This window comes from Streptomyces sp. NRRL F-5135 (assembly GCF_000719775.1).
Lineage (GTDB): Bacteria > Actinomycetota > Actinomycetes > Streptomycetales > Streptomycetaceae > Streptomyces > Streptomyces hebeiensis.
In genome coordinates this window covers 1-57,671 of the sequence record NZ_JOHR01000011.1, presented here as the reverse complement: position 1 = coordinate 57,671, position 57,671 = coordinate 1, and the positions used below count along the sequence as shown (strand labels likewise).

The following is a 57,671-nucleotide window of genomic DNA, read 5'->3' as shown; positions in this document are numbered from 1 at the left end:
GCGAGCATGACCTTCGAACCGCCGGCCGCCTGGAACTGCTCCACGTAGCTGTCCATCCGGCCGGCCGTCGTCGGGCCGAACGACCCCGAGGCGTAACCCTCCGGCGTCTTGGCCGGGCCCGCGTAGTAGACCGGGTGGTCCTTCAGGTACTGCGGCATGCCCTCGCCCGCGTCGAGCCGTTCCTTGATCTTGGCGTGGGCGATGTCGCGGGCGACGACCAGCGGGCCGGTGAGCGAGAGCCGCGTCTTCACGGGGTACTTCGTCAGCTCGGCGAGGACCTCGTCCATCGGGCGGTTCAGGTCGACCCGTACGACGTCCCCGCTCTCGTCCAGGTGCTCGTCCGTGGTGTCCGGGAGGAACCGCGCCGGGTCCTTCTCCAACTGCTCCAGGAAGACGCCCTCGGCGGTGATCTTCGCGACGGCCTGGCGGTCCGCCGAGCAGGACACGGCGATCGCGACGGGCAGCGACGCGCCGTGCCGCGGCAGGCGCACCACCCGCACGTCGTGGCAGAAGTACTTGCCGCCGAACTGGGCGCCGATGCCGATCTTCTGCGTCAGCTCGAAGACCTGCTCCTCCAGCTCCTTGTCCCGGAAGCCGTGCCCGGTGGGCGAGCCCTCGGTGGGCAGTTCGTCCAGGTAGTGCGCCGAGGCGTACTTGGCGGTCTTGAGCGCGAATTCCGCGGACGTGCCGCCCACGACGATCGCCAGGTGGTACGGGGGGCATGCCGCCGTACCCAGCGAACGGATCTTCTCCTCCAGGAACTTCATCATGGAGGTCTCGTTGAGGACCGCCTTGGTCTCCTGGTAGAGGAACGACTTGTTGGCGGAACCGCCGCCCTTCGCCATGAAGAGGAACTTGTAGGCGCCGCCGTCGGTCGCGTACAGCTCGATCTGCGCGGGCAGGTTCGAGCCGGTGTTCTTCTCCTCCCACATGGTGAGCGGAGCCATTTGCGAATAGCGCAGGTTCAGCTTCGTGTACGCGTCGTAGATGCCGTGCGACAAGGCCTCCTCGTCGCTCCCCCCGGTCAGCACGTTCTGCCCGCGCTTGCCCATGACGATCGCCGTGCCGGTGTCCTGACACATGGGCAGCACGCCGGCCGCTGCGATGTTCGCGTTCTTCAGGAGGTCGAGCGCCACGAACTTGTCATTCGAGGACGCCTCCGGGTCGTCCACGATCCGCCGGAGCTGCGCGAGGTGGGCGGGGCGGAGGTAGTGCGAGATGTCGTGCATGGCCTCGGCGGCGAGCGTCCTGAGCGCCTCCGGCTCGACCTTGAGGAAGGTACGCCCGTCGGCCTCGAAGGTCGAGACGCCTTCGGCGGTCACCAGCCGGTAGGGCGTGGTGTCCTCTCCCAGCGGAAGCAGGTCGGAGTACGCAAACTCTGGCATGTCGGCCATTCCTCACTCGACGGACGTGGCGCGGCCCGCTTCGGCGGCGCCTGTCCAGCGTAGGACGCGGTACCGACAGCGCTGCTGTGAGGTAAGGCTCAGTTCGGGGATCGGGGATCGGGGGGTGGGGGCCGAGAGTCGGGGGGCCGGGGGCTGGATTCGACTCCGGGTGTCCGGCCGCGCGGCTTGGTTCCGCCGTCCGGCGCGCCGTACGGCACCCTGCCCCTAGTCGCGATCTATCGCGTTTCGCTACCCTGTGGCCGTGGACCTCGAAAAGCAGCCTCAGAAGCCGGACGCGCCGGTGCGGCCCGCCGCCGACCCGGCGCCGCCTCCCGCCGCCATCAGGGCCTCCGACGCGGACCGGGACCGGGTCGCGGACATCCTCCGGGAAGCCCTGGCGGAGGGCCGGCTGGACGCCGAGGAGCATGCCGAGCGGATCGACTCGGTCTACCGGGCGAAGACCGTCGGTGAACTGGAGCCCCTGGTGCGGGACTTGCCCGCCGTCGGCGCCGACGGCCGCGCCGCCGCCGGACCCTCGGCTGCGGTGTCGTACGGCTACGGCCCCGAGGAGTCCGGTGCTCCCGCCGAGAACCTGGTGGCGGTCTTCAGCAGCACGACCCGCAGGGGCCGCTGGCGCGTGGGCCGCAAGACGCAGGCGTTCTCGCTCTTCGGCAATGTCGAGATCGACCTGACCGAGGCGCTCTTCAGCCAGCGGACGACGGTGATCAACGCGACGTCCATTTTCGGCAATGTCGAGGTCTACGTGCCCGAGAACATCTCCCTGCGCGGCAGCGGTACGGGCATCTTCGGGAATTTCGAGGTCGTCACGCTGGAGAGTTCGGAGCCCGACGCGCCGGTCGTCGTCGTGAACGGCTTTTCCGTGTTCGGCAATGTCGAGGCCAAGCCCAAGCGCGGCAAACTGATCACCGACCTGCGCCGTCACCTCCGCAAGCACTTCGGCTACTGAGCTCGCCTGCCCGCCCGCGCCGGCATGAGGTGGCCTCTCGCTTCGTCCCGAGGTGGCTGGGATCGCGTCCGAAGGGTGCGGCGTTTTCCGGCCAAAAACGTCCGGCGGGCTCATGTTGTCCGGAATTCCGCACGGTATTCCGAACTCCGAACTGGGTAGCACTCAGTGCATAGGAGTGCGTACAGCGGGTAGGGAAGGCTGCATCGTCTCTCGCTCGCGAAGCCGTCGTCAGGAGTAGACCGTGCTGCAACTGCCGCATCAGCCCTTGCAGGTCGCCGCCGTCCCGCCACAGCGGAGTCCCACTCGGGAGGATCAGGCCGGCCCCTGGCATTCGGAGGCGGTGTGCCGCCGGGACGAAGCCGGACTGTTCTTCGCCCCGTCCAAGGAGCCGACGGCCGCCAGACTGGCGCGGGAGGAGGCCGCGAAGCGGGTCTGCGCCCGCTGTCCGGTCATGGTCGACTGCCGGGAACACGCGCTGCTCCAGCCCGAGCCGTACGGGGTGTGGGGCGGACTCACGGCCGCCGAGCGCAGAGTGGTGCTGGCCCGGCGGAGGCGGCGAGAACTGGAGCTGAGGAAGACGGCGGCGTCGGCGGGCGGCAGGGTCGCCGCGGCCGGCTGACCCCCTTTTCAAGCACAGCCTCCCTTTCGACAGCGGCGCGCCCCTTCGGCTCACTCGTCGGCGGACGTGTCTGGCCGGAACGTCACGGGCGCCCCCGGCACCACCCACCGGGCACCACCCACCGGGCACCACCCACCGGGCACCACCCACCGGGCACCACCCACCGGGCACCACCCACCGGGCACCACCCACCGGGCCCCGCCGCCCGGCGGGCACCGGCACCACACCGCCCGGGCCCACTCACCCGGTCCCGCCGCCCGGCGGGAACCGCGCGCGGAGCGTCACTTCGCGCGGTCGAAGTCGATCGTGCTGTAGGCCCGCAGCTTCGAGAGCCGGTGCGTCGAGTCGATCTGCCGGATCGTGCCCGACTTGGAGCGCATCACCAGGGACTGGGTGGTCGCCGTCTCCGAGCGGTAGCGGACCCCGCGCAGCAGCTCGCCGTCCGTGATGCCGGTGGCGACGAAGAACACGTTGTCGCCGCTGACCAGGTCGTCGGTGGACAGAACGCGGTCCAGATCGTGCCCCGCGTCGATCGCCCGCTGCCGTTCCGCGTCGTCCTTGGGCCAGAGCTTGCCCTGGATCACGCCGCCGAGGCACTTTATGGCGCACGCCGAGATGATGCCCTCCGGCGTGCCGCCGATGCCCATCAGCAGATCCACGCCGGTGCCCTCACGCGCGGCCATGATCGAACCGGCCACGTCGCCGTCGGAGATGAACTTGATCCGGGCGCCGGTCTCCCGGATCTCCTTGACCAGGCCCTCGTGCCGGGGCCGGTCGAGGACGACGACCGTGACGTCGTCCGGGGCGGATCTCTTGGCCTTGGCGACCCGGCGGATGTTCACCGACACGGGCGCGTTGATGTCGACGTAGTCGGCGGCCTCGGGCCCGGTGACCAGCTTGTCCATGTAGAAGACCGCGGACGGGTCGAACATCGCGCCCCGGTCGGCGGCGGCCAGGACGGCGATCGCGTTCGGCATGCCCTTCGCGTTCAGGGTCGTGCCGTCGATGGGGTCCACGGCGATGTCGACCTCGGCGCCGGTGCCGTCGCCGATGTGCTCACCGTTGAACAGCATCGGCGCCTCGTCCTTCTCGCCCTCGCCGATGACGACCACGCCGTTCATCGAGACGGTGGAGACGAGGGTGCGCATGGCGTTCACCGCGGCGCCGTCCGCGCCGATCTTGTCGCCGCGCCCGACCCACCGGCCGGCTGCCATGGCCGCCGCCTCCGTGACCCGGACGAGTTCCAGGGCGAGGTTGCGGTCGGGTGCCTCGGGAGACACCTCGAGCGGGGGAGGCAGATGATGCTCGGTCATCGGAACGCACCTTTCTGTACGGCGACGGCCGGATAAGAGGGTGATATGACTCTATCCGTACATCGACAAGTTGAGCAGTGGGGCCCACGGATGAGCGCCGGACCGTGATGCGACCATGGTGGGGTGGCAGGTATGCGAGGCAAGCAGACAGTTCGGGACATGATCCTGTCGATGGCGGTCATCGGAGCGGTCGTCGCGGTCATCTATGTGTTCATTCCGCACGACGACGAAGCGGCTCCGGTCCAGCCGGTCGACTACCGCGTCGAGCTGCTGACCGCCCGGCGCGCCGCGCCGTACCCGGTGCTGGCCCCGGCGGGCCTGCCGGAGGGCTGGAAGGCCACGTCGGTCTCGTACAAGACCGAGAGCGACGACGCCTGGCACCTCGGCTACCTCGACCCGGACGGCGAGTACGTCGCCGTCGAGCAGTCCACGGCGCCCCCGCGGAAGTACGTGCCGGAAGTCAGCCAGAAGGCCGCGGACTCGGGCCGGACGCAGCAGGTGGCGGGCGAGGAGTGGGGGCGCTGGGAGGGGCCCAAGTACGACGCCCTGGTCCGTACGGAGGACGGCGCGACCACGGTCGTGACCGGTACCGCGTCCTTCGAGCGGCTGGGTGAGATGGCGGCGGCGCTCGAGGCCGGGAAGGACGCCGCGCCGGCCCAGGAGCCGCAGGAGTCCCGGAAGCCGCAGGGTGACGCCTGACAGTCCTGATGAGGGGGCTGGGGCCGCTGAGGCCGGGCCACGTACGACGACGAGGCCGCCCGTCCGTGGAAGGACGGGCGGCCTCGCCGCGTCGTACCGGCCCCGCCCGTGTGTACGGGCAGGCCGCCGCGGACGGGTGTCAGACGGTGGTGACGACGTCCTCGTAGGCGAGTCGCGGGGAGCGCGGGAACCAGGCGTTCTCGCCGGGCCTGCCGATGTTGACGATCATCAGCGGGGTGTGGTCGTCGTCCAGGAACTCCTTCTGGACTCCGGCGGGGTCGAAGCCGGTCATGGGCCCGGCGGCCAGGCCCGCCGCACGCACGCCGACGATGAAGTAGCCGGCCTGGAGCGCGGCGTTCAGCGCGGCGGCGCCCTCGCGCACCGGGCGCTCGGTGAAGAAGTCCTTGGCCTGCGGGTAGTGCGGGAAGAGCCGCGGCAGCTCCTCGTGGAACTCGTTGTCCGCCGCCAGGATCGCGACGAGCGGGGCGGTGGCCGTCTTGGGCCGGTTGCCCTCGGACATCAGCGGTACGAGGCGCTCGCGAGCCTCGGCGGAACGGACGAGGACGACCCGCAGGGGCGACTGGTTGAAGGCGGTGGGGCCGTACTTGACCAGGTCGTAGACGGCCCGGATCTGCTCCTCGGTCACCGGCTCGGCGGAGAAGGTGTTGGCGGTCCGGGCCTCCCGGAAGAGGAGGTCCTGGGCGGCGGGGTCGAGGGCGAGGGACATCGGTGCACCTTCCGGAACGTGCGGGATCGCGTGATCGTGGGATCAAGAATTCGGCTTCACCGTACATATTGTTGGGTGAAGCTTCAACTAAATCCGGACCTGGGTGTTCCGATTCACAGGCGCGTGGAGCCGTCTCCTGCCCTCTCGCGGGCCCGCGGGGTTCGGCCGGCCCGTACCGCTGACGCGCGCCGGGCCCGTCCTCCCGTCGAGGCGGAACCCGGGACCTGGTGACGCGACGGGGCAAACGTTGCCGGGAGGGGCACTACGCGCCGGGCTCGCCCGTCCCCCTGTCGGCGGCCCGGGAATCCGCCTCCGCTTCCTCGGCCTCGTGGGCCAGCGACGCGTCCAGCCTCGCCCGGGCCCCCTCCAGCCAGCGGCGGCACACCTTCGCCAGCTCCTCGCCGCGCTCCCACAGCGCCAGCGAGTCCTCGAGCGACGTGCCGCCGGCCTCCAGCCGGCGGACGACCTCGATCAGCTCGTCCCGCGCCTGCTCGTAGCCGAGCGTCGTCCCGCCCACCGCCTCGCCGGCCGCTTCTCCGCTCGTCCCCCGGCCCGCTTCTCCGCTGGTCTTTCCGGTCGTCACTTCGTCCGTCCTGGCCATGTGTCCACCCTAGGTACGCGCCGCACGGCGGGGCGCGGTCCGACAACGACAATTCCATGGGCCGGGGCGCGGCGGCGCGCCCGGGCTCGGCACCCGCCGCGCTCGCCGCGGGGGTCCCACCGGCTCACTCCGACACCCGCACCGAGAACTCGCCCTCGGCCACCCGGGCGCGCAGCTCCTCGGCCGCGGTGACCTCCCGCGGGGACCGTACGACCGTCCCGTCCGGCCGCTGCAGCACGGCGTACCCCCGCTCCAGCGTGGCGGCGGGCGACAGCGCGACCACGCGCGCCAGCGTGTGCGACAGCTCCGAGTCCGCGCGGTCCAGCAGATGGCGCAGCACCCGGCGGCCGCGGTCGGTCAGCGCGTCCACCTCGGCCCGGCGCTCCTCGACCATCCGGTGCGGTCGCTCCAGCGCGGGCCGGGCGAGCGTGTGCGCGAGGCCGCGCTCCTCGCGGTCGAGCAGCCCCCGGACACAGCGGAGCGCACGCTCCCGCAGCGCCTGTACGCGCTGCAGCTCCTCGCCGACGTCCGGCACGGTCTTCTTCGCCGCGTCGGTGGGCGTCGAGGCGCGGACGTCCGCGACGAGGTCGAGCAGCGGTGAGTCCGGCTCATGGCCGATGGCCGAGACGACGGGCGTGCGACAGGCGGCCACCGCCCGGACGAGCTGCTCGTCGGAGAACGGCAGCAGGTCCTCCACGCTGCCGCCGCCGCGCGCCACGATGATCACGTCGACCTCGGGGAGGGCGTCCAGCTCCTTCACCGCCTGGACCACCTGGGCGACCGCGTTGACCCCCTGCACGGCGGTGTTGCGCACCTCGAAGCGCACGGCGGGCCAGCGCCGCCGCGCGTTCTCCAGCACGTCGCGCTCGGCCGCGGACGCGCGGCCGCAGACCAGACCGATCAGCTGCGGCAGGAAGGGCAGGGGCTTCTTGCGGTCCCGGGCGAAGAGCCCCTCCGCGCCCAGGGACTTCTTCAGGCGCTCCAGCCGGACCAGCAGCTCACCGATCCCGACCGGCCGTATGTCCGTGGCCCGCAGCGACAGCTGCCCGCGCGGCGCGTACCACTCCGGCTTGGCCAGCACCACGACCCGCGCGCCCTCGGAGACGACATCGGCGATCGCGTCGAAGACCTGCCGGAAGCAGGTCACGCTCACGGAGATGTCGTGCGACGGGTCCCGCAGCGTCAGGAAGACGACGCCGGCGCCGGGCCGGCGCGAGAGCTGCGTGATCTGCCCCTCGACCCAGACGGCCCCGAGCCGGTCGATCCACCCGCCGATGAGCCGGGACACCTCGCCGACGGGCAGCGGAGCTTCCGCGGTTGTGTGGAGAGCCATACCGAGGAGCGTATAGGCCGGGTACGACACCGCCCCGCGCCCGGCGGATCGGCGCCGGTCCCCGTGCCCGGCGGCACGGCGCCCGGCCCGCGCCGAGCGGCACGGCGCCCGGGTGCCGTCCTCCCGCCCGGGCGGGGCAGGCACCGTCAGTGCTCGCCCTCGTCCTTCCCGGATGCCGGAGGCCGTGGGGCGGCACCGCCCCGGCGCCGTTGCGCCAGCACCACGACGACCCCCAGCACCAGCCACGCCGCTCCCACCAGCTGCGCCGTCCTCGCCGCCGCCGCGATGACGGCGATCAGGATCGCCGCGCCGATCACCGGCAGCACCACCTGCGCGACCGGGCGCGGGGAACCGGCCGCCCGGCGTACCGCGAACCAGCCCACCACCGACGCGTGCAGCAGGACGAAGGCCGTCAGAGCGCCGATGTTCACGACGGAGACCAGCTCGTCCAGGCCGTCCGGGCGGCGCGCCGCCCAGACCGCCGCGACCAGCGTCACCACCGCCGCCAGCAGCAGCGCCACCCGCGGTACGCCCGAGTCCGTGCGGGCGAGCGCGCGCGGCAGGCGGCGTTCGCGGGCCATCGCGAAGAGCAGCCGCCCCGCCGCCGCCTGCCCCGCCAGCGCCGCGAACGCCGCGCCGATCGCCTTGCTCACCGCCACCAGATCGTGCAGCCAGCCGCCGACCGACCGGTCCACCGCGTCGTAGAACGCCGACCCCTGCTTCGCGGGGTCGGCCGCGAGCTGCGCGGACGTCACCGGTTCCAGCAGCGCCACCAGGTAGGTCTGTACGACGAACAGCACGCCCGCGAGCGCCAGACACGCCAGCAGGGCCCGCGCAACCTGCCGTGACCCGCCCGCCCCTTCGTCCGCCCGCCCCTTCGCCGCCGCCGTGCCCTGTGTCGCTGTCGTCCCCTTCCCCGTTGCCTTCCCTTCCTTTTCCGCCCCCTCCCTCGTCCCTTTCACTTCCTCCGCGAACGAGGCGATCGCGTCGAACCCCAGATACGACAGCACCGCCACCGACACCGCGCCGAGCACCGCCGTCACCGAGAAGACCGTGTCCCCGGTGAACGGCGTCGCCCAGCCGCGCTCGGCACCGTTCCGTACGAGCACGACGAGCGCCGAGACGACGAACACCAGCAGCACCGCGATCTCCATCGCCAGCACCGCGAATCCGACCCGCGCCGCCGCCCGCACCCCCCACAGGTTGAGAGCCGTGGTGACGACGACGGCCAGCGCCGTCCACACCCACCGGTCGACGGACGGCACGAGTGCCTCCATGGCGATCCCGGCGAACAGGTAGGCCACGGCGGGGATCAGCAGATAGTCGAGCATCGCCATCCACCCGGCGATGAATCCGGGCCCTTCGCCGAGCCCCTTGCGCGCGTACGCGAACACGGAGCCGGCCTGCGGGGCGACCCGCACCATCTGGGCGTAGCTGAACGCCGTGAACGACATGGCGACCGTCGCCACCACGTAGACGAGCGCGACGGAACCGTGCGAGCGGGCGTCGAGCGTGCCGTACACGCCCACGGGCGCCATGGGGGCGATGAAGAGCAGCCCGTAGACGACGAGGTCCCGGAAGCCGAGCGTCCGCCGCAGCGTGCCGCCCCGTACGGCCCCCGCGCTCCTTCCGCTCCCGCCGTTTCCGCTCGCGCCCTTGCCGCTCGCGCTGTTGCTGCTCGCGCCGTTGGCGCTGCCGTTGCCGCCGCTGCCGTCGTCGATCCCGTCGCTCATCCCGGCCCTCCAGCCACTTCGTCCGCGCCGCCGGTCTCCGCGCACCGTCTCCCCGTCCGCCCAGTGTGCGACGGACGGCCGATCATCAGCCTTGCTCACACGGCCTTACGATGGGACGCATGACTGCTACGTCCCGCCCGTCGCCCGCCGCCACCCCCCGTGGAGACGCCGCGCGCCGCGCCGGCAAACGCGTCCTGCTCGCCGCTCCCCGTGGCTACTGCGCCGGGGTCGACCGCGCCGTGATCGCCGTGGAGAAAGCCCTGGAGCAGTACGGCTCCCCGGTCTACGTGCGCCACGAGATCGTCCACAACAAGTACGTCGTCAAGACCCTGGAGAAGAAGGGCGCGATCTTCGTCGACGAGACGGCGGAGGTCCCCGAGGGGTCGATCGTCATGTTCTCGGCGCACGGTGTCGCGCCGGTCGTCCACCAGGAGGCGGCCGAGCGCAAGCTCGCCACCATCGACGCGACCTGCCCCCTGGTGACGAAGGTCCACAAGGAAGCCGTCCGCTTCGCCAACGAGGACTACGACATCCTGCTCATCGGCCACGAGGGCCACGAGGAGGTCATCGGCACGTCGGGCGAGGCTCCGGACCACATCACGCTGGTCGACGGCCCGAAGGACGTGGCGAACGTCGAGGTGCGGGACGACTCGAAGGTCGTCTGGCTGTCCCAGACCACGCTGTCCGTGGACGAGACGATGGAGACGGTCGACGCGCTCAAGGAGCGCTTCCCGAAGCTGATCTCGCCGCCGAGCGACGACATCTGCTACGCCACGCAGAACCGTCAGATCGCGGTCAAGCAGATGGGCGCCGACGCGGACCTCGTGATCGTGGTCGGTTCCAAGAACTCCTCCAACTCCGTTCGGCTGGTCGAGGTCGCCCTCGGCGCCGGCGCGGGCGCCGCGCACCTGGTGGACGGCGCGGAGGAGATCGACGAGAGCTGGCTGGACGGGGTCTCGACGGTCGGCGTCACCTCGGGCGCGTCCGTTCCGGAGGTGCTGGTCGAAGGTGTGCTGGAGTGGCTCGCCCAGCGCGGTTTCGAGGATGTCGAGATCGTCAAGGCGGCCGAGGAGTCGATCACGTTCTCGCTGCCCAAGGAACTGCGGCGCGACCTGCGGGCGGAGGCCGCGGCGCTGGCCGAGAAGGCGTGACGAGCGGGCGCTGATCAGACGCTTCTGGGCCCGGCTGCCGGTGCGCGCGCCGATCATGGTCCGGGCGCCCCGCCGTGATCCGGGCGCCCCGCCGTGATCCGGGCGCCCCGCCGTGATCCGGGCGCCCCGTCATGGTCCGGGCGCCCCGTCATGGTCCGGGCGCCCCGCCATCGTCCGGACCCCGGCCGTCGCGCCCCGGGTGCCGCACATCGCTCCGGGCACCGGCCGTCGTCGGCCTCCGCCGCCTCCCGCGCTCGCGGGCCGAGCCCTCCCGGACGTCGCTGTCGGCGGCTGGCCGTAACGTGGCTTCCATGAACGTCTTCGGAGTGGACATCGGCGGCTCGGGCATCAAAGGCGCGCCCGTTGACCTGGACCGCGGCGACCTGGCCGAGCCGCGGCACAAAGTGCTCACCCCGCACCCGGCGACGCCCGACGGCGTCGCCGACGGCGTGGTGGAGGTGGTGCGGCACTTCGGCTGGGCGGGCCCGGTGGGCGTCACCTTCCCCGGGGTGGTCACCGGGTCCGTGATCCGTACGGCCGCCAATGTCGACAAGTCGTGGATCGACACGGACGCGGGCGAGCTGCTCGGCGACCGGCTGGGGCAGCGGGTCAGTGTCCTGAACGACGCGGACGCGGCAGGCGTCGCGGAGATGGCGTTCGGCGCGGGGCGGGGCCGCAAGGGTGTGGTCTTCCTGCTGACCTTCGGTACGGGCATCGGCAGTGCGCTCTTCATCGACGGCAAGCTCGTGCCCAACACGGAGCTGGGACATCTGGAGCTGCACGGCCACGAGGCGGAGAAGCACGCGTCGACCAAGGTCAAGGAGGACGAGGACCTCAGCTGGCACCACTGGGCGCACCGGGTCCAGAAGTATCTGGAGCACGTGGAGATGCTCTTCTCGCCTGAGCTGTTCATCATCGGTGGCGGAGTGAGCCGCAAGGCCGACAAGTTCCTGCCGCTGATCGAGGGCATCAGGGCCGAGATCGTCCCGGCGGAGCTGCAGAACAACGCGGGGATCGTGGGCGCGGCGATGGCGGCGTCCGAGAGCTGATCGTCACCCGCCGGGACGTGCCGCGCGCGCCCGAACGGTCGGGCACCCGGCACGTGTACGTGGAACGGGCGGCCCGGCAGGTCCGGGGAGGCCGGTCCGGGCGCGCGCGGTCGGCAGGCGCGGCAACGTGTGGCCGAGGCGTGCCCTGGCCCGGCCGGGGCGCGCGGCCGGACGTGTCAGCCGTGGCGGGAGGCCCGGAAGGCGGCGACAGCCGCCCTGGTGGCCGCGGCCTCCCGGGCTCGCTGGCGACGGCCCATGTCCTGGATCTTCCGTACGGTCGCGATCAGACCCGCGACGAGCGTGCCGCCGTACAGCCAGCCCGCGTGCACGGCCAGGGTGGTGACGAGCGCCATCGCGTGTCCGCCGAAGCCCCCCGCGCCCCCGGCGATCGGGAGCGCCCCGACCGCGAAGGCGATCGGCACGCTGATCGGGGCGGTCACGAGGTCGGCGGGGCGTACCCACAGCGCGGTCACGGCGCTGACCGGCAGGAACATCGCCCCGTACACCGCCTGGGCGCCGTCGAAGAGCAACTGGTCCGCGTAGGCGCAGAAGAGCATGGTGGCGGTGGCGAAGAGCCCGGCGCCGAGCCCGGTGAACCGGGGGTTGGGCAGGCCGCGCGGCCGCGTCGGCCCGGCAGCCCCCCGCCGCCGGGACACGGCGGCGGTCCGGGTGGGCCCGCCGGCCCGGGTGGATGCGCCGGTCCGGGAGCCACGGGCCCGGCCGCCGTCGGCGGACCCCTCCGACCACGCGGCCGGGCCGGGCCCGCCGGGTCCCGGCACGGCGCCTCCCGACCCGGCGCGGCCCGTGGTCACACGCCGCCCCGTCGTGGCACCGCCGGCCGGGGGACCTGACAGCAGGGGCCGTGCGGGCAGGGCGTTGTCCGGCAGGGAACCCCCCGCCGTCATGGCGCGCCGCTGCGCCGGGGCGCGCTGCGGGCGGGGGTGCCGCTGGGGCTGGTGGGTCCTGCGCTGCGCCATCGGTGCCGCTCCGTCCTGTGCTGCTCCACCGGACCAACGTAGGCGCCGGAGGGGGACGAATCAGGCATGGGACACGCCCTTGGAGCGACCTTGCCCCGGCGTTCGAGGCACGGAGACGCCCGGGCGGGCCCCGGACCGCTCGGGCGGGCCCGTACCGCCGTGCCGGAGTCCGGGCGCGGCGGGCAAGGCGGAGTCCGGCCCGGCGGCCGTACGCGGTGAGGCGCCGCGGCCGTACGCGATGAGGCGCCGCGGGGCGGGAGGCGCTGGGCGGCGCCGCGCGGCGAACCGGTCATCGGCCGCGGCGGGCCGCCCGTAAACTGGGGGATCGGGCCCGCCGGGGCCGCGCTCAGTACCCACTCCAGGAAGTCGCCAACGTGTCGCTCACGATCGGAATCGTCGGCCTGCCCAACGTCGGCAAGTCGACCCTGTTCAACGCCCTGACCAAGAACGACGTGCTGGCGGCCAACTACCCGTTCGCCACGATCGAGCCCAACGTGGGTGTGGTCGGCGTACCGGACCCCCGCCTGGACAAGCTCGCGGAGATCTTCAGCTCTCAGCGGGTCCTCCCGGCGACCGTCGACTTCGTCGACATCGCAGGCATCGTGCGCGGCGCCTCGGAGGGCGAGGGCCTGGGCAACAAGTTCCTGGCGAACATCCGTGAGTCGGACGCGATCTGCCAGGTCATCCGGGCCTTCCAGGACGAGAACGTCGTCCATGTCGACGGCAAGGTCTCGCCCAAGGACGACATCGAGACGATCAACACCGAGCTGATCCTCGCCGACCTCCAGACCATCGAGAAGGTGTTGCCGCGGCTCCAGAAGGAATCGCGGATCAAGAAGGACATCGCGTCGAAGGTGAAGGCGGTCGAGGAGGCCAAGGAGATCCTGGAGAGGGGGGACACCCTCTTCTCCGCGGGCATCGCCCAGGGCACGGAGAAGTCCGAGCCGCTGCACGACCTGCACCTGCTGACGACCAAGCCGTTCCTCTACGTCTTCAACGTGGACGAGGACGAGCTGACGGACGAGGCCTTCAAGGACCAGCAGCGCGCGCTGGTCGCCCCGGCCGAGGCCATCTTCCTCAACGCCAAGCTGGAGGCCGACCTGGCGGAGCTGGAGGCCGACGAGGCCCTGGAGCTCCTGCAGGCCATGGGACAGGAAGAACCCGGCCTCGCCACTCTCGCCCACGTGGGCTTCCGCACCCTCGGCCTGCAGACCTACCTGACGGCCGGCCCCAAGGAGTCCCGCGCCTGGACGATCAAGAAGGGCGCGACGGCCCCCGAGGCGGCAGGAGTGATCCACACCGACTTCCAGAAGGGCTTCATCAAGGCCGAGGTCATCTCCTTCGCCGACCTGGTCGAGACGGGCTCGGTGGCGGAGGCCCGCTCGGCGGGCAAGGCCCGTATGGAGGGGAAGGACTACGTGATGCAGGACGGGGATGTGGTGGAGTTCCGCTTCAACGTGTAGCGGCTGACGTATCACGTTGTAGATCTCGCAAACGTGCAGGTCAGATAGGGTCCGGCTCTTCGGGGTCGGACCCTTTGGTTTTCCCGTGCTGGGATTGTGCCGGGGCGCCTCCTGGGGCGAGGCGCTCAAACTTGAAGCTCAAACCTCCGGAAGGTGATCGATATCCGGCGCTGTACGCCTGCCTCTGATCTGTGTCCTCGGCACCCCCGCATCCTGATGTCATTCCTGTCTTGAAATTGATATCATTGCCGGGTTGTCGATCTGCGGAGGGATAACTGATGGCCAGGACTGTGATCGATCTGGACGACGAGATTGTCGAGCAGGCGATGAGGGTGTACGGCGTGAAGACCAAGGCCGCCGCAGTGCGCGCGGCCATGGAGGACGGTGTGAAGCTGCGGCTGCGCCGGGAACTGTTCGACGCTATTGACGAGGGAGAGTTCGAGGACGCGTTCGCGGAGATCCGGTCGCAGACCGGGCCGCGGAATTCGGACGGCTCGCTCAAGCGTGAAGGCGGGGCCTCGGCGGCGTGAAGGGGCGTTACCTCATCGACAAGTCCGCGCTGGCCCGTCGGGGCAAGCCGGAGGTGCGGGCGCGGCTGGACGTGCTGGACAGGGACGGACTCCTCGCGGTATGCGCCCCGACCGAGTACGAGGTTCTGTACTCGGCGCGCGGCAAGCCCGAGGCGCTGCGACTGCGCACCCTGCTCCGCGGTCTCGACTATCTTCCCTGCAACGACGAGGAGTTCGAGCGGGCGCTGGAGATCCAGAGCCTGGCCCTGAACGCCGGCTTTCACCGGGCACTGTCGCTGGCCGACGTCCTCATCGCGGCAACCGCCGAGCGGCACCGGGCCACTGTCCTGCACTACGACGGCGACTTCGACATGATCGCCTCGGTGAGCCGGCTGCGAGCCGAGTGGGTCGTGGAACCCGGCACCGCCGACTGAGCCAGGAACAGGCATGCTTCGGCTGAAATTCAGGCCAGAGCTTCGACCATCCGTACACCGGCGTCCCGCCTGGTGGGTAGCGTTCCCGGCGGCGGGTCTCCTCGTGCTTTGTCGCGAATCCGCTGGGACGCCGTCGTCATCGACGAGTCCCACAACCTGATCAACCCCGGCAGTCGGCGCCGCGCCTTCGCCGAGGCCCTCGTCCCGCGCACGGACGCCCTGCTCCTCGCCGGCGCGGCCCCGCACAACGGCGACAAGCGCTCCTTCGCCGACCTGATCTCGCTGCTCGACCCGGCCGCCATGGCCGGTGTTCCTCGTCCAGGGCATCCACTCCAACGCCCTCGGATGGCCGTGACCGGGCTCGGCGCCGACGGCACCGGGAGCGGCACCGGCACGCCCGAGGTGCGTCCCATGGCGGACGCGCTGCACGACGCGAAGGCCGGCCCGAGGCCCGCCCGCACCGGCGGCCCCGGCGACCCGGACCGGCTCCAGGCCCTCGTCCCGGCCGCCGTCGCCGCGGCCCGCGCCCACCTGGACGCCGGGCGGGCCGCGTGGAGGGAGGCGATCAGCGAACCCCTCGCCACCTACCGCGACCACGTCGCCCACCGCGACCACGTCGCCCAGTGGCGTACCGACTCCCTGCTGCCCGGCGTACCGAGGCGGCGAGACGGAGCGGCGCCGCCCGCACCTGGACACCCGGCTGCGCAACGAGACCCTGCACCAGAAGAAGGAGTGCCCCGAGCCTCCCCCGGGGGTTGCACCGCCCCCTTCTACAAGGCCGAACGAGAGAAGGAGATGCGTGACGCGCACGCGCACTTCTCCGTGCGGTTGAGGAAGGCGAACGACACCGCCCCGTGCCGGACGGATCCGGCACGGGCCGGGGCGTGAGGGTCAGTTCTGGGCGGCGTAGCTGACGAAGTCGTTCCACGCGGTGGGGGAGAGGGCGAGCTCGGGGCTCCGCAGGTCCTTGGAGTCCCGGACGTGGATCGCCTGTGTGCCCTGCGCCACCTCGACGCAGTCGTCTCCCTGCGAGCCGCTGTAACTGCTCTTGAACCAGGTCAGGTCGGACGTGGTCATAGCGCTCCTCGCAATCGCTTCAGCAGGCCCACGGAGTCCTCGGGGGGCAGGGCCTGCGAGCGCAGTTTCGCATACCGCTGCTGAAGCAGGCTGATCTCTTTCGGGCTGGAGATCAGCCGTAGGCCGGATCGTTTCTCGTCGTCGAGCACGGCGGGGCACGGTTCCGCTACGACGGCGGCAACTACCGGCTGACCACGTCAAGGCAGCCTTAACGGCGAGGGCCTGGCGTCTCTGCGAGTGCCCGCAGGTGCTGTCCGCCGGTGTGGACGTGCTGGAGCGTGGGTGTCCTGCCTCGACGTGGCCGAGCACGCCGGTGACCGGTGCGGTCTCCGCGCGAGATCTCGCCGGGGCCGGCCGACCATGATCTGCCGGGGCTCCTCCCGTACTGGGGACGGGCCGGTGACGGGGCCGGGACGCGTTTGTCCCGGCCCCGCCGATCCGGGCGCCACACCGGTGGTCGATCGGACACGTCCCCGTCGTCACAGCTTCGCCGCCGCCCGTTCGATCATGCGGGCCGACTCCTCCGGGTCCAGTGCCTGGGAGCGGACCATGCCGAAGCGCATCGCGATGTCGCTCACCTCCGCCCGTTCGGTGACCAGGGAGCCGCCGTCCCAGGACTCCACATAGGCCAGTTGCTCCCGTTCCACCGTCTCCACCAGCACCAGGGGGCCGTGCACGGCCGCTTGGCCCGACCGGATCAGGGGGAGGACCTGGATCTCCACATGGCGCAGGCGACCGCACTCCAGCAGCCGGCCGAGCTGTTCCCGCAGCGCGTCCCGGCCACCGATCGGGCGGTGCAGGACGCTCTCCTCGATGACGAAGACCAGCAGCGGCGGCGGGTTCCCGCGGGTCAGCAGCGCCTGCCTGGCCAGGCGGGCCGCGACGTGACGGTCCAGGTCCTCGCCGTCGAGCGGCGGGAGGCGCGAGGCCATCAGCCTGCGCGCGTAGGCCTCCGTCTGGAGCAGCGGCGGGACCATCATCGGATCGTACGAGTAGCGGGCCATCGCCGCCGCCTCGATCGCCGAGAAGCTGCGGAAGAACAGCGGACGCTGGGCCAGGCTCACCTGGTCCTGGAGCACCGCCAGCACCCCGCCCGCCTTCAGTAACGTCTCCGCCGTGTCCGTGAAGGCGGGCTTCGCCGGTCTGCGGCCCTCCTCGATCGAGGCGATCTGCCGGTACGAGCACCCCACGGCGTCCGCGAGGTCCTGCCGGCTCAGGCCGGCCCGTTCCCGGAGCAGTCCGACGAGTTTGCCGTACCCGATCCAGATGCCCGGACGGTCGGCGTCCCGGGCCCGCTGGGGCTTCTTCTGGCGGCTCGTTCCCATGTGCCGTGCACACCTCGATTCATTACGTACGTCCCTCCTGGTCAGCGTATGTACGAGGCGGGCCCGGCATCCGGCGAAGCCGGAAAGTCGCCCGCGCAACCGGAACTCCGCCGCACACGTCCCTCCTCGTATGGGCGACAGTGAATCGAGAGTGCGCACGGCGACGAGCGGCTGGAGCGGCGCGCTCGCCGTCGTGGGCGGCTTCCTGACCGGGTTCGCCGTATGGGGACTCGGCGCCGCGCCCGGCCTGCGCGGCACGTTCGAGAACGAGCGCGACCTCAGCCTGCTCTACGTCGATCTGCCGCTGACGCTGTTCGGCACGCCCGCGCTCGCGCTCGGCGCCTGGGCGCTCGTCGCCCGCACCCGGGCCGGCCGCGGACGCGAGGGGAGGGCCGCCCTCGCCGTCGTCGCCGCGCTCGCGCTCGCCGCGTGGGGCGGTACGGAGTGGCTTCAGCTGCGCACCGCGGCGTTCGTACGCACCGAGGCCTGGTGAGCCGGCGCACCGGGACCCGGTGAGCCGCCCGCGCCCGCCGCACTTCACCTCCCGCGAGCCGCCAGCCGCGAGCCGCGAGCCGCGAGTGCTACGACGTCCGCACCGTCAGCTCGCCGATCCCCGTACGCGTCCGCCCCGCCGGCGCGCGCACCCGCACCCGTACGTGCCGTACCGCCGCCCCCGCCCGCCACGGCTGCCAGCGCGCGCCGTCCCGCGACGTCTCGATCTCGTACGCGGCGGGCTTCGGCCCCGTCCAGCCGGGCGTGACCGACGCGACGGGCACCGTGCGTCCCAGGTCCACCGTGAGCGCGGCCGTCGCGTCCGCCGGGACCCACGCGGTGGCCGGGCTGCCGTCCACGGCGGCCGGCGCGTACCGGCCCGGCTGCTCCGAGGACGCCGTCGCCGCGCGGCACCGGGCCGCGTTGTCCGTCGGCGCCAGGTCCGGGCGGCGGGTGGGCAGCGTGAGCGTGGACTCCAGCAGCCGCTCGCCCGCCGGGGTGTGCACGGTGAACGGCTCGCCCGACCGCAGCCGGACCGTCGTCTCGCGCGCGCCGAGGGCGATGTCGTACACGCGCCCCTGCCAGCGCAGGCCGCGCACCGTGACCCCGGCCGCCAGCTGCGGCGGCAGCAGCGGGTCCAGCCGTACGCCGTCCTCCCGCGGCCGGAGCCCCGTCAGCCCGTGCGTGAACACCTGGAGGAAGCCGCCCTTCGCCGTCAGGAAGTCCTGCGCGGGCGAGCCGGAGAGCGGGTCGTCCGCGCCCGCCCGGTCGCCCTTCGCCTCCGAGAACAGCGCGAACGGCCCCCGGACGAACGGCTCGACCGCCCGGCGCAGATACGTGTACGTCGCACAGCCCGGCGCTCCGACGACCGCCGCGTCGATCGCGTGCACCGAGTCCGTCATCGCGGGCCCGTCCGGGTCGGTGCGCGCGGCGTAGTAGTCGAGTGTCGCGGCCGCCGCCCCGGCCGGCATCGGCCACTCGAGGGGGTACGTCAGCAGGACCGTGTCGGCCTGTTTGATGGCGGAGCCGGTGTAGCCGGCGTACTGGAGGTAGATCTTCCGCTCCGCGTCGTACGGGATCCGGATCCGGTCGGCGATCCGCGTCCACGATCCGGGGGCCGGCTCGCCGACGAGCGCGGCGGCCCTGGTCGCGGCCCGGAGCGCGGTGGCGGCGCCCGCGTTGGTGAAGACCGCGTCCGTGACGCCGTTGCTGTACTCGTCGGGGCCCGCCACCTCCCGCACCGAGTAGCCGCCGTCGGCGGTGGCGGTGACCCGCGACGCCCAGAACTCGGCGATCCCGCGCAGCAGCGGCCAGCCGCGCTCGCGCAGCCAGGCGCGGTCACCGGTCGCCAGGTAGAACTGCCAGGCGGCGAGGGCGACATCGCTCTGGAGGTGGTTCTGGGTGACGCAGTGCGGCGGGTACCAACTCTGGCACTCCGTCCAGACGTCCCCCGTGCCGCCGCTGGTCCAGGGGAAGAACAGGCCCTGGAAACGGAGCTTGTCGGCGTTGCGGGCCGCGGCGGGGCGGGTGCGGTGGCGGTACTCCACGACCGTGCGCGCCAGTTCGGGGTCGGTGGCCAGCAGGCCGGGGAACATCCAGGTGTCCGCGTCCCAGAAGACCAGGCCCGCGTAGTCGTCGCTGCTCAGGCCGGCCGGCGCGACGCTGTCCGCGGCGCCCTCCCGGACGGCCGTCAGCAGGCCGTAACGCGCGGCCCGCAGCCACAGTTGGAGCGCGGGGTCGCCGGGTACGTCGACGCCGGCCGCCCACAGCTTCGCCCAGGCGGCCGCGTTGGCGGCGTACAGCGCGTCCCAGCCCCGCCCGGCGGCCCGCCGCGCGGCGCCGAGCGCGGCCGGTCCCGGGGCGGTGGCCGTACGGGAGGTGTCGACGCCGACGTACTTGACGACGGTGTACGTGACGCCGGCCCGGAGCGTGACGGTGTGCGAACCGTCGGCCCGCGCCACGGAGGGGATCGTGCCCGGCGCCGGGGAGGAGTCCGTACGGCTCGGCTCCCCGGGCGCGTTCGTACGGGCGCCTCCGGACGGTCGCGGGAGCCGGAGGACGGAGGCGACGGCACCCGTCGTTCCCGTGCCGTGCGCGCGGAAGGACACGACGCGCGCGCCGGCGCTCCCGTCCGTGCCGGTACGGGTGAGCCGCCGTGCCCCGCGCCAGTCCGGGTCCGCGCCGATGACCGCCGTCCCGCTCCAGCGCGGGGTCAGGGTCAGCCGTACGGCCCCGACGTGCGGGTCGGAGCGGTCGGTGAGGACCTCGTACACCAGATCCGTGGCGCGGCCGTCGGCCGTGGTGCGGCGCAGCCGGGTGACGACCACCCCGCAGCGCAGCAGCAGACTCTGGCGGTAGGCGGAGATCCGGGCCCGCCCGCCGGGGGCCGAGGCGGACGTCCCGTCCCCGGCGCGCACGTCCAGTGTCGTCCACGTGGGCAGCGCGGCGAGCACCTGCCGGCCGGCGGTGGTGGCCGGTTCGTGGGCGTACAGACCGGTGACGAAGGAGCCGTCGTAGCGCGGGCCGTACAGCGGCCAGCCGGTCGGCGTGCCCTCCTCGGCGTATCCGGAGCCGGACGGCGGGATCCGCACGCCGAGGTAGCCGTTGCCGGTGTAGGCGTGGTGGCTGTCGGCCGGGTCGACGCGGACGGCGGCGGGGGACCAGCCGCGATCGGACTCCCGGCACCGGTCGGCGTCGCGGGCGGGGGAAGGGCGGACCGCCGGGGCGTGGTCGTCGTCGGCGTGCGAGAGGGGAGGGACGGTGAGGACCAGCGCGCCGGTGGCGAGCGTGGAGACGAGGAGCGGGGCGCGGAAACGGAGCAGGCGGGCGGGGGAAGGAGCGCGGCGGGTGCGGCGGGTACGCGGGAGACTCACGGGAGGACGGTACGAACTGCGGTACGGCCGGGGGCATGGGGCGCGCGTGGTGAACGGCTGATTCCCGTCGCCGGACCGGGGCCCGGCCGGGCCGGGCGTGTACGGCGCGGGCTCGGCGTGTACGGCGCGGCCCGGCGAGGCGGTCGTCGGCGCGGAGCGGCCCCGTCGGGCGCGCGATGGCGTCTGCACGCCGAGCACGAGCGCCTCGCGCGGGCCTCCGGAAGGGGGTCCTCCCTGCGTACACCCAACTCATTACTTCGGGTTAATCTTTGGCCCGTGCTTGCGGTCAACAACCCACGGTTGCCAATCTGTTGCTGTCTGTCAACCTGATGGGTGTCCTGAGGGGAGTGGCCCGTGGCCTTCGGTGAGCAGCCCGCCTATCTGCGCGTTGCGAGCGATCTGCGCGAGAAGATCGTCAACGGTGCGCTGCCGCCGCACACCCGACTGCCGTCGCAGGCGCGCATCCGCAAGGACTACGGAGTCTCCGACACGGTCGCGCTGGAGGCCCGCAAGGTGCTCATGGCCGAGGGGCTGGTCGAGGGGCGCTCCGGCTCGGGCACCTACGTACGGGAGCGGCCCGTTCCGCGCCGGATCGCGCGCTCCGGCTACCGGCCGCCGTCCGGTGCCAGCCCGTTCCGGCAGGAGCAGGCGGAGGCGGGCGCGCGCGGCACGTGGGAGTCCCGGAGCGAGCAGGGGGAGGCGCCCCCGGAGATCGCCGTCCGGCTCGGCATCGCGCCGGGGGACCGGGTGATGCGCACGCGGTACGTCTTCCGGGACGGCGGCGAGCCGATGATGCTCTCCACCTCCTGGGAGGCGCTCGCGCTCACGGGGCGCACGCCGGTGATGCTGCCCGAGGAGGGCCCCCTGGGCGGTTGCGGCGTGGTGGAGCGGATGGCGGCCATCGACATCGTCGTGGACAACGTGCTGGAGGAGGTCGGCGCGCGCCCGGGGCTGGCGGAGGAGCTCCTGGCGCTCGGCGGTGTCCCGGGGCATGTGGTGATGGTGCTGGAGCGGACGTATTACGCGTCGGGCCGGCCGGTGGAGACGGCGGACGTGGTCGTGCCGGCGGACCGGTACCGGATCGCGTATCACCTGTCGGTGAAATGAACGCCCGAGGGGACGGGCGACCGGGTCGTGGCGGGCCCGTGCGCCTCGCGTGGTACGGAGGGCTGCGTGGGGCGGGTCGGTTGATGCGTCCGCAGAGATTTCGCGGGGGGCACATGGCTTGAACTGGCTTCTGTAACACGAGTCAACGAAGGGGGCGCGCGGGGTCGCGGTTTTTGGGCGCATTGTTGGCCGGATGCGCACCTGTTTGTGCGTCTCGATAACCGCTGAGTGAAGGTCAGGCGTAGGCTCCGGCATATGCGCATTGCGGTTTCCTGGAGAAGCTCACTGAGACACGGTCCGGCCGTGGGAGACGCCCGATGAACGACACCGGAGCCGTGCTCCCCTGGCTGGTGATACGGCAGGACGCCAACGGCAACCGCTACCGCGTCGGTCAGTACGCCACCGAGGACGAGGCGCGGAAGATGGCGGACAGCCTGGACGGCCGCGCCGACGAGCGGCTGTACTGCGTGGAACGGGTCGGACAGGCCGCCGGTTAGGTGCCGCGTTACGCTCCCGCGTATGAGTGAGCGAGTCGTGGTGGCCGGTGCCGTCTGTGACCGTGGGCGGCTGCTGGCCGCTCGCCGCAGCGCGCCCGAGGAGCTGGCCGGCCGGTGGGAGCTGCCCGGCGGCAAGCTGGAGCCGGGAGAGGAGCCCGAGGACGCCCTGGTGCGCGAGCTCAGGGAAGAACTCGGCGTGGTGGCCCGGCCGGTGGAGCGGATCCCCGGTCGCTGGGCGCTCAAGCCCGGCTATGTGCTCGAGGTGTGGACCGTCCGGCTGCTCTCCGGCGATCCCTTGCCTCTGGAGGACCACGACGAACTGCGCTGGCTCGGTCCCGACGAGGCGTACACGGTGGACTGGCTCGACCAGGACCGCCCCGCCGTGGCCGAAGTGGTCCGCAGACTGCGCGCGGCCGCGCCGGCGAATCTCTGAGGCGCCCGATGGACCGCCCGGCCACGCGACGGACACCTGAGCCCCTGAGTCGCGTGAGCCGCTGAGCCGCGTGAGCTCCTGAGTCGCGTGAGCCCTTGAGCCGCGTGAACCCCTGGGCCGCGCCGACGAACTCCCGGGCCCGGGGCGACGCGCCCCTCGGCCGCACGGCCCGCCGCGACCGCCCGGCGGCCCCCGCCTCCGCGCGTCCCCGACGACCGTGCTTCCGGCATACTCCCCCGTACCCCCCTCCTATGCGCCCCTCGTCGCCCGTGCTCCATTGGTGCCACCGTGCGCCCGCCGTGGCGGTAGCCGCTTTGAATATCGGGTATGTGCCGATTAACCGCCCTATAAAGGATGCGGCCCCTTCCGTCGGTCTCGGGAAGTGATCGGCTTGATCGACACAGAGGGTGGCGCGAGCGCCGAGTGGACCTTCCCTGCGGTGCTCGACACGGCGCACGACGCCCGGCACGCCGTGCACGACGCGCTGGATGCCTGGGGCCTGCCCCCCGCGCTCCGCGAGATGGCGATCCTGCTGGTCAGTGAGTTGGTGACCAACTCCCTCCGGTACGCGACGGGCCCGATCGGGGTGCGGCTGGCGGTCCGCCCCGGCACCCCGGGCCCGTCCGCCGCCGGCCGCGCGGGCCCCGGGCCCGACGGCTCCGGACCCGATGGCTCCGCCCCGGCCGGAGCCGGCCGGGACGGCGGCGGCGCACCCGGTGGTTCACAGGGCGCACAGTGCGGGACAGGGAGCGCCGTCGAGGGGGAGGGCGCCGCTCTGCTGGTCGAAATCTCCGATGCGTTGCCCGATCCACCGGCCGCGCGGCGCGTGGGCCCCGATGATGAAGGGGGGCGCGGTCTTCAGCTCGTGGCGTGTTCGTCACGCCGATGGGGAACACGTCGGGGGAAGACGGGAAAGACTGTGTGGTTCGAGCTGCCGCTCCCTGGTTAGAAGTCTGAAGGGACAACGATCACGTCGACACGTCTCAAAAGGAGCGAGAGTGTGCTGTGATCGTGAACGCCGTGTCGACCGCAGCCGTAGTGCTGAATACTGCGGGTTAGGCCGGTCCGGTGCGTGAGCTGGAGGGGACGGTCGCGTGAGCGAGATATCTGGGACGGCGGGCGACGTCGTATGGCAGAGCAGTCCGCCTGGCTCGATCTATGACTACATAAGGGTCGCTTCTTTCTCGATCGACCCCGACGGGCTGGTCGATCAGTGGAGCGACCGGGCCGCCGAACTGTTCGGCATCGGCCCGCACGAGGTCAGGGGCAAGGACCCGGTCGAGGCGTTCATGCCCGCCGAGCTGTGGCCGCGTGGTCGCCGCAAGGTGAGGGAGATTCTCGACGGCAAGGAATGGACCGGTCTGGTCCCTTTCGCGACGGGCGGGGAGCACGGCGTCGCCGAGATCTACGTCATGCCGAGCGAGACGGCGGCGGGCGAACGCGGTGCCCTGTGTCTCGTCGTCGACGTACGCGCGCTGCGCGGGATCGAAACCGACCTGATGTCCGCTCAGGCGATTTTTGGCCAATCTCCTTTTGGATTTATGCTCTTCGGTACCGACTTCACTATGCAACGAGTGAACGAGCGGTTCGCGACCGTCTTCGGCGGATCCGTCGAGGACCACCGCGGCCGTACGGTCCACGACTACCTCTCCCGGCCCGAGGCCGACCGCATGGCCGACGCCCTCGCACAGGTGATGGAGAGCGGCAAGTCCGTCACCGACCTCCAGATCGTCGGTATCGCCCCCGGCGTCGGCGAGCGCCGGCACTGGTCCGTCAATCTCTACCGGGTGCACAGCGGATCCGGCCGCACCGTCGGGGTCGCCGTCGTCGGCACCGACGTCACCAACCGTCAGAACGCCGCCCGCGAGGCGGCCAGCGCCCGGCGCAATCTCGCGATCCTGAACGAGGCGAGCGCGCGGATCGGTAATTCGCTCGACCTGGAGACCACCTCCCGCGAACTGCTCTCGGTCGCCGTCCCCGGCTTCTGCGACCTCGCCTCGGTCGACCTCTACCAGTCCCTGATCACCGGCGAGGAGGCGCCGCCCGGGCGCTGGAGCTCGTCCCGCGCGGACTCCGGCGGCGGCAGCGCCCGGCTGCGCAGGGTCGCCTTCGCCAGCGCCGTCTCCGACGTACCGCTGTCCGGTTCGGCCGGGGGGTACGACGGCGGGTACGTGCCGCCGGTGCTCGGCGCGGTCCACCGCTTTCCCTTCAGCTCCCGAAGGGCGGACGCGCTGCGCACCGGCCGGGTGCAGACGGTCCCGGGCGAGCTGGGCAGCCCGGTCCAGTCCACGCTCGCGGTCCCGATGGTCGCGCACGACAAGGTGATCGGGCTCGTGCAGTTCTCCCGTACGAAGGGCAGCGAGCCGTTCGGGGAACGGGACCAGGCGCTCGCCGTGGAACTGGCCGCGCGGGCCGCCGTCTGCATCGACAACGCCCGCCTCTACCGCCGGGAGCACGAGCGCGCGCTGATCCTCCAGCGCAGCCTGCTGCCCCCGGGCGACCCGGAAGCCGCGGGACTCGACATCGCCTGCCGCTACCTGCCGGGCAACACGGCGACGGAAGTGGGCGGCGACTGGTTCGACGTCATCGAACTGCCCGGCCACCGCACGGCGCTGGTCGTCGGCGACGTGATGGGACGCGGACTGCGGGCGGCGGTGGCCATGGGCGAGCTGCGCACGGCCGTGCGGACGCTGGCGCTGCTCGACCTGGAGCCCGCCGAGGTGCTGTCCGCGCTGGACGAGATCGCCCGCGGCCTCGGCTCGCCGAGCGGCGCGCAGCACGCCTCACGGGTCGCGCACAAGTCCCGGGACGCGGACCTCGCCGAGGTCTACCTCGCGACGTGCGTCTACGCGGTGTACGACCCGGTCACCGGGCGCTGCACCTTCGCCAACGCCGGGCACCTGCCGCCCGTCCTGGTCGAACCGGACGAGGAGGCCCTGATGCTGGACGTACCGCCGGGCATGCCCCTGGGCGTGGGCGGGGAGCCGTTCGAGCAGGTGGAGGTCGATCTGGCGGAGGGCGCGTTGCTGGCCCTCTACACGGACGGGCTGGTCGAGTCCCGGGACCATCCGCTGGACGAGGGACTGAGCGGACTGCGGGGGGCGCTGACCCGGGCGGAGCGACCGCTGGAGGACGTCGCCGACCATGTCCTGAGCACCTTGGACACCCGCCACGGCGAGGACGACATCGCGCTGCTGATGGCCCGTATCCAGGGACTCCCGGCCGACTCGGTGGGCGACTGGCGGCTGCCGCGCGAGCCGCGCTCGGTGGGACGGGCGCGGGAGCTGGCCCGTACGCAGCTGGTCGCCTGGGATCTCGAACCCCTGGTGGACACCGTGGAGCTGCTGGTCAGCGAGCTGGTCACCAACGCGATGCGGTACGGCGAGGGCGAGATCAGGCTGCGGCTGCTGCTCGACCGCACGCTCGTGTGCGAGGTCTGGGACGCCGGGCTGGTGCAGCCCAGACGACGCCGGGCGCGGGACACGGACGAGGGGGGGCGGGGGCTGCAACTGGTGGGGCAGCTGAGCGCGGCCTGGGGCTCGCGCCGTACGCCGCGCGGCAAGACGGTCTGGTTCGAGCTGTCCCTGCCCGACGGGAAGCCGCTGCCGGAGCCCACGGTGGAGCAACTGCTCAGCATGTTCTGACGGTTCTGATCGTCCGGACCGCTCTTAGAGGTCGCGCGGCCCGGCCCGCGTGCGGCTCCGCGCGGTGGACGGCAGGGCCGGGGAGGGCTCAGCCCCGGTCCCGCCGCCCACCGCCCGGAGTCGTACGGGTCCGTGCCCGCCGTTTGCGCTTGCGGAAGGAGTACGTGGCGACCACGGCCACCACCACGACGACGGCCACGGGCAGCACCAGATTGCTCGCGGCACCGGCCTCGGGGGCGGTGTCGCCGGTCAGTGCGACGGCCAGGGCGCCGGGGGCGGATCCGGCGACCGGCCACCAGGCCAGGACCAGCACGGCCGGAGTCACCTCCAGGACCGGGCGCGGCCGGCCGGCTATGTGCGGCGGGGATCGGTGTGCGGGGAGCGTCACAGTCGGAGGCTAAGCCCGTATCCGTACGTCCGCGACCGGACGGGTGCGTACGGAGCGACGGCGGCGGGACAGCCGCGACCGTGCGGACGACGGCGCCCCGGGGCCGCTTGGCCGTGCCGGCCCGTCCGCCGTGGCCTACGGCGGACGGGCCGACGACGCCGGCGCGCGGCCCCGGGCAGCCGGACCGGGGGCGGGGCCGGTCCGGCCCCGCCCCCGGTACGGGCCGCGCCGGGAGCTACTCGCCGCGGCGCCGGATCTTGTTCCCCAGCCACACCAGCGGGTCGTACTTCCGGTCCGCCGCCCGCTCCTTGAGCGGGATCAGGGCGTTGTCCGTGATCCGGATCCCTTCGGGGCAGACCTCCGTACAGCACTTGGTGATGTTGCAGTACCCCAGGCCGTGCTCGTCCTGGGCCGTCCGCTTCCGGTCGAGCCCGGACCGCTCCGCCGCGTCCAGCGGATGCATGTCGAGCTCCGCCACCCGCATCAGGAAGCGCGGCCCGGCGAACGCCGTCTTGTTCTCCTCGTGGTCCCGGACCACATGACAGGTGTCCTGGCACAGGAAGCACTCGATGCACTTGCGGAATTCCTGCGACCGGTCCACATCGACCTGCCGCATCCGGTACTCCCCGGCGGCCACCCCGGGCGGCGGCACGAACGCCGGTACCTCCCGTGCCTTGGCGTAGTTGAACGACACGTCCGTCACCAGGTCCCGGATCACCGGGAACGCGCGCAGCGGAGTCACCGTGATCGTCTCCTCGCGCGAGAAGACCGACATCCGGGTCATGCACATCAGCCGCGGACGGCCGTTGATCTCCGCGCTGCACGAACCGCACTTGCCCGCCTTGCAGTTCCAGCGCACCGCCAGGTCCGCGGCCTGGGTGGACTGCAGGCGGTGGATGATGTCCAGGACGACCTCGCCCTCGTTCACCTCGACGGTGAAGTCCCTCAGCTCGCCGCCGTCCGCGTCGCCGCGCCACACCCTGAACCGTGCCTCGTAGGCGGTGGACCCACTCGCAGTCACTCGTGCAACTCCTCTTCGGCGAGGTACTTGACCAGCTCCTCCTTGTCGAACAGGGCGAGCAGGTCCGGGCGGATGGGCTCGGTGGTGTGCCGGGACAGCGCGATCACGCCGTCACCCGGACCGACCGGGTCCCCGGGGGCCTCTCCCGGTGACAGGGGCCGACCGGGGTCTTCCGGTCTCCCGGGCTCCTGGGACGCGGGCTCCACCAGGCGGCAGTGCAGGTTGATCCGGCGCCAGACGTGGTCCATGCCGGGCCGGTCCTCGCGGGTGTGGCCGCCCCTGCTCTCCGTACGTTCCAGGGCCGCCCGCGCCACGCACTCGCTGACCAGGAGCATGTTCCGCAGGTCGAGCGCGAGGTGCCAGCCGGGGTTGAACTGCCGGTGCCCCTCGACCACGACGCGTCCGGCCCGTGCCCGCAGCTCGGCCAGTTTCGCCAGTGCGTCCCGCATCTCGTCCTCGCGCCTGATGATGCCCACCAGGTCGTTCATCGTCCGCTGGAGTTCCTGGTGGAGCGTGTACGGGTTCTCCGCGGGCTCCGTGGCGCTGTCCGGGCCGTTCCCCGTACCGCCACCGAACGGGCGCAGTGCCTCGGCCGCCGCCGCGTCGATCAGCGCCTCGTCCGGGACCGGCCGGGCGTCGTCGAGCCCCATCGCGTACTCCGCCGCGTACAGCCCCGCCCGTCGGCCGAAGACCAGCAGGTCGGAGAGCGAGTTCCCGCCGAGCCGGTTGGAGCCGTGCATGCCGCCGGCGACCTCGCCCGCCGCGTACAGGCCGGTGACGCCCGGCGCGGCGGCGGTCTCCGAGTCGACCGCGACCCCGCCCATGACGTAGTGGCAGGTGGGCCCGACCTCCATGGCCTCCGCCGTGATGTCCACGTCCGCCAGCTCCTTGAACTGGTGGTACATCGACGGCAGCCGGCGCCGCACCACCTCCGCCGGCATCCGGGTCGACACATCGAGGAACACCCCGCCGTGCGGCGAGCCACGGCCCGCCTTCACCTCGGCGTTGATGGCACGGGCCACCTCGTCACGGGGCAGCAGCTCGGGCGGCCGCCGGTTGTTGTCCGGGTCCTCGTACCAGCGGTCGCCCTCGTCCTCGGACTCCGCGTACTTCTCCTTGAAGACGTCCGGGATGTAGTCGAACATGAACCGCTTGCCCTCGGAATTGCGCAGCACCCCGCCGTCCCCGCGCACCGACTCGGTGACGAGGATGCCCTTCACGGACGGCGGCCAGACCATGCCGGTCGGATGGAACTGCACGAACTCCATGTTCAGCAGGGGAGCGCCCGCGAGCAGCGCCAGCGCGTGCCCGTCGCCGGTGTACTCCCAGGAGTTGGACGTCACCTTGAAGGACTTGCCGATGCCACCGGTGGCGAGGACGACGGCCGGTGCCTCGAGCACGAAGAAGCGGCCCGACTCCCGCTCGTAGCAGAACGCGCCGGCCACCCTGCCGCCGCTCGCGGGGGCGCTGCCCGCCGGAGCGCCGGCGCCCCCCGTGTCTCCGGCGTCGTCCTGGAGGACGGCGTCTTTGAGGACGCGCGTCACCGTGCACTCCTGATAGATCTTCAGCCGCGCCTCGTAGTCGCCGTACCGGCGGAAGTCCTCCTGTTGCAGGGCGACGATCCGCTGCTGGAGGGTGCGGATCAGCTCCAGGCCCGTACGGTCGCCGACATGGGCGAGGCGGGGGTACTCGTGTCCGCCGAAGTTGCGCTGGGAGATCCTGCCGTCGGGCGTCCGGTCGAAGAGCGCGCCCCAGGTCTCCAGCTCCCAGACCCGGTCCGGTGCCTCCCGCGCGTGCAGCTCGGCCATCCGCCACTGGTTGAGGAACTTCCCGCCGCGCAGGGTGTCGCGGAAGTGCACCTGCCAGTTGTCGCCGGAGTTGACGTTGCCCATGGAGGCGGCGATGCCGCCCTCGGCCATCACCGTATGGGCCTTGCCGAAGAGGGACTTGCAGATCACGGCGGTACGGGCGCCGCGTTCCCGCGCCTCGACGGCGGCCCGGAGCCCCGCGCCGCCGGCGCCGACCACCACGACGTCCCACTGATGGCGTTCGAGTTGGGTCATGGGGGAAGGTTCTCCGTCTCTCGCCCTCTGTCGGACAGGTCGGGTCGGCTCAGGTCGGCTGGGGTCGGCTGGGGTCTGCCCGGGTCCGCTCGGGCCCGCACGGTCGGGTCGGGTCCGCACGGTCTGCCCGGGTCCGCCCGGGCGGGTCAGAACAGGCGCGGGTCGTCGAAGACTCCCGTGGCCAGCAGGTAGACGTACAGGTCGCACAGCGCCACGCTGACCAGCGACGCCCAGGCGAGCCGCATGTGGCGGTTGTTCAGCTTCCCCACCCAGCCCCAGAGCCGGTAGCGCACCGGGTGCTTGGAAAAGTGCCGCAGCCGGCCGCCGATGACATGCCGGCAGGAGTGGCAGGAGAGCGTGTACGCCCAGATCAGCGCGGCGTTCACCAGGAAGATCAGCGAGCCGAGGCCCATATGGCCCCAGGCGTACTCCGCGTCGCGGAAGGTGAGCACGGTGTCGTAGGTGAGGACGCCCGCGACCGGCACGGCGGCGTAGAAGAAGTACCGGTGGGCGTTCTGGAGGATCAGCGGGAAGCGGGTCTCGCCCGTGTAGCGCCGGTGCGGCTCGGCGACGGCGCAGGCGGGCGGGGAGGCCCAGAAGCCGCGGTAGTACGCCTTGCGGTAGTAGTAGCAGGTCAGCCGGAAGCCCAGCGGGAAGATCAGGATCAGCAGGGCGGGGGACAGGCCCCACCAGCTGCCGAACAGTTCCCAGTTGGGGCCGTGCCGCATCGGGACGCAGTTCTCCGCGAGGCAGGGCGAGTAGAACGGGGAGACGTACGGCGCCGCGTAGTAGTCGGCGTTCGCGAACGCCCGCCAGGTCGAGTACACGACGAAGGCGAGCAGCCCGGCGGCGGTCGCGGCGGGCGCCAGCCACCAGCGGTCCGTACGCAGGTGGCGGGGGGCGATGGCGGCGCGCGAGGCGCCGCGGACCCCGGCCCCGCCGTGCGCGCCCGGGGCGGACCGGGGTGTGGTGCTCACATCGGGAGGTTCCGTACCGGTGGCCAAGGGAGATCTCCAGGGGCTCCTAGGGGGGCGGAACGGCAGAACGGTGCGGGGGCCGCGTCGCGGGGGAGTGCGGGGCGGCGGTGGCTGTCGAGGGGACGCGGGCCCCGGCTACGGCGCGCGTCGGTCCCGCACGCCCAGACCCTCGTCGTCCGAGTCCGTCCACAGGGCGGTGTTGTACGGGGCGTCGGAGATGGTGACCAGATCGTCGGCGCGGCGGACGGGCTGGGGCCGGAACTCGTTCTCGTTCGCGCGGGCCAGGTTCCGCTCCAGCTGCGCGACCGTGCGGACCAGGTCGTCCAGGCAGCGCCTGACCGCCGTCAAATCATCTTGCAGAGACACGAGTTGCCCTCACTTCCACTGTTTGGGTGGCATGCGGGGAGCCGTCGGGCGGCAGCCTCGGACGGCACTCTGGTGCGTCTAGCGAGTGTTCCGCGTCACATTTCTTTTTTCAAGGCCGGGTTCACCCCCGGGGGTGGGTGAGGCGCGGCTCGGGAAACCCCCGGCCCGGCCGGGACGTATCGGGCGCCCCGGTCTCCGCCCCGCGCGGTTCCGCTCTCCGGGTGAGGTTGGGGGCCCTCTCGCCGTGTCGGCCGCGCCGGAGGTCGCCCGTTCCCCTTCAGTGGGTGGACATGTGTGTGTGATCATCTATAAATTCGACAAACAGGACGAAGAGGTACACGTCATGTCCCACGTCGGCGCCCCACGCGGGAGGACATGCTCCCGAACACTCCGCTCCGTCGCCCTCGTCACCACCGGTGTCCTCGCCCTTCCCGGGCTGTCCGCCTGCTCCTCGGACCAGGACGGCGGCGACGCCTCCGCCGCGCCGGACATCGCGCCCGCCGCGCGGGACGTGGTCTCCCAGGGCGGCACCCTGCGGTGGGCGGTCGACTCCGTGCCCGCCACCCTCAACGTCTTCCAGGCCGACGCGTCCAGTGCGACCAGCCGGATCGCCGGGGCGGTGCTGCCCTCCCTCTTCACCCTCGACAAGCGGGGCCGGCCGCAGCACAACAAGGACTATCTGGAGTCCGCCAAGGTGGTCGAGCGCGAACCCAAGCAGGTCGTGCTCTACAAGCTCAACCAACAGGCGGTCTGGAGCGACGGGCGGGAGATCGGCGCGGCGGACTTCGCGGCCCAGTGGCGGGCGCTGCGCGGCAAGGACTCCGCGTACTGGACGGCCCGTAACGCCGGTTACGAGCGGATCGAGAAGATCGAGCGCGGGGCGAGCAACCTGGAGGTCCGGGTCACCTACGCCAAGCCCTATGCCGACTGGAAATCCCTCTTCACCCCCCTGTATCCCAAGGACATCACCGGTAAGCCCAACTCGTTCAACGACAAGGCCAGGTCCGCGCTGAAGACGACGGCGGGGCCGTTCAAGGTCAAGTCGGTGGACCGCAAGGACAAGAAGGTCACGCTGGTCCGCAACCCCCGCTGGTGGGGCGACCCGGCCAAGCTGGACGCGATCGTGCTGAGCGCGGTGCCGAGGAACAAGCGCGCGTCCGCCCTCGCCGACGGCAAGATCGACCTGGCGGAGCTGGACACCAAGGGGGCGGAACGCGTCTCCTTGGCGCTCGCCGACACGGGAACCGAAGGCCAGGCGCTCAACCACGGCCCCGGCGCCGAGATCACTCCCGCCTCCGCGCTGCGTTCCTGGGCGCTGGCCCACGGGTCCGACGACGAGAAGGCCGAGGAGGCGCGGATCGCGCGGGAGCAGACGGCGGCGGCGATCAAGCGGTACGCGCGGGAGCAGAAGGCCCTGCGCCGCTACGAGCTGCGCAGGTCGCTGGAGCCCGCCTACACCCAGCTGGCCATGAACGGGGAGTCGGGGCCGCTGGCCGACGAGCGGGTACGGCGCGCCATCGCCCGCGCGATCGACCGCCAGGAGCTGGCCGACCTCGTCCTCAAGCCGCTCGGGCTGCCCGCGCGGCCGCTCGGCAGCCACCTGGCCCTGCTCGGGCAGGAGGCGTACGCGGACAGCAGTGACGCGCTCGGCGAGCAGGACACGAAGGAGGCGCTGGCCCTGCTGGCGGACGCCGGCTGGACGCCCGGCGGGGCGCTGAAGAAGGCCGGGGTCAAGGCCGGTTCCGAGGGCAAGAAGAAGAAGGCCGCCGACGCGGACAAGGAGGACGGCGGCGACGAGGGGAACGAGGACGGCGGCAACTCGGACGAGAAGCGGTCGGGGACCGAGGGGGCCGCCCCGGGCGAGCGGCAGGCGCGGCCCGGGCCGGTCGAGGAGCGGCCGTCCGAGCGGCGCGCGCCGGGGCGGGGCACGGCCGAGGAGGAGCGGGCCGGGGAAGGACGGCGGGAGAGGGCCGAGGCGGACGGCCGCGAGCAGGAGGCGCGGCGTCCGGCCGAGCGGGCCGACAAGGCGCAGGCGCGTCAGCAGCGCCCGGCGGAGCGCGAGCCGGAGCGCAAGCCCGGCACGGGGAAGAAGCCGGTGGAGCAGAGCGCCGCCGACGAGGCGGCCACCGACGAGGGCACGTACATCGTCGGCCAGGACGGCAAGCCCGGCGAGGCGCGCCGGGACGGCAAGCCCGGCGAGGAGCGCCAGGACGGCAGGCCGCCCGCCGTGGCGCACCAGGACGACAGGCCCGGCCGGGCCCTTCCGTACAGCCCGTTCGCCCCCGAGTTCTCCCCGGGCAGGGCGACCGACACCCACTTCCAGGAGGCCCCGCTCCAGGGCGGGTCCATGCTGCGCAGGGGCGCGTTCTTCGAGGACTCCGGCAGCCGGCAGCAGCCGGCGCGGGCGGCCCAGGAGCCGCAGGACAAGAAGCAGAGCGGCGTGACGGGCGCCTACGCGCCCCGGGGCACCGCCGCCCCCGCCCCGGTGGGCGGGCCGCTCGGGAAGAACGGCAAGCGCCTCACCCTCCGGTTCGTCCTGCCCAAGGGCGAGGGGTCGGAGTCCCTGCGCGCGGTCGGTGAGCGGATCGCGCGGATGCTCGACCGGATCGGGATCGGTACGGAGATCACCAAGGTCGACGACGCCTCGTACTTCAAGGACCACATCGCCTCGGGCGTCTACGACCTGGCCCTCTACTCCTGGCCCGCCACCGCCTACCCGGCGACCGACGGCCGGCCGATCTTCGCCAAGCCGGTGCCCGCGAGCGACGGTTCGCTGCTGGTGGAGCAGAACTACACGCGGGTCGGCACCAACCACATCGACCAGCTCTTCGACCAGGCGGTCGCCGAACTGGACGAGAAGGCGGCCCGAGATCTCGTACGGCGGGCGGACGCGCGGATCTGGGCGGCGGCCGGTTCCATCCCGCTCTACCAGCGCCCGGAGCTGGTGGCCGCCAAGCCGGGGCTGGTGAACGCGGGAGCCTTCGGCCTGTCCACCCCCCGCTACCAGGACATCGGCTTCCAGAAGGCCGGATCGGCCGGGCCGGACGGCAAGAAGAAGTAGCGAACACCCGCCGACGCGCAGGGGGCGGGCAGGCGAGGGACAGGAGAGGCAACGGAGAGAACAGGCGGAGAAAAAGCGGAGAAACCGATAATCGACTTGCCCGTCGGCCGTGCCGGCGGGCAAGCTCGTGCCCGTCCCCGACCCGGGCCGTTCCCTGCGGTTTCTCCTCCTCGTGGCGCCCCCCACGCGCCCCGCGCCCCCCGTCCCGCTCCACCCTCGCGCCCAGGCCCTCGATCGGGGCGGGAAGCCCCTCTCCGCCCGGCCCCGTACCATGGGACGAGCCGTGGCGTGTCCGCCCGGCGGGCGTACGAGGAACACCACGCGCCGCACCCACGATCGAGAGAAGCCCCAGCCAGCATGCCCACGCGCCACGACATCCGTAACGTCGCCATCGTCGCCCACGTCGACCATGGCAAGACCACTCTGGTCGACGCCATGCTGAAGCAGGCCGGGGCCTTCGCCGCGCACGCCGCCGAGCACCTCGACGAACGGATGATGGACTCGAACGACCTGGAGCGTGAGAAGGGCATCACGATCCTGGCGAAGAACACCGCCGTGAAGTACCACCCGAAGTCGGGTGGCGACCCCATCACCATCAACATCATCGACACCCCCGGCCACGCCGACTTCGGCGGCGAGGTCGAGCGCGGACTGTCCATGGTGGACGCGGTGGTCCTGCTGGTCGACGCCTCCGAGGGCCCGCTGCCGCAGACCCGCTTCGTGCTCCGCAAGGCGCTCGCGGCCAAGATGCCCGTCATCCTCTGCATCAACAAGACGGACCGGCCGGACTCCCGGATCGCCGAGGTCGTGGACGAGACGTACGACCTCTTCCTGGACCTGGACGCGACCGAGGAGCAGATCGAGTTCCCGATCGTCTACGCCTGCGCGCGGGACGGCGTGGCCTCGATGACCAAGCCGGAGGACGGCACGGTCCCCTCCGACAGCCAGAACCTGGAGCCGTTCTTCACCACGCTCCTGGAGCACGTGCCGGCGCCGGAGTACGACGAGTCCGCGCCGCTCCAGGCCCATGTCACCAACCTGGACGCCGACAACTTCCTCGGCCGTATCGCGCTCTGCCGGGTCGAGCAGGGCGAGCTGCGCAAGGGGCAGACCGTCACCTGGATCAAGCGTGACGGCTCGATGTCCAACGTCCGCATCACCGAGCTGCTGATGACCGAGGCGCTGACCCGCAAGCCGGCCGAGAAGGCGGGCCCCGGTGACATCTGCGCCATCGCCGGCATCCCGGACATCATGATCGGCGAGACGCTGGCCGACCCGGACAACCCGATCGCGCTGCCGCTGATCACGGTCGACGAGCCCGCGATCTCGATGACGATCGGCACGAACACCTCGCCGCTGGTCGGCAAGGGCGGCAAGGGCCACAAGGTCACCGCGCGCCAGGTCAAGGACCGCCTCGACCGCGAGCTGATCGGCAATGTCTCGCTGCGGGTGCTGGACACCGAGCGCCCCGACGCCTGGGAGGTGCAGGGCCGGGGCGAGCTGGCGCTGGCGATCCTGGTGGAGACCATGCGCCGGGAGGGCTTCGAGCTGACCGTCGGCAAGCCCGAGGTGGTCACCAAGCAGGTCGACGGCAAGACCTACGAGCCGATCGAGCGCATGACGATCGACTCGCCCGAGGAGCACCTGGGCGCCATCACCCAGCTGATGGCGGCGCGCAAGGGCCGTATGGAGACGATGACCAACCACGGCTCCGGCTGGATCCGCATGGAGTGGATCGTTCCGTCGCGCGGCCTGATCGGTTTCCGTACGGAGTTCCTGACCCAGACCCGCGGCACGGGCATCGCCCACTCGATCTTCGAGGGCCACGAGCCGTGGTTCGGCGAGCTGCGCACCCGTAACAACGGCTCGCTGGTCGCGGACCGCTCCGGTTCGGTGACCCCCTTCGCGATGATCAACCTCCAGGAGCGGGGCGTGATCTTCACGGAGCCCGGCACCGAGGTCTACGAGGGCATGATCATCGGTGAGAACTCGCGCTCCGACGACATGGACGTGAACATCACCAAGGAGAAGAAGCTCACCAACATGCGGGCGGCGTCGGCCGATTCGACCGAGAACGTGGTCCCGCCGCGGAAGCTGTCGCTGGAGCAGTCGCTGGAGTTCTGCCGCGACGACGAGTGCATCGAGGTGACCCCGGAGACGGTCCGTATCCGCAAGGTCGTCCTGGACCAGCGGGAGCGCGCCCGCGCCGCCTCCCGGGCCAAGCACGCCTGACCCGGCCGCCCGGGCCGAGGCGCCCGGGCCCGGAACCGCTCGGCGCGTGAGGCGCCCGGAACCGCTCGGCGCGTGAGGCGCCCGGTCACCCCTTGAGTTCACGGGGGTGGCCGGGCGCCTCACGTCTTTCGCCGGGGCGCGGAGCGACACATCGGCGCAGCAGAATTGGCGTTTTCACGTCAAGCGCGTTTTCACGAGTGACGTCCGATTATCGACCTGTGATCACCGGATGATGTGTTAACGGTCCGTTTCGCGGGTGTCTGCCTGGACTAACTTTGTCCGGATTTCGGGCGGACAGGGGGTGACGATGTTGTCAAAACGAGACCCTTTAAGTGTGGTTTACGGCCCGGCCGTACTTAATAGTTGGCCATTGAGCTCGGGTCAATGGGTCAGTGCGCTGTGGGGGTGCGTCGGCTCACGAGCACACTTCGGGGTCTTGGGAACACCGCACTGCGCAGAGTTGTCAGCGCGCGTAGACCGGGCCTCTCTGGCAGTGACAAGTGGACTCATGAGGAGGACCCCATGCGTGGTGCCGTCAGCACCGGCCGGGTCGGGCACACGGCCGTGGGCACGGTGGTGACCGCGGCAGTGATCAGCGCGGGGGAAGGACGATCGTGACCAGTCCCGTGCAGACCGAGGGCGACCGCACGTCCGCAGTTCCGGACGCGGCAGGCCCCAAGGACGGTTCCCAGGAGGCCAAGACGCCGGCCGGGCTCTCTCCCGGCCAGTTGATGTGGCGTCGCTTCCGGCGCGACAGGACCGGGGTCGTCTCCGCCTTCGTCGTCCTCTTCTTCTTCCTGGTCGCGCTCGCCGCACCGTTGATCAAGATGGTGTACGGCAAGGACCCGTACACCCTCTACGGCCAGGACAGCCTGGACCTGCTCGACGAGTTCAACATGCCGACCGGCACCTTCGGCGGGATGTCCCCGGACCACTGGTTCGGCATCGAACCCAACCTGGGCCGCGACGTGTTCATGCAGCTGGTCTACGGCATGCGCACCTCGATCTACACCGCCCTGGCGGCCACCGTCCTGATGGTCCTCGTCGGCGTGGTGATCGGACTCGTCGGCGGCTACTACGGCGGCAAGGTCGACTACTGGCTCGGCCGGCTGACGGACTTCCTGCTGGGCTTCCCCAGCCAGCTCTTCTTCATCGCCTCCATGCCGGTGGTCGTGGCCGCCTTCGTCCGCCCCGACGAGGAGACCCCCACCGCGCTGCGCGCGGCGGCGATCATCGTCGTGCTCTCCACGCTGGGCTGGATGGGGCTCTCCCGGCTGATCCGGGCCGCCACCCTCTCGCTGCGCGAGCGGGAGTTCGTGGAGGCCGCGAAGATCGCGGGGGCCTCGCCCTGGCGCATCATCCGCAAGGAGCTGCTGCCCAACCTGGTGACGCCGATCCTGGTGCAGGCCACGCTGCTGCTCCCGTCCACCATTCTCTCGGTGGCCTTCCTCTCCTTCGTCGGGGTCGGGTTCGTCGAGCCCACGCCCGACTGGGGCCGCATGTTCGCCACCGGCGCGAGCATCTACGAGCAGGACCCGGCCTACATGGTCTTCCCGGGTGTCGCCATGGTGATCTTCGTCGTGGCGTTCAACCTTCTCGGTGACTCGGTCCGAGACGCCTTCGACCCCAAGTCCGGACGCTGACGTCCAGCTGGGGGGGAGCGCTGCCCCCCGGGCGCCGGGACGTACGTACCGGACGCGCCAGGCAGCACAGTTGGATCACTACTGACAGATGGGGACCCTCATCATGAGCATCTTTGGCACGCGCAGGACACGTGCTGCCGTCATCGCCCTGGCGGCCGGGTCGCTGGTGCTGACCGCCTGCGGCGGGAGCAATGACAGCGGCTCCAAGGACAACAGCAAGACCCAGGAGGACGCCGCCAAGCAGTCGGCGGCCGTCACCTACGGCGACGCGAAGGCGTCCACCGGCCCGGCCGCCGAGGTCCCGGGCGCCAAGCCCGGCGGGACGATCTCCGTCCTCCAGGAGGACGACTTCTCCCACCTGGACCCGGGTCAGACGTACGTCAGCGACGGCAAGATCCTGGACCGGCTCATCCAGCGCGGCCTGACCCAGTACCAGGAGGACGACGAGGGCAAGCAGACCCTCGTCGGCGACCTGGCCACCGACTCCGGCAAGCAGACCGACGGCGGCAAGACCTGGACCTTCACCCTGAAGGACGGGCTGAAGGACCAGAACGGCTCCGCCATCACCTCCGCCGACATCCGGCACACCATCGAGCGGATGTACGCCCCGTTCATCACGGACGGCCCGACCTACATCCAGCAGTGGCTCTCGGGCTCCGGCACCACCTACCGCAAGGCGCTCCCGGACGGACCGTACAAGGGCAAGCACCTGCCCGACTCGGTCCTCGCCACCCCGGACGAGAAGACGGTCGTCTTCAAGTTCAAGGAGCCCCAGCCCGACCTGCCGCAGGCGCTCGCCATGCCCGGCTACTCGGTGGTGCCCGAGAAGACGGACACCAAGGAGAAGTACGACACGGCCCCCGTCGCGACGGGCCCGTACAAGATCGCCGAATTCAAGCCCGGCAAGTCGCTGAAGCTCGTCAAGAACACCAACTGGGACCCGAAGACCGACTCGGTCCGGCACCAGTACGTGGACGGCTTCAACATCGGGTTCAACCACAGCGACGACGACCAGACCAAGACGCTGCTGGCCGACCGCGGCGAGGCCAAGAACTCCATCATGTTCACCGGCCAGGTCGCCACCAACCAGGTGCGCAACGTCGTCGAGGACCCCGAGGCGATGAAGCGCACCATCCAGGGGTACGCACCGTACGTCTGGCAGCTGAACTTCAACCTGGACCGGATGACGGACAAGAAGGTCCGGGACGCCATCACCTACGCGCTGCCGAGCGCGCAGATCTACAAGCTCGACGGTGGCGCGTACGGCGGTGAGACCGCGACCGGCCTGATGTCGCCGACCACGCCCGGCTACGACAAGACGTACGACCCCTTCGGCAAGCTGAAGAAGCCGAACGGTGACGTCGAGAAGGCCAAGCAGCTGATCAAGGAGGCCGGCGCCGAGGGCAAGAAGGTCGTCTACGCCTACGCCAACACCCCGGTCCGCCAGCAGCAGTCCGTCGTCATCGCCGACCGGCTGAAGGCCATCGGCCTCGAGGTCGTGAAGAAGGAGATCGACCAGGCGACCTGGTACGAGCAGGTCGGCAAGGTCGACAACGGCCTGGACCTCTACATGACCGGCTGGGGCCAGGACTGGCCGTCCGCCTCCACGGTCTTCCCGCCGCTGTACGACGGCACGCAGCTCCAGGACGGTTCGTCGGTCTACTCGCACATCAACGACGAGAAGGTCAACAAGGAGATCGCCCGCATCCTGAAGATCACGGACCCGGCCGAGGCCCAGAAGGCCTGGGGCGCGCTGCACCGTGACATCGTCGAGCGGATCAACCCGGCGGCCCCGATCTACTACACCAAGGTGTTCCAGATCTTCGGCTCCAACGTCGGTGGGCTCCGTTACTCGGCGGACTCCAGCTACGTCGACGTGACGCGTCTGTACCTGAAGAAGTAGCGCGCGCGGGCGGACCCGGAGGCGCGCACCCGGCGGAGTGCGCGCCTCCGGTCCGCCCGGCACCACCCTCGACCCCCTCACAGCCGCCGTCCTGAGAGCAGCGACCTGCCATGCTTCAATTCCTCATTCGCCGGACGTTCGGCGCCATCCTGACCCTCTTCCTGATCAGTGCGGTCACGTTCTTCATGTTCTTCGCCATCCCGCAGGACCCCGCCCTGCTGGCCTGTGGCAAGAACTGCACTCCGGACGCGCTGGCTGTGATCCACCAGAACCTCGGCCTCGACAAGCCGGTGCCCGTGCAGTTCTGGAACTTCCTCGTGGGGATCTTCGCCGGCCGCGACTTCGCCGTCGGCCACTGCTCGGCCCCCTGCTTCGGTGTCTCCTTCAGCAACCAGCAGAACGTGTGGGACACCATCGTCGACCGGTTCCCCCTGACGCTCTCGCTCTCGGTGGGCGGCCTCATCGTCTTCCTGATCGTCGGCCTGGGCGCCGGCCTGATCGCCGCCAAGAACAAGGGCACCGCGATCGACAAGGTCTTCAGCTCCGCCTCGCTGGTGCTCACGTCGATGCAGATCTACTTCCTCGGCCCGGTCGTCCTCGGCCTCTTCGTCTACAGCACCGGCTGGCTGGACAAGCCCAGCTGGGTCCCGATCGGCGAGAGTGTCAGCGGCTGGTTCATGGGCCTGCTGATCCCCTGGCTCGTGATGTCGGTGATCTTCACCGCCAACTACACCCGCATGTCCCGGTCGACCATGATCGAACAGCTCCAGGAGGAGCACGTCAGGGCCGCCCGCGCCAAGGGCATGAGCAGCCGGTACGTCTTCTTCCGGTACGCCTGGCGCGGCTCGCTCATCCCGATCGTCACCATCCTGGGCATGGACCTCGGCGCCCTCTTCGGCGGTGCGATGGTCACCGAGATCACCTTCGGCCTGCCCGGCATCGGCCGGCTCGCCCGTGACTCGGTCATCGACAAGGACCTGCCGCTGACCATGGGCGTGATGATCGTCAGCGCCGCCTTCATCCTGCTGTTCAACCTGATCGTGGACGCCATGTACGCCGTGATCGACCCGCGCGTGCGCCTGTCCTAGGAGAGAAGACCGTGACCACACTCACCAAGACCGAGGACGCCCCGGCCCCGACCGACCCGGACGCCTTCCTGTCGGTGCGCGACCTGCGGGTGCACTTCTCCACCGAGGACGGTCTCGTCAAGGCCGTGGACGGGCTCTCCTTCGACCTGGAGCGCGGCCAGACCCTGGGCATCGTGGGCGAGTCGGGCTCCGGCAAGTCGGTGACCAACCTGTCCATCCTGGGTCTGCACAACCCGCAGTCCAGCACCATCACGGGCGAGATCCTGCTGGACGGCCAGGACCTCACCGACGCCTCGGACAAGGAGCTGGAGAAGCTCCGGGGCAACAAGATGGCGATGATCTTCCAGGACGCGCTGACCGCCCTGTCGCCGTACTACACCGTCGGCCGGCAGATCGCCGAGCCGTACATGAAGCACACCGGCGCGAGCAAGAAGGAGGCCCGGGCGCGGGCCATCGAGATGCTCGGCAAGGTCGGCATCCCGGACCCGAAGAACCGGGTGGACGACTACCCGCACCAGTTCTCCGGCGGTATGCGCCAGCGCGCCATGATCGCCATGTCGCTGGTCTGCAACCCCGAGCTGCTGATCGCCGACGAGCCGACGACCGCCCTGGACGTGACCGTCCAGGCGCAGATCCTCGACCTGCTCAAGGACCTCCAGCAGGAGTTCGGCTCCGCGATCATCCTGATCACCCATGACCTCGGAGTCGTCGCCAACGTCGCCGACGACCTGCTGGTGATGTACGCGGGCCGGGCCGTCGAGCGCGGCTCCGTACGCGAGGTGCTCAAGCGGCCCGAGCACCCCTACACCTGGGGCCTGCTGGGGTCGATGCCCCGCCTGGCGTCCGATGTGAGCGAGCCGCTGCGGCCCATCCCGGGCTCCCCGCCCAGCCTGCTGAACCCGCCCGCCGGCTGCGCCTTCAACCCCCGGTGCGACTATGTCGACCTGGTGGGCGGGGGACGCTGCACCAGCGAGCGTCCGCTGCTGCCCGCGGGGCGCGGCTCCGCCTGCCACCTGGAGGCGGAGCGCAAGCAGCAGGTTTTCATCGAGAAGATTCAGCCCCGGCTGGGCTGATGTACCGGCGACTGGGGCAATGACCATGAGCGAGAAGAACACGAACACCACCGTCGAGGACGCGGTGCCGCCGCCCCGCGCGGCCGCCTCGTCCGAGCCGCTGCTCGAAGTGAAGGGCCTGACCAAGCACTTCCCGATCTACGGCGGCTTCCCCATCAAGCGCAAGGTGGGCGCCGTCCAGGCCGTGGACGGGGTGACCCTGAGCGTCTACCCGGGCGAGAGCCTCGGGCTGGTCGGCGAGTCCGGCTGCGGCAAGTCCACCACCGGCCGGCTGCTCACCCGGCTGCTGGAGCCGACGGACGGCTCGATCACGTACAAGGGCCAGGACATCACGCACGCGGGCCGCAAACAGCTGGCGCCCATCCGGTCCGAGATCCAGATGATCTTCCAGGACCCGTACGCCTCGCTGAACCCCCGGCAGACGGTCGGCACGATCATCTCCAGCCCGATGGAGATCAACGGCATCAATCCGCCGCAGGGCCGGGAGGCCCGGGTCCGGGAGCTGCTGGAGATCGTCGGTCTCAACCCGGAGCACTACAACCGCTTCCCGCACGAGTTCTCCGGCGGTCAGCGCCAGCGCATCGGGGTCGCCCGCGCGCTCGCGCTGGAGCCCAAGCTGATCGTCGCCGACGAGCCGGTCTCGGCGCTCGACGTCTCGATCCAGGCGCAGGTGGTCAACCTGCTCCAGGAACTCCAGCGGGACCTCGGCATCGCCTTCGTCTTCATCGCCCACGACCTGTCGATCGTGCGGCACTTCTCCGAGCGCGTCGCCGTGATGTACCTCGGCAAGGTGGTGGAGGTCGCGGACCGCGACTCGCTGTACGAGCGGCCCCGCCACCCGTACACCCACGCGCTGCTGTCGGCGGTGCCCGAGGCGGACCTCGACCAGGAGAAGCGCGAGCGCATCCGGCTGGCCGGGGACGTCCCGTCGCCGATCATGCCGCCGTCGGGCTGCCGGTTCCGTACGCGCTGCTGGAAGGCGCGGGAGAAGTGCGCGACGGAGGAGCCGCCGTTGATCCAGCTCTCCGGCAGCCGCGAGGGACACCTGACGGCCTGCCACTTCCCGGAGGAGCCGACCACCGAGGCGCGCGAGACGGACGTCGTCATGGACCCGGCGCTGGTGGCGATCGAGAAGGAGCTGTCCGGCGAGGAGTGACGCGGCGCCGGCGGAGCACGTCGGGCCGCACCGCTCGCACGGACCGCCGGGCCGTCCGGGCGTCGGTACGCGTACGGGCCCGCACCCGGGGAGAGCCTCGGGTGCGGGCCCGTACGCTTACCGTGTCCTACCGGGCCAGCACGCCGGTGATGGCAGATCGCACGAACGTCCGGGCCAGCTCGCCGCGCCCGGCGGGCCGGCCGGGCGCGGTGTCCGTACCGGCTCCGTCCGCAGCGGTTCCGTCCGGGCCGTACCTGCGCCGCCGGATGTCCTCGACCACCGCCTCCGGGGCGCCCAGCGCCCGCAGCTCGTCCAGAGCCTCCCGCTTGGTGACGAGCCGGCCGTCCCGCAGGGTCACCGACGCGCGTGCGAGGGTCAGCATGCCCAGGTCCACCCAGATGTCCTGGTGCCACAGCTCGGGCCGGTCCGCCGCGCGCAGCCAGTAGCCGCCCAGTTCCTCCCGGATGAACCCCGTCAGCTCCGCGTCGCTCACCGGCGGCAGCAGACCGACCGGGGGAGGACCGTGCAACACAAGTGCGCCGACGGCCAGTTCGCGTCGGCTCACCGGGCTGACCGGCCGCTCGAACCACTCGCCCTGCGCCCACGTCGGATGCTCCCGCCCGGCGTCCGCCAGATCCGTCCGGGACAGGTAGGCGCAGTGCAGCGTGACGGCGAGCGGGTCCTCGGCGACGAGCCCGCGGTGCACGGCGCGCAGCCGTTCCCCCTGTACGTCCGTCAGTTCCGCGTCGGCCACGGCCACCAGATCGAGGTCGCTGCGGCCCGGCCGGAAGTCCCCGAGGGCCAGCGATCCGTGCGCCCAGAGCGCGACCACGGGCACCACGGCGCTGATCTCGGCGGCGAAACGTTCCAGGAGCGGGGCCACGGCGGCATGGGGGGCGGTCACACGGGTCACTCTCGCACGGGAGCGCGTGCGGCGGGAACGGGCCGGAAGGCCGCGGGCCGCCCCGCCGGGACGGAACGCGTGGCCTGCCGGGCGCGGGGCCCGTGCCGCCGGGCTCGGGGCCCCTGTCCGCCGGGCGCGGCGCGGCCCGACGCCCGTACAGCCGTCCCCCGCGTGCGGGGCGGTGCCGTCCGGGGTCTATTGGGGGCACACGCCGCCCGCGTCCGACGAGGAGGGCCCATGCGTCTCGCCCTGCCCGGTCCGCTGCCGCGGTCCGTGTGCGCGGGGGCCGCGCTGGTGCTGACGGGGACGGTGGGGGCCGTGGGCTGCGGCGGGGGAGCCGGGGGCGCCATCGGCAGCGGGGTCACCGGGATCGTGCGCGCCTCCTGGGGCGACCCGCAGAATCCGCTGGAACCGGCGAACACCAACGAGGTCCAGGGCGGCAAGGTCCTCGACATGATCTTCCGGGGGCTCAAGCGGTACGACCCCAGAACCGGACGGGCCGAGAACGCGCTCGCCGAGAAGATCGAGACCACCGACTCCACGCATTACACCGTCACCGTCAAGGACGGCCGGCGGTTCAGCGACGGTGAGAAGGTCACCGCGAAATCCTTCGTGACCGCCTGGAATTACGGCGCGTACCTCAAGAACAACCAGAAGAACGCCTACTTCTTCCAGTACATCGACGGATACGACAAGGTCCACCCGGTCTCGGGCGAACCCACCGCCACCACCCTCTCGGGGCTGCGGATCACCGGCCCCCGGACGTTCTCCGTCACCCTGTCCCAGCGGTTCTCCACCTGGCCGGACACCCTCGGCTACGCCGCCTTCGCGCCCCTGCCCACCGCGTTCTTCGAGCACCACGACGCCTGGCTGGCCAAGCCCGTCGGCAACGGACCGTACCGCGTCGAGAAATACACCAGGGGCGCCCAGATGTCCCTGCGCGCCTGGAAGGGATATCGCGGGCCGGACGCGGCGCGCAACGGCGGTGTGGACCTCGTCGTCTACACGGACAACAACACCGCCTACACCGACCTCGTCTCGGGGAACCTCGACCTCGTCGACGACATTCCGGCCGCCCAGCTGAAGAACGTGCGCAAGGATCTCGACGGCCGGTACCTCAACACCCCCGCCGGAATCATCCAGATGCTCGCCTTCCCCTTCTACGACCGGAGGTGGAACACCCCGGGAGCGGCCAAGGTCCGCACCGGCCTGTCCATGGCCATCGACCGCGAGCAGATCACCAGGACCATCTTCCGCTCCACCCGCACCCCCGCCACCGACTGGACCTCCCCGGTCCTCGGCGCCGCCGGCGGCTACCGGCCCGGGCTCTGCGGCCGCGCCTGCCGGTACGACCCCGCCGCCGCCCGACGGATGGTCTCGGACGGCGGCGGCATCCCCGGCGGCCGGCTCACGATCACGTACAACACCGACACCGGCTCCCACAAGGACTGGGTCGACGCCGTCTGCAACAGCGTCAACAACGCGCTGCGCGACGACCACGCGTGCGTGGGCAGCCCCGTCGGCACCTACGCGGACTTCCGCAACAAGATCGGACGGCACAAGCTGACCGGCCCGTTCCGGGCGGGCTGGCAGATGGACTACCCGCTGATCCAGAACTTCCTCCAGCCGCTCTACTACACGGGCGCCTCGTCCAACGACGGCGGCTGGAGCGACAGGAGGTTCGACGCCCTGGTCGACCGGGCGAACGCGGAGACCGGGACGAAGACCGCCGTCGCCACCTTCCGGCGCGCGGAGGAGGCCGTACGGGACGCGATGGCGACCATCCCGCTCTGGTACCAGAACGGCAGCGCCGGGTACTCGGACCGGATCCGCCACGTGGAACTGAACCCCTTCAGCGTGCCGGTCTTCGACGAGATCGACGTCAGGTGAGGGGGCGACCGGCATGGGGCGGTATGTGACCCGGCGGCTGCTCCAGATGATCCCCGTCTTCGTCGGCACGACCCTGCTGATCTTCCTGATGGTCCATGTGATGGGCGACCCCGTCGCGGGCCTGTGCGGGGAGCGCCAGTGCGACCCGGCGACCGAGGCGCGGCTGCGCCAGGAGTTCGGCCTCGACCAGCCGGTGTGGCGGCAGTACCTCACCTACATGGGGAACGTCTTCTCCGGCGACTTCGGCACCGCCTTCAACGGGCAGCGGGTCATCGACCTGATGGCCACGGCCTTCCCGGTCACCCTCCGGCTGACACTCGTGGCGGTCGTCCTCGAGATCGTCATCGGGATCACCCTGGGCGTCGTCACGGGCCTGCGCCGGGGGCGGCCCGTCGACACCTCCGTGCTGCTGCTGACCCTCATGGCCGTCTCCGTGCCGATCTTCGTGACCGGTCTGCTGGCGCAGCTCCTGCTCGGCGTCGAGTGGCGGCTGGTCCCGCCCGCGGTCTCCGCCGCCGCGCCCCTGGACGAGCTGATCGTGCCCGGGCTGGTGCTGGCCTCCGTCTCCCTCGCGTACGTCACCCGGCTCACCCGTACCTCGGTCGCCGAGAACGCGCGCGCGGACTACGTCCGTACCGCCGTCGCCAAGGGCCTGCCCCGGCACCGGGTGATCACCCGGCACCTGCTGCGCAACTCGCTGATCCCGGTCGTCACCTTCATCGGGACGGATGTCGGCGCGCTGATGGGCGGGGCCATCGTCACCGAGCGGATCTTCAACATCCACGGCGTCGGCTTCCAGCTCTACCAGGGCATCCTGCGCCAGAACACCCAGACGGTCGTCGGGTTCGTGACCGTGCTCGTGATCGTCTTCCTGCTGGCGAACCTGCTGGTCGACGTGGTGTACGCGGTGCTCGACCCGAGGATCCGCCATGCCTGAGCCGCGCGTGTCCCCGGCCGGTGACGGAGCCGTCGCGGCGACCGGCGCCGGTGGCGCGATGGACCTCGCGACCAGTGAGGGCGCCGCCCGGGAACGCGGCCCCGAGGGTCCCCCCGTCCCCCGGGGAACCGCCCCCGGCGACGCCGGGCCGGGCGGCGGCGGACCCGTGGGGCGGCCGCGCGGCCTGTGGGCGGACGCCTGGCGCGATCTGCGCCGCGACCCCGTCTTCGTGGTCTCCGCGCTCGTCATCGTCTTCCTGGTGGTCATCGCCGTCCGGCCGTCCCTGATCGCTGGCGGCAACCCCCTCTCCTGCGACCTCGGCCGCGCCCAGGAGGGAGCCCGGCCCGGCCATCCCTTCGGCTTCACGGCACAGGGCTGCGACGTCTACACCCGTACGGTGTACGGCGCCCGGACCTCGGTCGTCGTCGGTGTCCTCGCCAGCCTCGGCGTCGCCCTCATCGGGTCGGTCCTCGGCGGACTCGCCGGTTTCTTCGGCGGGTTCTGGGACGCGGCCCTGTCCCGGGTGACCGACATCTTCTTCGGAATCCCCGTGGTGCTCGGCGGACTGGTGCTGCTGTCGGTGGTGACCAGCTCCACCGTCTGGCCGGTCATCGGCTTCATGGTGCTGCTCACCTGGCCCCAGCTCTCCCGGATCGCCCGCGGCTCCGTCCTCTCGGTCAAGCAGAACGACTTCGTCCAGGCGGCCCGGGCACTGGGCGCGTCCAGTACGCGGCTGCTGCTCCGGCACATCCTGCCGAACGCCGTCGCGCCGGTGATCGTCGTGGCGACCATCGCGCTGAGCACGTTCATCGCCCTGGAGGCGACCCTCTCCTACCTCGGGGTGGGCCTCAAACCGCCGGCCGTGTCCTGGGGGATCGACATCTCCAACGCCTCGCCGTACATCCGCAACTCGCCGCACATGCTGCTCTGGCCGGCCGGCGCGCTGGCGGTCACGGTGCTCGCGTTCATCATGCTCGGCGACGTGGTACGCGACGCCCTCGACCCCAAGCTGAGGTGATCCGTGGCACTGCTGGAGGTGACCGGCCTGCACGTCGAGTTCCGTACCCGGGACGGGACCGTCCCGGCCGTGAGCGGCGTCAGCTACCGGGTGGACGCGGGGGAGACCCTCGCCGTCCTCGGCGAGTCGGGCTCCGGCAAGTCCGTCACCGCCCAGGCGGTCATGGGCATCCTGGACTCGCCGCCGGGCCGGATCACGGCCGGCCGGGTGCTGTTCCGGGGCCAGGACCTGCTGACGCTCAAGGAGGAGCGGCGGCGCCGGATCCGGGGCGCCGAGATGGCGATGATCTTCCAGGACGCGCTCTCCGCGCTCAACCCCGTGCTCACCGTGGGCGCCCAGCTCGGCGAGATGTTCACCGTGCACCGGGGCATGTCCCGCAAGGCCGCGCGGGCCGAGGCGGTGCGGCTGATGGACCGGGTCGGGATCCCGGCGGCGAAGGACCGGGCCGGGGACTACCCGCACCAGTTCTCCGGCGGCATGCGCCAGCGCATCATGATCGCCATGGCGCTGGCCCTGGAGCCCGCGCTGATCATCGCCGACGAGCCGACCACCGCCCTGGACGTGACCGTTCAGGCCCAGGTCATGGACCTGCTGGCGGAGCTGCGCCGGGAGCTGGCCATGGGGCTCGTCCTGATCACCCACGACCTGGGCGTCGTCGCGGACGTCGCCGACCGGATCGTGGTGATGTACGCGGGCCGGATCGTCGAGAGCGCGCCCGTGCGCGACATCTACCGGCGCCCGGCCCACCCGTACACCGAGGGCCTGCTGGAGTCCGTCCCGCGCGTGGACCGCAAAGGGCGCGAGCTGTACGCCATCAAGGGGCTGCCGCCGAACCCGCGCCGGATCCCGCCCGGCTGCGCCTTCCACCCGCGCTGCCCCCGCGCGCGGGAGGTGTGCAGGACGGAGGTGCCGCCCCAGTTCGAGGTGGCGCCGGAGCGGACGAGCGCGTGCTTCTTCTGGAGGGAGACGCCGGGCGGGACGGGGGCGCCGGACGGGACGGAGATGCGGGGTGGGACGGAGATGCCGGGCGGGACGGAGACGCCGGGCGGAACACGTGCGCCGGGCGGGACGGAGGAGGGCGATGGCTGAGCGGCCGGCCGAGCCGATCCTGGAAGTGCGGGACCTCGTCAAGCACTATCCGCTGACCCGCGGAGTCCTGTTCAAGAAGCGGACCGGGGCCGTACGGGCGGTCGACGGCGTCTCCTTCGAGCTGGCCGCCGGCGAGACCCTGGGGATCGTGGGGGAGTCCGGCTGCGGCAAGTCGACCGTCGCGCGGACGCTGGTGCACCTGGAGCGCCCCACGGCGGGCCGGATCCGCTACCGGGGCGAGGACATCACCAGGCTCTCGGGCCGGGCCCTGAAGGCGGTCCGGCGGAACATCCAGATGGTGTTCCAGGACCCGTACACCTCGCTCAACCCGCGGATGACCGTGGGCGACATCGTCGGGGAGCCGTACGAGATCCACCCCGAGGCCGCGCCGAAGGGCGACCGGCGGCGCCGCGTGCGCGAACTGCTGGAGGTGGTCGGGCTGGACCCCGACTACGCGGGCCGCTACCCGCACCAGTTCTCCGGCGGCCAGCGCCAGCGCATCGGCATCGCCCGCGGCCTCGCGCTGCGCCCGGAGATCATCGTCGCCGACGAACCGGTCTCGGCCCTCGACGTCTCCGTCCAGGCCCAGGTCGTCAACCTGATGGAACGGCTCCAGGCCGAGTTCGGCCTGGCGTACCTCTTCATCGCCCACGACCTCTCGGTCGTCCGGCACATCTCGGACCGGGTCGCGGTGATGTACCTGGGACGGCTGGCCGAGACCGGGACGGACACCGAGATCTACGAGCACCCCACCCACCCCTACACGCGGGCGCTGCTGTCCGCCGTGCCGCGGCCGGACCCCGCGGCGCGGGCGCGGCGGGCGCGGATCCCGCTGGCGGGGGAGGTGCCGTCCCCGGCGCACCCGCCCTCGGGCTGCCGGTTCCGTACGCGCTGCTGGAAGGCGCGGGAGAGATGCGCGCGGGAGGTTCCGGAACTGGCGGTGCCGGAGGCGTACCGGGCCTCGGGCGGTCCCGCCGCGCACCCGTCGGCCTGCCACTTCGCGGCGGAGCCGGACGAGCCGGATGAGCCGTACGGGACGGGCGAGGCCGGACGGGGCGCGTGAGGACGCCGGGCCACCCGGCCGACCACCCGTAATGTCCCCAACGTCGTTAACGCGAGCGCAACTTGGCCGACCCGGTACCGATATACGGACGCGGCACGCTTCTCGGTGTACGGCCGTGCGGGTGCCGTAGACCGGCCGGGACTCCAGGGTCCCGGCCGGTCGCCCGTTTCCGGCGCCTGGCGCCGGAGCCGGTTTCCGGTTTCTGTCCTGGGGTGTCTGTTCCCCCGGGGGGCCCGTTCCCGGGCGCCTGTTCCGCCTCTCAGGGCGCGGTGCGTCCGGACATGCCCAGCGAACGCTTAAGGAAGTCCACCTGGAGCAGCAGCATGTTCTCCGCGACCTCCTCCTGCGGCGTCATGTGGCTCACCCCGGTCAGCGGCAGCACCTCGTGCGGCCGGCCCGCCGCGAGCAGCGCCGCGGAGAGCCGCAGCGTGTGGGCCATGAACACGTTGTCGTCGGCGAAGCCGTGGACGAGCATCATGGGCCGCGCGGGCTCGGCGGGGGAGGAGAGCCCGTCGTCCGTGATCAGGGAGTGGGCCGCGTACACCTCGGGCGCCTCGCCGGGGAGGCCGTAGTAGCGCTCCATGTAGTGCGTGTCGTACAGCCGTACGTCGGTGACGGGGGCGCCCACCACGGCCGCGTGGAAGACGTCGGGGCGGCGCAGGACGGCCAGCCCGGCCAGCCAGCCGCCGCCCGACCAGCCGCGCATCGCCACCCGGCCGGTGTCCAGCGGGTACCGCCCGGCCAGGTCGTGGAGCGCCTCGATCTGGTCGTCCAGCGCGAGCAGCATGTTGTTCTTGACGGCCTTCTCCCAGGCCGGGGAGCGGCCGGGGGTGCCCCGGCCGTCGGCGACGATCACCGCGAACCCCTGGTCGGCGAACCACTGGGACGTCAGGTGCGGGTTGTGCGCGGCGACCACCCGCTGGCCGTGGGGGCAGGCGTAGGGGTCCATCAGGACCGGCAGCGGACCGTCCGACTCCTGGTAGCCGGTGGGGAGCAGGACGGCGCAGGGAATGCGGGTCGCGCCCGCCTCGGTGAGTTGTGCGCGCGCCGTGAGCGCCGGCCGCTCGGCGTACGAGGCGATGACGGCGACCCGCTTGCCGTCCCTGAGCACCTGTACGGAGGCGCCGGGGGCGTCCGGCCGTGCCGAGACGAGTACGGTCACGGCGCCCGTCCGCACGGCCGAGTGCAGCCCCGGTCCTTCCGAGAGCCGCTCGACGCCCAGTTCGTTGACCCGGTACACGTGGACCTCGCCGATCTCGGGCTCGGGGGCCTCCTCGCCCGCCGACGCGGAGATCAGGATGTCGTCCTCGCCGATGTCCAGCACGGCGCGCGGGTGCAGCCGCGCGCCGGTCAGCGGGCGGTCGCCGACCATCAGGACCCGGGCGCCGCCCTCGTCCGCGAGCCGGACGAGCCGCCCGTCGGCCGCCCAGGCGGGGGCCCCGGCGGAGAGCTCCAGCCAGGCCGGGTCCTCGTCGTGGTGGACGGTGCGGGTGGCGCCGGTCTCCGTGTCGACCGCGAGGTGGAGCTGGGTGCGCTGGTCCCGGCTCTGGACGAGCAGCAGCGGGGCGCCGGCCGAGGACCAGTGGACGCGGGCGAGGTAGGGGTAGCGGGCGCGGTCCCAGAGCACTTCCGTACGGCTGCGGGAGGGGCGATCCGCGGGTACGGACGACGCGTCCGGGGCACCTGGGGCGTCCGGGGCAGTTGTTGTGCCTGTCGCATCCGGGGCATCCGTGGGATCCGGGGTGTTCGTCGGCTCCGGGGCGTCCGTGGGCTCCGTTGCGTCCGTGGCGTCCCCCGCGTGGAGATCGACCAGAAAGAGCCGCACGTCCGCGTTGGGGGTGCCCGCCGCCGGGTAGGCGACGGAGGCCGGTTCGCGGTCGGGGTGCGCCGGGTCGGAGATCCACCAGCGGTGCACCGGGGCCGTGTCCGCCCGTTCGACCAGCAGCCTGTCGGATCCAGGAGACCACCAGAAGCCCCGTGTGCGGCCCATCTCCTCGGCCGCGATGAATTCCGCCAGCCCGTAGGTGACATCGCCTCCAGCGGCCTCCTGCGGCGTTTCGTGGCCCGCGAGTTCGCGGTCGCCCGTGCCGTCCGCGCCGATCACCCGCAGCGTGCCCCGCGACACGTACGCGATGTGCCGTCCGTCCGGCGCGGGTCTCGGGTCGATCACCGGCCCCCGCGCGGGCAGTTGGCCGGCCGTCCCGGCGCGCAGCTCCGCGGCGAAGAGCCGGCCCGAGAGCGTGAAGGCGGCCAGTTCGACCGCGCTGTCCACCGCGTACCCGACGATCCCGGCCGACCCCTCGCGGCCGCGTTCGCGCCGGGCCCGCTCCTCGGGCGTGAGCCGCTCGACGCCGCCGCCCAGCAGCACCGCGGGGTCCGCCGCGACCCGCTCCCGGCCGCCCCCGCCGGCGGCGGAACCGTCCGGGGCGCGCAGGTCCAGCACCCAGAGGCGGTTCGTCAGGTCCGTGCCGCCGGCGGACCGCAGGAAGACGACCCGCTCTCCGTCCGGGGACACGGTGAAGGAGCGCGGGGCGCCGAGCGTGAACCGCTGGGTCCTCGCCGACTGCCGCGGAAACGAGACGTGCTGGCTCAAGGTCATACGACCGAAAGTAGCGCTCGTGCGCCCCCCTGTGCTGCCATGCACCGATCGATGCGTGGGTACGGATAGTTATGATCTGTGGCGCTAGGTGGGTAGGAATCTGCCGGCACATGCACGCTGCGATATCCCGATCGAATATTTACGGAGGTGAACCGCCGTGGCACTCTCGATTTCGGCGGTGGTGCTGCTGGCGATCATCGTCTTCCTGCTGGTCCGGAAAGCCGGACTCAAGGCCGGACACGCGGTGGTCTGCATGCTGCTCGGGTTCTACATCGCCAGTTCCTCCATCGCTCCCACGATCAGTGAACTGACCACGAACGTGGCCGGGATGATCGGCGGGATCAAGTTCTAGGGCGTGCTTCGAAAGTAGCGCCGTCCGCCCGCAGGGCGGGGCTCGCGGCGTCTGGTGCGTGCGATCGCAAGGCGGAGGATCGTCCTCGTACTGGACGTACTTGGACGGCCGGCCGGTCCGACCAGCCTTGACCAGCGCAGTCTGGTCCTGACCGCCGCGACGGCCGAACTGGTCCCACCCATCCCCGCCCATCCCCGTTCAAGCCCTTTCATCCCCCACTCGCCCCCGCCGACCGCCATCCCCTCGATCCCCCATCCCTCATCTCTCACCCCGTTCTCGAGGCTTCGGCTGTTCGAGGCGGGTCCCCCCGACGCCGGTGATCGCGCGGATCCCGGATGTCCGGCCACCGAGCCCGGCGCCGTACGACCGGCGACCGGCGCCCGTACGAGCAGCGATCGTGTGCCCGGCGACCTCGGCCAGTGACCGCACTGGCCGAGGTCGCGTGCGACGGTCCGCCGCGCGCCCCCCGGCGGTCCGCCGGACAGGACCGCGCCGGACAAGACCTCGGTCTCACGCACGTCCCTTTCGTGCCGCCTCGTAGGCTGTCTCCATGACCGATCTCCCCGCCCGCCGTCTGCTGCTGGTGCACGCGCACCCGGACGACGAGTCGATCAACAACGGCGCCACCATGGCCAAGTACGTGGCCGAGGGCGCCCTGGTCACGCTCGTGACCTGCACGCTTGGCGAGGAGGGCGAGATCATCCCGCCCGGGCTCGCCCATCTGGCGGCCGATCGCGAGGACACCCTCGGCCCTCATCGCATTCGCGAACTCGCCGCCGCCATGCGGGAGCTGGGCGTCACCGACCACCGTTTCCTGGGCGGGCCCGGCCGGTACCGCGACTCCGGGATGATGGGACTGGAGCAGAACAGCCGCGCGGGCGCCTTCTGGTCCGCCGATCTGGACGAAGCCGCAGGCCACCTGGTGGATGTGATCCGGGAGGTCCGGCCGCAGGTGCTGGTGACGTACGACCCGGGGGGCGGGTACGGCCACCCCGACCACATTCAGGCCCACAGGGTTGCGACGCGGGCCGCGGAGCTTGCCGGCACCGCCGATTTTCGGCCAAATTCTTCAGGCCCGCACACGATCTCGAAGATCTACTGGAACCGGGTGCCGCGCACGGTCGCGGAGGAGGGTTTCGAGCGGCTGCGCGCGGCGGGCGCGGCCTTTCCTGGCGTCGCCGCGCTCGACGACATCCCGGGTGTGGTCGCCGACTCCGAGATCACCGCGGCGATCGACGGGACGCCGTACGCCGAGCGCAAGGCCGCCGCGATGCGCGCGCACGCCACCCAGATCGCCGTGGACGGGCCCTTCTTCGCGCTCTCCAACAACCTGGGGCAGCCGATCTTCGCCACCGAGTTCTACGAGTTGGTCCACGGCCGCTCCGGGGCGCCCGCCGGCGAACGCGAGAGCGACCTCTTCGCGGGGGTGGACGCGTGAGCGCGCGGCAGGGGGCGCCGGAACCGGGCTCCTGGTTGACATCTCCGCCCAGACCCGGGCGAATTGCCGCATACCTCGGCCTGGCCGTGCTCGGCGCCCTGGTCGGCACGGCCGGTTCGCTCGTCCAAAGCGGCTGGTTCCCGGGCGGCTTGCTGCTCGCGCTGCTCGCCACCACCGGCCTCTTCTACGGCGGCCGGTACGTCACCGGCACCCAACTCGGGGTCGCGGCGCCCGGCATCGGCTGGCTGGCCGCCGCCATCGGTCTGAGCATCGGCCGCCCGGAGGGGGACGTCGTCTTCTCCGCCGGCCTCGGACCGCTCGCCTACCTGCTGGGCGGCATGGCCATGGCTGTGATCTGCGCCACCATGTGGCGGTTGCCGCAACCGGGTTCGAAACCCGGCCGACTTGAGGAGTGAAGCGCGCTCGGCGGGCGCCGAATCGGCCCTGTCAGGACGGTGTGCCGGGGCGACGCTCACTCGGTCGTCAGGTGCGTGCCCGCCGAGGCCAGTATGGTGGTGCGCGCTCCGGGCCATCCCCTCGCCTTCGGTATTGGGGGACCTGAACAGTTGAGTACCAGTAAGAACGGGCGGCGGAGCCAACCGGGAGAACCTGCCTTGAGTCGTGAAACTGACAGTTCGTCCTCCGGGCCCCAGGGGCGCGGCGGAGCCGCGTACCCGTCGGGCACACCGCCGTACGGATCCCGCCAGTACCCGTCGCTGCACCCCCAGCAGGACGCCCAGGAGGAGGCCGACGCGGAGCCCGCGCCACCGGCGGACCAGCCCAGAACGGAAACCACGCTGACCACGCGGATCCGGATCAACATCCCGGGTTCGCGGCCGATCCCGCCCGTCGTGATGCGTACGCCCATGAGCGACGTGGACGCCCAGGGCGAGAGGACGGCCACCCGTACGGCGGAGCGCACGGGAAGTGTTCCGCGTCCCGACCCCGCCAAGGCCGCCCAGGCACCCGCGGAGACGCAGCGGCCCGCCGAGGCGGCGGAAGAGCCGAAGCCGGCGGGGGAGAAACCGACGAGCGACTGGTTCGCGCCCCGCAAGGCAGCCCAGCAGGGCCGGACGGGCTCCGGCACGGGCGCCGCCGCCATCGCGGGTGCCGCCGCCCCGGCGACCGCTCCGGGCGACCAGCACGGTCAGTCCCCGTACTACGCGGACGGCGCGCGGCCGTCGGCCGGCGACGGCGCGCTCGCCGACCTCGCCGCCGGCGCCGGGACCTCGACGGGAACCAACGGGTTCCCGTCCGGTGGCCCGACCACCCCGCCGCTCGGCATCCGTACGCCCGGCGCGTCGGGCGCCCCCAACGGCCCGACCACGGGACCGGCCGCCGGCGACTCCTCGCTGGGCGCGCCCCCGTCGGCCACCCCGCCGCTGGGGACCCCGTCGCTGTCACCGATGGTCCCGCCCGCCGAGGGCGGCGGCCGGGGGCTGTCCGACGACACCGCCGAACTGACCCCGCAGCCGCCCGCGCCCGAGCCCGGCGGTCATGTCTCCGGCGCCACGCTCAGCAGCGGCATCCCCGTGGTGCCGCCGGAGCACCGCTCGCCCTTTGCCGGCCCGGTCCAGCCGGGCGGTACGCCGCAGGCCGGGCCGTCCGCCCACCCCAGCGGAATCGAGGGACCGGGCCAGGGCGACGGGTTCTCCGAACCGGACCGGCCGGGCCCGGTCGAGGGCAAGCCGCCGGCCGGCCCCGCCCCCGCGGCTTCCGCCAAGCCCGCCAAGCCCCCGAAGAAGGGCCGCTCCAAGCTGATGCTGCTCGGCGTGGCCGTCGTCGTGGCCGCGGGCGGTGTCTACGGGGCCGGTCTGCTGATGAACCACTCCGACGTCCCCAAGGGAACCACCGTCCTGGGGGTCGACATCGGGGGCGGCACCCGCGACGAGGCGGTCATCAAGCTGGACTCCGCCCTCGGCAAGCGCGCCGCCGCGCCGCTGCGGCTCACCGTCGACGGCAAGACCCAGGAGCTCTCCCCGGACAAGGCCGGCCTGCGGCTGGACAGCCAGGCGACCGTCCGGGCCGCGGCCGGCAGCGACTACAACCCCGTCTCGGTGATCGGCTCGCTCTTCGGCGGCGCCCGGGTCGCCGAGCCGGTGATCCCCGTGGACGAGGAGAAGCTGAGCGTGGCGCTGACCGACCTGGCGGGCACGTCGGGCACGGCCGCCGAGGGAACGATCAAGTTCGAACCCGGCAGGGCCGTCGCCGTCCCCGGCAAGGCGGGCAAGGCGCTGGACGTCAACCACTCGATCATCTCCGTACGGGACGCCTACCGGGCCCAGGTCCAGACCGGGCGGACGGAGAACGTCGAACTGCCCTCCACCACCCGGGAGCCGACGATCAGCCAGGCCGAACTCGACCGGGCGATGAAGGAGTTCGCCGAGCCGGCCATGTCCGGCCTGATCACGATCAAGGCGGGCGACAAGCAGATCCAGTTCGGCCCGGCGAAGTCGTTGCCCAAGATCCTCTCGATGAAGGCGGTCGACGGGAAGCTGGTCGACGTCTACGACAGGGACGCGATCGACCAGCTGCTGGAAGGCGTCTTCGACGGCATCACGATCACGAGGGCCGACGGCAAGCAGCACCCGGTCTCCTCGGCCGACGTGGCGGTGGCGATGCGGCAGGCGCTGCGCGGCACGACGCCCGAGGAGCGCACGCAGGTGATCGATCTCGACCCCAGCTGATCCCCCTTTTGTGGGGCTCGGTTCGCCTCCGGGGGCGCTTCAAGCCACTGTCGACGGTCGACCGTGCTCGGTTTGCTCGTACCTCACAAACCTCTGCGCGCTCTCCCTTTCGACAGCGGCCGCGCCCCCTTCGGCTCACTCGCCGGCGGACGTGCTCGGCCGGGACGTATCGGGCGCCCTGGTCTTCGGCTCACTCGTCGGCGGGCGTGGCACGGGCCCCGGGCGGGAGGGGTGGGGTCGTAGGAGGTGCGTGTCCGGACACTAAAGCGTGATTTGTGACGCGCGACGTACGCCCGAGTCCATACGTACGCCTCC

Annotated in this window: 47 protein-coding genes and 2 pseudogenes (1 of these 49 running past the window's edge); 31 read left to right on the top strand and 18 right to left on the bottom strand. The window is 71.8% G+C overall.

Features of this window, described 5'->3' with window-relative positions:
• Positions 1-1,385, bottom strand: partial view of a fumarate hydratase gene (locus IG02_RS0120230; protein ID WP_030749824.1) — the 5' portion only. It extends 283 nt beyond the left edge of the window; 1,385 of the gene's 1,668 nt are visible here — the first part of the coding sequence; its start codon is at positions 1,383-1,385; the stop codon falls past the left edge of the window.
• 262 nt (positions 1,386-1,647) lie between these two features.
• On the opposite strand from IG02_RS0120230, the gene IG02_RS0120225 reads away from it, so the two are divergent.
• Together IG02_RS0120225 and IG02_RS0120220 are read left to right on the top strand one after the other, a co-directional pair.
• Entirely contained in the window at positions 1,648-2,352 is a 705-nt protein-coding gene (locus IG02_RS0120225; protein WP_030749821.1) for a DUF1707 SHOCT-like domain-containing protein, read from the top strand.
• A gap of 241 nt (positions 2,353-2,593) precedes the next feature.
• On the top strand, positions 2,594-2,971 hold the full coding sequence (locus IG02_RS0120220; RefSeq protein ID WP_030749818.1) for a WhiB family transcriptional regulator: 378 nt from the start codon (positions 2,594-2,596) through the stop codon (positions 2,969-2,971).
• A 281-nt stretch (positions 2,972-3,252) separates the two neighbouring features.
• Here IG02_RS0120220 and glpX read toward each other — a convergent pair whose 3' ends face one another.
• Positions 3,253-4,284 (bottom strand): class II fructose-bisphosphatase, encoded by a 1,032-nt coding sequence (gene glpX / locus IG02_RS0120215; protein WP_030749814.1) that lies wholly within the window; start codon positions 4,282-4,284, stop codon positions 3,253-3,255.
• Between the two features lie 123 nt (positions 4,285-4,407).
• On the opposite strand from glpX, the gene IG02_RS0120210 reads away from it, so the two are divergent.
• Positions 4,408-4,983 (top strand): DUF4245 domain-containing protein, encoded by a 576-nt coding sequence (locus IG02_RS0120210; RefSeq protein WP_051765369.1) that lies wholly within the window; start codon positions 4,408-4,410, stop codon positions 4,981-4,983.
• Positions 4,984-5,122: 139 nt separating this feature from the next.
• Here the strand turns inward: IG02_RS0120210 and IG02_RS0120205 are convergent, their stop codons facing one another.
• The 4 genes from IG02_RS0120205 to IG02_RS36670 form a co-directional block, all read right to left on the bottom strand.
• Positions 5,123-5,710: a malonic semialdehyde reductase gene (locus IG02_RS0120205; RefSeq protein ID WP_030749808.1), complete on the bottom strand. Its 588-nt coding sequence runs from the start codon at positions 5,708-5,710 to the stop codon at positions 5,123-5,125.
• A 262-nt stretch (positions 5,711-5,972) separates the two neighbouring features.
• Positions 5,973-6,311 carry an exodeoxyribonuclease VII small subunit gene (locus tag IG02_RS36675; RefSeq protein WP_030749805.1) on the bottom strand — a complete coding sequence of 113 codons (339 nt, stop codon included), beginning with the start codon at positions 6,309-6,311 and terminating at the stop codon, positions 5,973-5,975.
• A gap of 124 nt (positions 6,312-6,435) precedes the next feature.
• The gene (xseA, locus tag IG02_RS0120195; protein WP_030749803.1) at positions 6,436-7,644 is read right to left on the bottom strand and encodes an exodeoxyribonuclease VII large subunit; all 1,209 of its coding nucleotides are present in this window, start codon (positions 7,642-7,644) and stop codon (positions 6,436-6,438) included.
• 146 nt (positions 7,645-7,790) lie between these two features.
• Positions 7,791-9,377 (bottom strand): APC family permease, encoded by a 1,587-nt coding sequence (locus IG02_RS36670; RefSeq protein ID WP_078854635.1) that lies wholly within the window; start codon positions 9,375-9,377, stop codon positions 7,791-7,793.
• A gap of 110 nt (positions 9,378-9,487) precedes the next feature.
• Here IG02_RS36670 and IG02_RS0120180 point away from each other — a divergent pair, with 110 nt between their 5' ends.
• Both IG02_RS0120180 and ppgK read left to right on the top strand, forming a co-directional pair.
• Positions 9,488-10,528: a 4-hydroxy-3-methylbut-2-enyl diphosphate reductase gene (locus IG02_RS0120180; protein WP_420707772.1), complete on the top strand. Its 1,041-nt coding sequence runs from the start codon at positions 9,488-9,490 to the stop codon at positions 10,526-10,528.
• Positions 10,529-10,839: 311 nt separating this feature from the next.
• The gene (ppgK, locus tag IG02_RS0120175) at positions 10,840-11,577 is read left to right on the top strand and encodes a polyphosphate--glucose phosphotransferase (protein WP_030749798.1); all 738 of its coding nucleotides are present in this window, start codon (positions 10,840-10,842) and stop codon (positions 11,575-11,577) included.
• Between the two features lie 176 nt (positions 11,578-11,753).
• Here ppgK and IG02_RS43945 read toward each other — a convergent pair whose 3' ends face one another.
• Positions 11,754-12,554 carry a DUF6542 domain-containing protein gene (locus tag IG02_RS43945; RefSeq protein WP_051765367.1) on the bottom strand — a complete coding sequence of 267 codons (801 nt, stop codon included), beginning with the start codon at positions 12,552-12,554 and terminating at the stop codon, positions 11,754-11,756.
• Between the two features lie 374 nt (positions 12,555-12,928).
• Here IG02_RS43945 and ychF point away from each other — a divergent pair, with 374 nt between their 5' ends.
• The 4 genes and pseudogenes from ychF to IG02_RS43940 form a co-directional block, all read left to right on the top strand.
• Positions 12,929-14,017, top strand: a complete 1,089-nt coding sequence (gene ychF, locus IG02_RS0120165) for a redox-regulated ATPase YchF (protein WP_030749792.1) — start codon at positions 12,929-12,931, stop codon at positions 14,015-14,017.
• Between the two features lie 278 nt (positions 14,018-14,295).
• Positions 14,296-14,547, top strand: coding sequence for a type II toxin-antitoxin system VapB family antitoxin (locus IG02_RS0120160; RefSeq protein ID WP_030749789.1), 252 nt, complete (start codon positions 14,296-14,298; stop codon positions 14,545-14,547).
• The gene (locus IG02_RS0120155; RefSeq protein WP_030749787.1) at positions 14,544-14,960 is read left to right on the top strand and encodes a PIN domain nuclease; all 417 of its coding nucleotides are present in this window, start codon (positions 14,544-14,546) and stop codon (positions 14,958-14,960) included. The genes IG02_RS0120160 and IG02_RS0120155 overlap by 4 nt, the downstream gene beginning before the upstream one ends.
• A 108-nt stretch (positions 14,961-15,068) precedes the next feature.
• Positions 15,069-15,263 (top strand): annotated as a pseudogene (locus IG02_RS43940) (hypothetical protein); the annotation flags it as partial.
• 588 nt (positions 15,264-15,851) lie between these two features.
• Here IG02_RS43940 and IG02_RS0120145 read toward each other — a convergent pair.
• The 3 genes and pseudogenes from IG02_RS0120145 to IG02_RS0120140 all read right to left on the bottom strand — a co-directional run bounded on the left by IG02_RS0120145 (position 15,852) and on the right by IG02_RS0120140 (position 17,362).
• Entirely contained in the window at positions 15,852-16,037 is a 186-nt protein-coding gene (locus IG02_RS0120145) for a DUF397 domain-containing protein (protein WP_030749782.1), read from the bottom strand.
• Positions 16,034-16,156: pseudogene (locus tag IG02_RS40765) on the bottom strand (transcriptional regulator); the annotation flags it as partial. The pseudogene IG02_RS40765 and the gene IG02_RS0120145, both read right to left, overlap by 4 nt.
• Before the next feature lie 360 nt (positions 16,157-16,516).
• Complete coding sequence (locus tag IG02_RS0120140) at positions 16,517-17,362, bottom strand: helix-turn-helix domain-containing protein (protein WP_030749778.1); 846 nt, start codon at positions 17,360-17,362, stop codon at positions 16,517-16,519.
• Positions 17,363-17,492: 130 nt separating this feature from the next.
• On the opposite strand from IG02_RS0120140, the gene IG02_RS0120135 reads away from it, so the two are divergent.
• Positions 17,493-17,855 (top strand): hypothetical protein, encoded by a 363-nt coding sequence (locus tag IG02_RS0120135; RefSeq protein ID WP_051765365.1) that lies wholly within the window; start codon positions 17,493-17,495, stop codon positions 17,853-17,855.
• An 88-nt stretch (positions 17,856-17,943) separates the two neighbouring features.
• Here IG02_RS0120135 and IG02_RS0120130 read toward each other — a convergent pair whose 3' ends face one another.
• The gene (locus IG02_RS0120130) at positions 17,944-20,727 is read right to left on the bottom strand and encodes a discoidin domain-containing protein (RefSeq protein WP_234314833.1); all 2,784 of its coding nucleotides are present in this window, start codon (positions 20,725-20,727) and stop codon (positions 17,944-17,946) included.
• 354 nt (positions 20,728-21,081) lie between these two features.
• Between IG02_RS0120130 and IG02_RS0120125 the strand changes: the two genes are divergently transcribed.
• The 5 genes from IG02_RS0120125 (at position 21,082) to IG02_RS0120105 (ending at position 26,408) form a co-directional block, all read left to right on the top strand.
• Positions 21,082-21,834, top strand: coding sequence for a GntR family transcriptional regulator (locus IG02_RS0120125; protein ID WP_030749772.1), 753 nt, complete (start codon positions 21,082-21,084; stop codon positions 21,832-21,834).
• A gap of 317 nt (positions 21,835-22,151) precedes the next feature.
• Positions 22,152-22,331 (top strand): hypothetical protein, encoded by a 180-nt coding sequence (locus tag IG02_RS0120120; protein ID WP_030749770.1) that lies wholly within the window; start codon positions 22,152-22,154, stop codon positions 22,329-22,331.
• 22 nt (positions 22,332-22,353) lie between these two features.
• Positions 22,354-22,764, top strand: a complete 411-nt coding sequence (locus tag IG02_RS0120115) for a (deoxy)nucleoside triphosphate pyrophosphohydrolase (RefSeq protein ID WP_030749769.1) — start codon at positions 22,354-22,356, stop codon at positions 22,762-22,764.
• Positions 22,765-23,146: 382 nt separating this feature from the next.
• A complete protein-coding gene (locus IG02_RS0120110; RefSeq protein ID WP_030749766.1) occupies positions 23,147-23,713 on the top strand; it encodes an ATP-binding protein in 567 nt (188 codons plus the stop codon).
• Between the two features lie 145 nt (positions 23,714-23,858).
• Entirely contained in the window at positions 23,859-26,408 is a 2,550-nt protein-coding gene (locus tag IG02_RS0120105) for a SpoIIE family protein phosphatase (protein ID WP_030749763.1), read from the top strand.
• An 88-nt stretch (positions 26,409-26,496) separates the two neighbouring features.
• Here the strand turns inward: IG02_RS0120105 and IG02_RS0120100 are convergent, their stop codons facing one another.
• From IG02_RS0120100 to IG02_RS0120080, 5 genes are all read right to left on the bottom strand, one after another.
• Positions 26,497-26,796: a hypothetical protein gene (locus IG02_RS0120100; protein WP_158712343.1), complete on the bottom strand. Its 300-nt coding sequence runs from the start codon at positions 26,794-26,796 to the stop codon at positions 26,497-26,499.
• A gap of 235 nt (positions 26,797-27,031) precedes the next feature.
• The gene (locus IG02_RS0120095) at positions 27,032-27,817 is read right to left on the bottom strand and encodes a succinate dehydrogenase/fumarate reductase iron-sulfur subunit (RefSeq protein ID WP_030749757.1); all 786 of its coding nucleotides are present in this window, start codon (positions 27,815-27,817) and stop codon (positions 27,032-27,034) included.
• On the bottom strand, positions 27,814-29,880 hold the full coding sequence (locus tag IG02_RS0120090) for a fumarate reductase/succinate dehydrogenase flavoprotein subunit (protein ID WP_030749753.1): 2,067 nt from the start codon (positions 29,878-29,880) through the stop codon (positions 27,814-27,816). The genes IG02_RS0120095 and IG02_RS0120090 overlap by 4 nt, the downstream gene beginning before the upstream one ends.
• Before the next feature lie 146 nt (positions 29,881-30,026).
• Entirely contained in the window at positions 30,027-30,884 is an 858-nt protein-coding gene (locus IG02_RS0120085) for a hypothetical protein (RefSeq protein ID WP_030749750.1), read from the bottom strand.
• Positions 30,885-30,992: 108 nt separating this feature from the next.
• Positions 30,993-31,223, bottom strand: a complete 231-nt coding sequence (locus IG02_RS0120080) for a hypothetical protein (protein WP_030749747.1) — start codon at positions 31,221-31,223, stop codon at positions 30,993-30,995.
• A gap of 343 nt (positions 31,224-31,566) precedes the next feature.
• On the opposite strand from IG02_RS0120080, the gene IG02_RS0120075 reads away from it, so the two are divergent.
• The 7 genes from IG02_RS0120075 to IG02_RS0120040 all read left to right on the top strand — a co-directional run bounded on the left by IG02_RS0120075 (position 31,567) and on the right by IG02_RS0120040 (position 43,379).
• Entirely contained in the window at positions 31,567-34,284 is a 2,718-nt protein-coding gene (locus IG02_RS0120075; RefSeq protein ID WP_030749744.1) for an ABC transporter substrate-binding protein, read from the top strand.
• A gap of 357 nt (positions 34,285-34,641) precedes the next feature.
• Positions 34,642-36,516 carry a translational GTPase TypA gene (gene typA, locus IG02_RS0120070; protein ID WP_030749741.1) on the top strand — a complete coding sequence of 625 codons (1,875 nt, stop codon included), beginning with the start codon at positions 34,642-34,644 and terminating at the stop codon, positions 36,514-36,516.
• A 614-nt stretch (positions 36,517-37,130) separates the two neighbouring features.
• Positions 37,131-38,159: an ABC transporter permease gene (locus IG02_RS0120060; RefSeq protein WP_030749738.1), complete on the top strand. Its 1,029-nt coding sequence runs from the start codon at positions 37,131-37,133 to the stop codon at positions 38,157-38,159.
• A gap of 103 nt (positions 38,160-38,262) precedes the next feature.
• Positions 38,263-40,062 carry an ABC transporter substrate-binding protein gene (locus tag IG02_RS0120055; protein ID WP_030749735.1) on the top strand — a complete coding sequence of 600 codons (1,800 nt, stop codon included), beginning with the start codon at positions 38,263-38,265 and terminating at the stop codon, positions 40,060-40,062.
• Positions 40,063-40,172: 110 nt separating this feature from the next.
• The gene (locus IG02_RS0120050) at positions 40,173-41,150 is read left to right on the top strand and encodes an ABC transporter permease (RefSeq protein WP_030749732.1); all 978 of its coding nucleotides are present in this window, start codon (positions 40,173-40,175) and stop codon (positions 41,148-41,150) included.
• A gap of 11 nt (positions 41,151-41,161) precedes the next feature.
• Complete coding sequence (locus IG02_RS0120045) at positions 41,162-42,223, top strand: ABC transporter ATP-binding protein (RefSeq protein WP_030749729.1); 1,062 nt, start codon at positions 41,162-41,164, stop codon at positions 42,221-42,223.
• Positions 42,224-42,248: 25 nt separating this feature from the next.
• Positions 42,249-43,379: an ABC transporter ATP-binding protein gene (locus tag IG02_RS0120040; RefSeq protein WP_030749726.1), complete on the top strand. Its 1,131-nt coding sequence runs from the start codon at positions 42,249-42,251 to the stop codon at positions 43,377-43,379.
• 127 nt (positions 43,380-43,506) lie between these two features.
• Here the strand turns inward: IG02_RS0120040 and IG02_RS0120035 are convergent, their stop codons facing one another.
• Positions 43,507-44,283 carry a nucleotidyltransferase domain-containing protein gene (locus IG02_RS0120035; protein ID WP_051765361.1) on the bottom strand — a complete coding sequence of 259 codons (777 nt, stop codon included), beginning with the start codon at positions 44,281-44,283 and terminating at the stop codon, positions 43,507-43,509.
• A 237-nt stretch (positions 44,284-44,520) separates the two neighbouring features.
• On the opposite strand from IG02_RS0120035, the gene IG02_RS0120030 reads away from it, so the two are divergent.
• Genes IG02_RS0120030 through IG02_RS0120010 form a run of 5 tightly spaced genes read left to right on the top strand, consistent with a single transcriptional unit; the run spans position 44,521 to position 50,280 of the window.
• Positions 44,521-46,173: a peptide ABC transporter substrate-binding protein gene (locus tag IG02_RS0120030; RefSeq protein ID WP_030749721.1), complete on the top strand. Its 1,653-nt coding sequence runs from the start codon at positions 44,521-44,523 to the stop codon at positions 46,171-46,173.
• 13 nt (positions 46,174-46,186) lie between these two features.
• Positions 46,187-47,110, top strand: coding sequence for an ABC transporter permease (locus IG02_RS0120025; RefSeq protein ID WP_030749717.1), 924 nt, complete (start codon positions 46,187-46,189; stop codon positions 47,108-47,110).
• Positions 47,103-48,128 (top strand): ABC transporter permease, encoded by a 1,026-nt coding sequence (locus IG02_RS0120020; RefSeq protein ID WP_030749713.1) that lies wholly within the window; start codon positions 47,103-47,105, stop codon positions 48,126-48,128. The genes IG02_RS0120025 and IG02_RS0120020 overlap by 8 nt, the downstream gene beginning before the upstream one ends.
• A 3-nt stretch (positions 48,129-48,131) precedes the next feature.
• Positions 48,132-49,217 (top strand): ABC transporter ATP-binding protein, encoded by a 1,086-nt coding sequence (locus tag IG02_RS0120015; RefSeq protein ID WP_234314832.1) that lies wholly within the window; start codon positions 48,132-48,134, stop codon positions 49,215-49,217.
• The gene (locus IG02_RS0120010) at positions 49,210-50,280 is read left to right on the top strand and encodes an ABC transporter ATP-binding protein (RefSeq protein ID WP_051765359.1); all 1,071 of its coding nucleotides are present in this window, start codon (positions 49,210-49,212) and stop codon (positions 50,278-50,280) included. Before IG02_RS0120015 ends, IG02_RS0120010 begins: the two co-directional genes overlap by 8 nt.
• Positions 50,281-50,539: 259 nt before the next feature.
• Here the strand turns inward: IG02_RS0120010 and IG02_RS38370 are convergent, their stop codons facing one another.
• Complete coding sequence (locus IG02_RS38370; protein ID WP_037803604.1) at positions 50,540-52,879, bottom strand: prolyl oligopeptidase family serine peptidase; 2,340 nt, start codon at positions 52,877-52,879, stop codon at positions 50,540-50,542.
• Between the two features lie 157 nt (positions 52,880-53,036).
• On the opposite strand from IG02_RS38370, the gene IG02_RS0120000 reads away from it, so the two are divergent.
• The 4 genes from IG02_RS0120000 (at position 53,037) to IG02_RS0119985 (ending at position 57,356) form a co-directional block, all read left to right on the top strand.
• Positions 53,037-53,231 (top strand): hypothetical protein, encoded by a 195-nt coding sequence (locus tag IG02_RS0120000; protein ID WP_030749702.1) that lies wholly within the window; start codon positions 53,037-53,039, stop codon positions 53,229-53,231.
• Positions 53,232-53,781: 550 nt separating this feature from the next.
• Complete coding sequence (mshB, locus tag IG02_RS0119995) at positions 53,782-54,669, top strand: N-acetyl-1-D-myo-inositol-2-amino-2-deoxy-alpha-D-glucopyranoside deacetylase (protein ID WP_030749699.1); 888 nt, start codon at positions 53,782-53,784, stop codon at positions 54,667-54,669.
• Positions 54,666-55,085, top strand: a complete 420-nt coding sequence (locus tag IG02_RS0119990) for a DUF6113 family protein (protein ID WP_037803602.1) — start codon at positions 54,666-54,668, stop codon at positions 55,083-55,085. Before mshB ends, IG02_RS0119990 begins: the two co-directional genes overlap by 4 nt.
• Positions 55,086-55,283: 198 nt before the next feature.
• Positions 55,284-57,356: a hypothetical protein gene (locus IG02_RS0119985; protein ID WP_030749696.1), complete on the top strand. Its 2,073-nt coding sequence runs from the start codon at positions 55,284-55,286 to the stop codon at positions 57,354-57,356.
• Positions 57,357-57,671 lie beyond the last annotated feature (315 nt).

Excerpts from the sequence above, each read along its gene's own strand:
- IG02_RS36675 (WP_030749805.1), bottom strand. The coding sequence starts at position 6,311 with ATGGCCAGGACGGACGAAGTGACGACCGGAAAGACCAGCGGAGAAGCG.
- ppgK (WP_030749798.1), top strand. The coding sequence starts at position 10,840 with ATGAACGTCTTCGGAGTGGACATCGGCGGCTCGGGCATCAAAGGCGCG.
- IG02_RS0120010 (WP_051765359.1), top strand. The coding sequence starts at position 49,210 with ATGGCTGAGCGGCCGGCCGAGCCGATCCTGGAAGTGCGGGACCTCGTC.
- mshB (WP_030749699.1), top strand. The coding sequence starts at position 53,782 with ATGACCGATCTCCCCGCCCGCCGTCTGCTGCTGGTGCACGCGCACCCG.
- IG02_RS0120160 (WP_030749789.1), top strand. The coding sequence starts at position 14,296 with ATGGCCAGGACTGTGATCGATCTGGACGACGAGATTGTCGAGCAGGCG.
- IG02_RS0120135 (WP_051765365.1), top strand. The coding sequence starts at position 17,493 with ATGGGCGACAGTGAATCGAGAGTGCGCACGGCGACGAGCGGCTGGAGC.
- IG02_RS0120115 (WP_030749769.1), top strand. The coding sequence starts at position 22,354 with ATGAGTGAGCGAGTCGTGGTGGCCGGTGCCGTCTGTGACCGTGGGCGG.
- glpX (WP_030749814.1), bottom strand. The coding sequence starts at position 4,284 with ATGACCGAGCATCATCTGCCTCCCCCGCTCGAGGTGTCTCCCGAGGCA.
- IG02_RS0120030 (WP_030749721.1), top strand. The coding sequence starts at position 44,521 with ATGCGTCTCGCCCTGCCCGGTCCGCTGCCGCGGTCCGTGTGCGCGGGG.
- IG02_RS0120050 (WP_030749732.1), top strand. The coding sequence starts at position 40,173 with ATGCTTCAATTCCTCATTCGCCGGACGTTCGGCGCCATCCTGACCCTC.
- IG02_RS36670 (WP_078854635.1), bottom strand. The coding sequence starts at position 9,377 with ATGAGCGACGGGATCGACGACGGCAGCGGCGGCAACGGCAGCGCCAAC.
- IG02_RS0120145 (WP_030749782.1), bottom strand. The coding sequence starts at position 16,037 with ATGACCACGTCCGACCTGACCTGGTTCAAGAGCAGTTACAGCGGCTCG.
- IG02_RS0120055 (WP_030749735.1), top strand. The coding sequence starts at position 38,263 with ATGAGCATCTTTGGCACGCGCAGGACACGTGCTGCCGTCATCGCCCTG.
- IG02_RS38370 (WP_037803604.1), bottom strand. The coding sequence starts at position 52,879 with ATGACCTTGAGCCAGCACGTCTCGTTTCCGCGGCAGTCGGCGAGGACC.
- IG02_RS0120040 (WP_030749726.1), top strand. The coding sequence starts at position 42,249 with ATGAGCGAGAAGAACACGAACACCACCGTCGAGGACGCGGTGCCGCCG.
- IG02_RS0120120 (WP_030749770.1), top strand. The coding sequence starts at position 22,152 with ATGAACGACACCGGAGCCGTGCTCCCCTGGCTGGTGATACGGCAGGAC.
- typA (WP_030749741.1), top strand. The coding sequence starts at position 34,642 with ATGCCCACGCGCCACGACATCCGTAACGTCGCCATCGTCGCCCACGTC.
- xseA (WP_030749803.1), bottom strand. The coding sequence starts at position 7,644 with ATGGCTCTCCACACAACCGCGGAAGCTCCGCTGCCCGTCGGCGAGGTG.
- IG02_RS0120180 (WP_420707772.1), top strand. The coding sequence starts at position 9,488 with ATGGGACGCATGACTGCTACGTCCCGCCCGTCGCCCGCCGCCACCCCC.
- IG02_RS0120020 (WP_030749713.1), top strand. The coding sequence starts at position 47,103 with ATGCCTGAGCCGCGCGTGTCCCCGGCCGGTGACGGAGCCGTCGCGGCG.
- IG02_RS0120075 (WP_030749744.1), top strand. The coding sequence starts at position 31,567 with ATGTCCCACGTCGGCGCCCCACGCGGGAGGACATGCTCCCGAACACTC.
- IG02_RS0120025 (WP_030749717.1), top strand. The coding sequence starts at position 46,187 with ATGGGGCGGTATGTGACCCGGCGGCTGCTCCAGATGATCCCCGTCTTC.
- IG02_RS0120140 (WP_030749778.1), bottom strand. The coding sequence starts at position 17,362 with ATGGGAACGAGCCGCCAGAAGAAGCCCCAGCGGGCCCGGGACGCCGAC.
- IG02_RS0120090 (WP_030749753.1), bottom strand. The coding sequence starts at position 29,880 with ATGACCCAACTCGAACGCCATCAGTGGGACGTCGTGGTGGTCGGCGCC.
- IG02_RS43945 (WP_051765367.1), bottom strand. The coding sequence starts at position 12,554 with ATGGCGCAGCGCAGGACCCACCAGCCCCAGCGGCACCCCCGCCCGCAG.
- IG02_RS0120205 (WP_030749808.1), bottom strand. The coding sequence starts at position 5,710 with ATGTCCCTCGCCCTCGACCCCGCCGCCCAGGACCTCCTCTTCCGGGAG.